Source organism: Cyclobacterium sp. 1_MG-2023 (assembly GCF_030546805.1).
Taxonomy (GTDB): domain Bacteria; phylum Bacteroidota; class Bacteroidia; order Cytophagales; family Cyclobacteriaceae; genus Cyclobacterium.
Genome location: NZ_JAUOPC010000006.1, coordinates 1 through 57,671, shown reverse-complemented (window position 1 = coordinate 57,671; position 57,671 = coordinate 1). Strand labels below are relative to the sequence as shown.

Annotated in this window: 46 protein-coding genes (1 of these 46 running past the window's edge); 17 read left to right on the top strand and 29 right to left on the bottom strand. The window is 40.1% G+C overall.

Features of this window, described 5'->3' with window-relative positions; translation table 11 throughout:
* The 3 genes from uvrA to Q4534_RS10840 all read right to left on the bottom strand — a co-directional run.
* Positions 1-505, bottom strand: the start of a protein-coding gene (gene uvrA, locus Q4534_RS10850) for an excinuclease ABC subunit UvrA (RefSeq protein ID WP_303613199.1). It extends 2,315 nt beyond the left edge of the window; 505 of the gene's 2,820 nt are visible here — the first part of the coding sequence; the start codon lies at positions 503-505; its stop codon lies beyond the left edge, outside the window.
* Between the two features lie 148 nt (positions 506-653).
* Positions 654-2,789, bottom strand: a complete 2,136-nt coding sequence (locus tag Q4534_RS10845; protein WP_303613198.1) for a PA14 domain-containing protein — start codon at positions 2,787-2,789, stop codon at positions 654-656.
* A 131-nt stretch (positions 2,790-2,920) separates the two neighbouring features.
* Positions 2,921-4,498 (bottom strand): ATP-dependent RecD-like DNA helicase, encoded by a 1,578-nt coding sequence (locus tag Q4534_RS10840; RefSeq protein WP_303613197.1) that lies wholly within the window; start codon positions 4,496-4,498, stop codon positions 2,921-2,923.
* Between the two features lie 123 nt (positions 4,499-4,621).
* Here Q4534_RS10840 and Q4534_RS10835 point away from each other — a divergent pair, with 123 nt between their 5' ends.
* Positions 4,622-5,701 carry an endonuclease/exonuclease/phosphatase family protein gene (locus Q4534_RS10835; RefSeq protein WP_303613196.1) on the top strand — a complete coding sequence of 360 codons (1,080 nt, stop codon included), beginning with the start codon at positions 4,622-4,624 and terminating at the stop codon, positions 5,699-5,701.
* Positions 5,702-5,817: 116 nt separating this feature from the next.
* On the opposite strand, the gene Q4534_RS10830 is transcribed toward Q4534_RS10835, so the two are convergent.
* The 3 genes from Q4534_RS10830 to Q4534_RS10820 are packed head-to-tail and all read right to left on the bottom strand — an operon-like array spanning position 5,818 to position 8,432.
* Complete coding sequence (locus Q4534_RS10830) at positions 5,818-6,747, bottom strand: sugar phosphate isomerase/epimerase (RefSeq protein ID WP_303613195.1); 930 nt, start codon at positions 6,745-6,747, stop codon at positions 5,818-5,820.
* A gap of 14 nt (positions 6,748-6,761) precedes the next feature.
* Positions 6,762-7,919 (bottom strand): methionine aminotransferase, encoded by a 1,158-nt coding sequence (locus Q4534_RS10825; protein ID WP_303613194.1) that lies wholly within the window; start codon positions 7,917-7,919, stop codon positions 6,762-6,764.
* A 45-nt stretch (positions 7,920-7,964) separates the two neighbouring features.
* Positions 7,965-8,432, bottom strand: a complete 468-nt coding sequence (locus tag Q4534_RS10820) for a heme-binding protein (protein WP_303613193.1) — start codon at positions 8,430-8,432, stop codon at positions 7,965-7,967.
* Positions 8,433-8,537: 105 nt separating this feature from the next.
* Between Q4534_RS10820 and Q4534_RS10815 the strand changes: the two genes are divergently transcribed.
* Complete coding sequence (locus tag Q4534_RS10815) at positions 8,538-8,960, top strand: secondary thiamine-phosphate synthase enzyme YjbQ (protein WP_303613192.1); 423 nt, start codon at positions 8,538-8,540, stop codon at positions 8,958-8,960.
* Between the two features lie 80 nt (positions 8,961-9,040).
* On the opposite strand, the gene Q4534_RS10810 is transcribed toward Q4534_RS10815, so the two are convergent.
* The 22 genes from Q4534_RS10810 to Q4534_RS10705 all read right to left on the bottom strand — a co-directional run bounded on the left by Q4534_RS10810 (position 9,041) and on the right by Q4534_RS10705 (position 36,541).
* On the bottom strand, positions 9,041-10,354 hold the full coding sequence (locus Q4534_RS10810) for a DUF4038 domain-containing protein (protein ID WP_303613191.1): 1,314 nt from the start codon (positions 10,352-10,354) through the stop codon (positions 9,041-9,043).
* A 44-nt stretch (positions 10,355-10,398) separates the two neighbouring features.
* A complete protein-coding gene (locus Q4534_RS10805; protein WP_303613190.1) occupies positions 10,399-11,274 on the bottom strand; it encodes an alpha/beta hydrolase in 876 nt (291 codons plus the stop codon).
* 18 nt (positions 11,275-11,292) lie between these two features.
* Positions 11,293-12,624, bottom strand: a complete 1,332-nt coding sequence (locus Q4534_RS10800; RefSeq protein WP_303613189.1) for an FGGY-family carbohydrate kinase — start codon at positions 12,622-12,624, stop codon at positions 11,293-11,295.
* Positions 12,625-12,660: 36 nt separating this feature from the next.
* The gene (locus tag Q4534_RS10795; protein ID WP_303613188.1) at positions 12,661-13,944 is read right to left on the bottom strand and encodes a TIM barrel protein; all 1,284 of its coding nucleotides are present in this window, start codon (positions 13,942-13,944) and stop codon (positions 12,661-12,663) included.
* A gap of 9 nt (positions 13,945-13,953) precedes the next feature.
* A complete protein-coding gene (locus Q4534_RS10790) occupies positions 13,954-16,062 on the bottom strand; it encodes a bifunctional aldolase/short-chain dehydrogenase (RefSeq protein WP_303613187.1) in 2,109 nt (702 codons plus the stop codon).
* A gap of 422 nt (positions 16,063-16,484) precedes the next feature.
* Positions 16,485-17,390, bottom strand: a complete 906-nt coding sequence (locus Q4534_RS10785) for an alpha/beta hydrolase (protein WP_303613186.1) — start codon at positions 17,388-17,390, stop codon at positions 16,485-16,487.
* A 129-nt stretch (positions 17,391-17,519) separates the two neighbouring features.
* Entirely contained in the window at positions 17,520-18,848 is a 1,329-nt protein-coding gene (locus tag Q4534_RS10780) for a hypothetical protein (RefSeq protein ID WP_303613185.1), read from the bottom strand.
* Between the two features lie 45 nt (positions 18,849-18,893).
* Positions 18,894-19,610 (bottom strand): hypothetical protein, encoded by a 717-nt coding sequence (locus Q4534_RS10775; protein ID WP_303613184.1) that lies wholly within the window; start codon positions 19,608-19,610, stop codon positions 18,894-18,896.
* A gap of 218 nt (positions 19,611-19,828) precedes the next feature.
* Positions 19,829-20,335, bottom strand: coding sequence for a GNAT family N-acetyltransferase (locus Q4534_RS10770; protein ID WP_303613183.1), 507 nt, complete (start codon positions 20,333-20,335; stop codon positions 19,829-19,831).
* 16 nt (positions 20,336-20,351) lie between these two features.
* The gene (locus tag Q4534_RS10765) at positions 20,352-21,884 is read right to left on the bottom strand and encodes a sulfatase (protein WP_303613182.1); all 1,533 of its coding nucleotides are present in this window, start codon (positions 21,882-21,884) and stop codon (positions 20,352-20,354) included.
* Between the two features lie 195 nt (positions 21,885-22,079).
* A complete protein-coding gene (locus tag Q4534_RS10760) occupies positions 22,080-22,547 on the bottom strand; it encodes a MarR family winged helix-turn-helix transcriptional regulator (protein ID WP_303613181.1) in 468 nt (155 codons plus the stop codon).
* Positions 22,540-22,980: an EVE domain-containing protein gene (locus tag Q4534_RS10755; RefSeq protein WP_303613180.1), complete on the bottom strand. Its 441-nt coding sequence runs from the start codon at positions 22,978-22,980 to the stop codon at positions 22,540-22,542. The genes Q4534_RS10760 and Q4534_RS10755 overlap by 8 nt, the downstream gene beginning before the upstream one ends.
* A gap of 418 nt (positions 22,981-23,398) precedes the next feature.
* A complete protein-coding gene (locus Q4534_RS10750; protein WP_303613179.1) occupies positions 23,399-24,574 on the bottom strand; it encodes a DUF4221 family protein in 1,176 nt (391 codons plus the stop codon).
* Between the two features lie 282 nt (positions 24,575-24,856).
* Positions 24,857-26,494: a hypothetical protein gene (locus tag Q4534_RS10745; RefSeq protein ID WP_303613178.1), complete on the bottom strand. Its 1,638-nt coding sequence runs from the start codon at positions 26,492-26,494 to the stop codon at positions 24,857-24,859.
* A gap of 54 nt (positions 26,495-26,548) precedes the next feature.
* Positions 26,549-27,247, bottom strand: a complete 699-nt coding sequence (locus Q4534_RS10740; protein WP_303613177.1) for a hypothetical protein — start codon at positions 27,245-27,247, stop codon at positions 26,549-26,551.
* Between the two features lie 172 nt (positions 27,248-27,419).
* A complete protein-coding gene (locus Q4534_RS10735) occupies positions 27,420-28,790 on the bottom strand; it encodes a serine hydrolase (protein WP_303613176.1) in 1,371 nt (456 codons plus the stop codon).
* Between the two features lie 104 nt (positions 28,791-28,894).
* Positions 28,895-29,524, bottom strand: coding sequence for a hypothetical protein (locus Q4534_RS10730; protein WP_303613175.1), 630 nt, complete (start codon positions 29,522-29,524; stop codon positions 28,895-28,897).
* A 216-nt stretch (positions 29,525-29,740) separates the two neighbouring features.
* Entirely contained in the window at positions 29,741-31,048 is a 1,308-nt protein-coding gene (locus tag Q4534_RS10725) for a YHYH protein (RefSeq protein WP_303613174.1), read from the bottom strand.
* 6 nt (positions 31,049-31,054) lie between these two features.
* On the bottom strand, positions 31,055-32,071 hold the full coding sequence (locus tag Q4534_RS10720; protein WP_303613173.1) for a hypothetical protein: 1,017 nt from the start codon (positions 32,069-32,071) through the stop codon (positions 31,055-31,057).
* Between the two features lie 274 nt (positions 32,072-32,345).
* Entirely contained in the window at positions 32,346-33,362 is a 1,017-nt protein-coding gene (locus Q4534_RS10715; protein ID WP_303613172.1) for a family 43 glycosylhydrolase, read from the bottom strand.
* Positions 33,363-33,983: 621 nt separating this feature from the next.
* Positions 33,984-34,760, bottom strand: coding sequence for an SDR family NAD(P)-dependent oxidoreductase (locus Q4534_RS10710; RefSeq protein WP_303613171.1), 777 nt, complete (start codon positions 34,758-34,760; stop codon positions 33,984-33,986).
* Between the two features lie 65 nt (positions 34,761-34,825).
* Positions 34,826-36,541, bottom strand: coding sequence for an IlvD/Edd family dehydratase (locus Q4534_RS10705; RefSeq protein WP_303613170.1), 1,716 nt, complete (start codon positions 36,539-36,541; stop codon positions 34,826-34,828).
* Between the two features lie 389 nt (positions 36,542-36,930).
* Here Q4534_RS10705 and Q4534_RS10700 point away from each other — a divergent pair, with 389 nt between their 5' ends.
* The 8 genes from Q4534_RS10700 to Q4534_RS10665 all read left to right on the top strand — a co-directional run bounded on the left by Q4534_RS10700 (position 36,931) and on the right by Q4534_RS10665 (position 46,744).
* Positions 36,931-38,673: a GMC family oxidoreductase gene (locus tag Q4534_RS10700; protein WP_303613169.1), complete on the top strand. Its 1,743-nt coding sequence runs from the start codon at positions 36,931-36,933 to the stop codon at positions 38,671-38,673.
* A gap of 95 nt (positions 38,674-38,768) precedes the next feature.
* Positions 38,769-39,386 (top strand): nicotinamide riboside transporter PnuC, encoded by a 618-nt coding sequence (gene pnuC / locus Q4534_RS10695; RefSeq protein ID WP_303613168.1) that lies wholly within the window; start codon positions 38,769-38,771, stop codon positions 39,384-39,386.
* Positions 39,386-39,907: an ATP-binding protein gene (locus Q4534_RS10690; RefSeq protein WP_303613167.1), complete on the top strand. Its 522-nt coding sequence runs from the start codon at positions 39,386-39,388 to the stop codon at positions 39,905-39,907. The genes pnuC and Q4534_RS10690 overlap by 1 nt, the downstream gene beginning before the upstream one ends.
* Before the next feature lie 170 nt (positions 39,908-40,077).
* Complete coding sequence (locus Q4534_RS10685; protein WP_014019634.1) at positions 40,078-40,341, top strand: DUF4212 domain-containing protein; 264 nt, start codon at positions 40,078-40,080, stop codon at positions 40,339-40,341.
* A gap of 23 nt (positions 40,342-40,364) precedes the next feature.
* Positions 40,365-42,050, top strand: a complete 1,686-nt coding sequence (locus Q4534_RS10680; protein ID WP_303613166.1) for a sodium:solute symporter family protein — start codon at positions 40,365-40,367, stop codon at positions 42,048-42,050.
* Between the two features lie 88 nt (positions 42,051-42,138).
* A complete protein-coding gene (gene acs, locus Q4534_RS10675; protein ID WP_303613165.1) occupies positions 42,139-44,037 on the top strand; it encodes an acetate--CoA ligase in 1,899 nt (632 codons plus the stop codon).
* An 84-nt stretch (positions 44,038-44,121) separates the two neighbouring features.
* Positions 44,122-46,068, top strand: coding sequence for a DUF294 nucleotidyltransferase-like domain-containing protein (locus Q4534_RS10670; protein ID WP_303613164.1), 1,947 nt, complete (start codon positions 44,122-44,124; stop codon positions 46,066-46,068).
* Between the two features lies 1 nt (position 46,069).
* Entirely contained in the window at positions 46,070-46,744 is a 675-nt protein-coding gene (locus Q4534_RS10665; RefSeq protein ID WP_303613163.1) for a 3'-5' exonuclease, read from the top strand.
* Between the two features lie 8 nt (positions 46,745-46,752).
* Here Q4534_RS10665 and Q4534_RS10660 read toward each other — a convergent pair whose 3' ends face one another.
* Positions 46,753-48,147: a DUF4403 family protein gene (locus Q4534_RS10660; RefSeq protein ID WP_303613162.1), complete on the bottom strand. Its 1,395-nt coding sequence runs from the start codon at positions 48,145-48,147 to the stop codon at positions 46,753-46,755.
* Between the two features lie 159 nt (positions 48,148-48,306).
* Between Q4534_RS10660 and ytxJ the strand changes: the two genes are divergently transcribed.
* The 7 genes from ytxJ (at position 48,307) to Q4534_RS10625 (ending at position 57,574) form a co-directional block, all read left to right on the top strand.
* A complete protein-coding gene (ytxJ, locus tag Q4534_RS10655) occupies positions 48,307-48,645 on the top strand; it encodes a bacillithiol system redox-active protein YtxJ (RefSeq protein WP_303613161.1) in 339 nt (112 codons plus the stop codon).
* A gap of 186 nt (positions 48,646-48,831) precedes the next feature.
* The gene (locus tag Q4534_RS10650; RefSeq protein WP_303613160.1) at positions 48,832-51,678 is read left to right on the top strand and encodes an outer membrane beta-barrel protein; all 2,847 of its coding nucleotides are present in this window, start codon (positions 48,832-48,834) and stop codon (positions 51,676-51,678) included.
* A gap of 1,134 nt (positions 51,679-52,812) precedes the next feature.
* Positions 52,813-53,883 carry a site-specific integrase gene (locus Q4534_RS10645; RefSeq protein WP_303613159.1) on the top strand — a complete coding sequence of 357 codons (1,071 nt, stop codon included), beginning with the start codon at positions 52,813-52,815 and terminating at the stop codon, positions 53,881-53,883.
* A gap of 69 nt (positions 53,884-53,952) precedes the next feature.
* A complete protein-coding gene (locus Q4534_RS10640) occupies positions 53,953-54,477 on the top strand; it encodes a hypothetical protein (protein WP_303613158.1) in 525 nt (174 codons plus the stop codon).
* Between the two features lie 970 nt (positions 54,478-55,447).
* The gene (locus tag Q4534_RS10635) at positions 55,448-55,789 is read left to right on the top strand and encodes a hypothetical protein (RefSeq protein ID WP_303613157.1); all 342 of its coding nucleotides are present in this window, start codon (positions 55,448-55,450) and stop codon (positions 55,787-55,789) included.
* A 169-nt stretch (positions 55,790-55,958) separates the two neighbouring features.
* Positions 55,959-56,855 carry a hypothetical protein gene (locus Q4534_RS10630; RefSeq protein WP_303613156.1) on the top strand — a complete coding sequence of 299 codons (897 nt, stop codon included), beginning with the start codon at positions 55,959-55,961 and terminating at the stop codon, positions 56,853-56,855.
* A gap of 158 nt (positions 56,856-57,013) precedes the next feature.
* A complete protein-coding gene (locus tag Q4534_RS10625) occupies positions 57,014-57,574 on the top strand; it encodes a hypothetical protein (protein ID WP_303613155.1) in 561 nt (186 codons plus the stop codon).
* Positions 57,575-57,671: the final 97 nt, after the last annotated feature.

The following is a 57,671-nucleotide window of genomic DNA, read 5'->3' as shown; positions in this document are numbered from 1 at the left end:
AGCTGATCATTACCTTGGCCCCTTCATCAAAACTGTGGATATAGGAGACCACATCAGTTACGGTATGATGTTTTACTTCTTCCCCGCTTATGGGAGAGATGGTTCGCCCTATTCTACTAAATAATAGTTTGAGGTAATCGTAAATTTCTGTAGTAGTGCCAACCGTAGATCTTGGGTTTTTGGTGTTTACGCCCTGTTGGATGGCGATGGCAGGAGATACTCCTTTGATGTACTCCACTTCAGGTTTTTCCATCCTCCCCAAAAACTGTCTGGCATAAGAGCTAAGGCTCTCCACATACATTCTTTGGCCCTCAGCAAATAGCGTGTCAAATGCCAGAGATGACTTTCCAGAACCTGATAAACCGGTTATGATAATCAGTTTATTTCTGGGAATGGCTATGCTTAGGTTTTTGAGATTGTTGACCCTTGCATTCTTTATAATTATAAAAGATTTAGGATCCAGATTCTCGAGTGAAGTGTTTGTATTGACAGTAGTTGTACCCATAATGTGCAAAGATACCAACCCAACCCTACAAATGATAAAATGTTATTAAAAAATTAAAAGCCGACATCCTTTGTTGGAATGTCGGCTTAGTATGTATAGGGCTATTTGCACTGAGAGGCAATTTTAAACCTCTTATTTATTTTTGCCCTTATCGTTTCATGATTTTGTACGTTTTCTTTGAGTTCTCAGTTAGAATGGTTACCAAATAATGGTTGCTAGGGAACTGTCGCATATCTATTTGATACCTTTTGTCACTAATTTTTTCGAGTTGGGGTTGCGCCCTTATCCTCTGGTCTTGGCTGGTTAGCTCTACACTTAATATACCCTCTTTAGAATCTAGGAATAACAAATCGGTGGTAGGGTTAGGAAATGGCATAAGCGTCTCTCTATTTGAATTGTTTTCTACCCTGATCACGTCTGAATAACTGAAAGTATCGTCCAAATCCACCTGCTTGATTCTATAATAGGTGACATCGTTTGTAACAGAATTGTCTGCATAATCATAAAAGACCTCTTGGTTACTATTGCCTTGCGCTTCAAGAGTTTCTCCAAATACTTCCCAAGAAAAACCATTTTGGGATTTTTCCATAATGAAATGACTTGTGTTTTTTTCTTGTAAGGTGCTCCAGTTCAGGCAATTTTTCTCACCGCAAGATTGTCCAAGAAAATCTCCCCACTCAAGTGGCAGAACTAATAAGGTTTCCACATAGTCAAAGGTAATGGATTGATCACCACCGATTTCATAGTAATCCAAAATCAATTCGATAACCCCTTCTTCTAAAACTTCCAATTCGTGGGTGTCGGCTATACTTTTTCTTCCTCCTTCTTTGCTCCATTCGTCAATCACGGTTGCCCCATCTATTTTTAGCCTGTAACCATCATCACCATTGACAGAAAACTCGTAGGTTCCGGGAGATACATCCAAACGCATTCTGTATTGAACGGTGAAGTTTGAAGATTGGCTGGTACAACCTACACCAGAAGGAAAGCTTTGATGAAACACAGCGTCCTCAAAAACCCTTCCGGAATAGTTTGATGTGGCGAAATTTCTTGGAGCGTCATAAGTATGACCGATCCATTCATTGTCGCCAAATTCAGTACGATCTAAATCTGGAATTGGATTCATGATTACTTCCAAAACATTGGAAAATACATCTACAGCTGTACTTGCCCCTTCATCATCCACAATGGTATTGGTTGCACCTCTTCTGTAATACCTTGCGCCGGTCCAGCTGTCATCATTATAGGCCGGGATGTCATAATCTTTATCTGTAGCACCCGGGATAGTGGTCCATACTGTGGATTCATCATTGGTGGTGGCATACTGCCAAAAGTACTCTGATACTTCCCCATCTTCAAATACCGCAGGTCCTAAAGAGCTGATAATGGTTGGGTCTGGATTTATTCCACAAAAAGTAACGGAACCTGAGGCATCAGCACCCATTTTTATTTCACCCGGGCCAAAATACAGTTCTATATTAAAGGAAAATCTATTGGCACCTTCTTCTTCATAATAGTTCAATGTCATGAACCATTCCTGAGTGTCTTCCATTTCAATATAATAGTTCCTGATATTGTCTTCATAAATGAAGTTATCAACCCCATCAAATTTCAAAGTATCAGCTTCATCTTTTGCCCAGTTGTCGTGAATCAAATCATTGCCATTGACATCAACAGCTCCACTTGAACTAGCGTTATCGATGTCGGAAAACATACTGAAATGAGAGCCGTCATCACTCCCTATGCTAATGCGGTAGATACCATTGGCATCAGGAATATACCTGCCGCGCATATGCACACCAAATAGGTGTAATTGCGTGTCACATCCCCCGGGAGTAGAAGGGTCAATTCCAGTTTGAAAAAACAATGTATCTGAGGAATAGCCATTACCGGGGTTGGGATCACTAAAGTAAGTATCGAAATTTAACCCTGAAACAGGAAGGAAGTCGTTTCCATCCCTTAATAACATACCCTTATACTGACCGCCTACACCACTATTATCTGGATATTTCTTTTTAAACTCAGACGGCTCATTATGGCCCGCATTGGCTCCATTTGGGTTGTAGTCCGTGGTTAATTGGTAAACATAGGCATTCCATACACCGGTCGGATAACCATTTTGCCAGCCATTTTGCCATGGCTTTGTTAGCGTTATGGGTTCTGTATTGGTACATGCCAATTGACCATAACTTTGTCCTGAAATGACTAAAAACAATACGATGGATAAAACTACGCTGTTAAAATAGTTTTTGTCCTGATTTTCTCCTCTCAAAATCCCCTCCATTCTTAAAAATATTAAATGTTGACAAGAATTTAATTGCTGTTAAAATACAAATTTATGCATTTGAAATTAAAAGGCAAGAAAAATAGAGAAAATAATTTGATAAAAAGCTAAAAAAGTTATTTAAAATTCATTTATCTGTGTTTATTTTTATGGTCTAACCAGGGCTTTAGTTGTAAGAATTGATTGAATTTTGCATAGCTAGTAACATCATGAATGCTTTGAACTTCATCAAAAATGGCCTTAGCTTTGTTAAAATCCCCTTTTCGATAGGCATCTAAAGCATATGGCAGTGAGGCAAAAGCTCTTTGAACCCTTAGGTCCTCTTCAATTTGTTCTTCTTCCTGACGTTGGAGGCTGAAATTCAAGCTATCTGAACTTACCAAGACACTTTGCATCCCGATAGGCTTTTTGAGAACCAAGCCCTCCAAATCTGTACAGCGGCTAAGCGCAACGTATACCTGACCCGCTTCAAACGAGCGATCAATATCTACTATGCATTTTTCAAAGGTAAGCCCTTGGCTTTTATGCACTGTTATAGCCCAAGCAAGTTTTAACGGAAACTGGGTAAACCTCCCTATAACTTTGGCATCTACTCTTCGCTCCACTTCATTGTATTGGTAATCTACATTTTCCCAAACTTCTCTTTCCACTTCATAGAAAGTGCCATTGTTCGCCTCCACGAGTATTTTGTTATCATGCATTTCCACTACTTTACCAATCATGCCGTTATAGTAGTTTTTTTCTGCATTGTTGCGCATAAAAATCACCTGGGCACCCACCTTTAGTCTGATGTCTAATGGTTCAAATGGGGCCATGTTTGGAGGGAAATCATCTTCAATGCTGGCTTTGTATACGCGCTCTTCGCTTTCTATAAGCTCAAGTTTCCTTTTGTTGATCTGGAGGATATTGTGATTATGGGTACCCAGAATAATATAACCTTGGTCCAAGAGATCAAAATGGTAATCATTTGCCCGCTGATTCAGAAAATTGATGTCTTCATAGCTGTGTCGGCTTTCTCTGATTCTATTCAAAAGGTTTTTAAACGTGGCATCTTTTTGACGGTATATTTTTTGAAGCTCAATGTGAAAAGGCATCAGTTCCCTGAAACCAAAAGAGCTAAAGAAAAAACGGTTTTCATATTGGCCAGACAGTAGAGACCAATCTTTGTCTTTTACCACCGGGGGCAACTGAAAGGGGTCACCTATTAAGACAAGCTGCACCCCTCCAAAAGGCAAATGTTGTTTTTTTCTAAACACCCGCAGGATCTGATCCAAGATATCCAGAATCTCTACACGTACCATGGAGATTTCATCAATAACAAGAATATCCAGGTTGCGAATAACGGACAAGCGACTCTTGGTATATTTGAAAGTGTCGAAGATATTCTGCTTGGAACCTTTGGGGGACAGCCTATGGTCTCCCGGTAGGAATATCTGTCTAGGGTCAATTTTAAAAAAGCTATGGATGGTTTTCCCTTTTGCATTGATAGCTGCCACTCCTGTAGGAGCCACAACCACCATACTTTTGGTTGTATTGAATTTTCTTAGGGTATGTAAAAAGGTGGTTTTACCGGTGCCTGCCTTTCCGGTCAAAAATAATGATTTGCTGGTATAAAGGGCAATTTCAAGTGCCTGAATAAAAGGTTCATTGGTCATGTCCAAGCCTTTGGCTTCAAATTCTCGGCGAAAAAACGATTTTAAGAAAGACATGAGGTAAATTGTTTGTTAAATAGATGCTTAAAATTATTAATAATTTTCCCGCTTTCGTATATATTGTAGATATTTCCTAAAACTAAAATACCTCTAGGGTATTGAATTTAACCTCCTTTCTAAATGGAACTGGTTTTAAATATTTTAAAAATCATATTAAGTATCATCTGTGTTTTTGCTGTCCTCGCTTCAAAGCTAAAGCTAAGCAATTGGTGGATACGTGTATTTGATTTTCCCCGCATTCAATTATTGATTATGGCTACTTTGGCTGTAGCGCTGTATGTATTTCCTTATCTATCCTTTGAGGCACTAAATATTACAGGTTTTTTGTTGGTGGTTTTTTCATGGTTCTATCAGGCAAGAAAGATTTTTCCTTATACCCTGATGGCTAAAAAAGAAGTGAAAAAAGATAAAAAGGCCTCTCCCGAAAATGAAATTGGAATCCTGGTAAGTAATGTGCTGACACCCAATAGGCATGTAGAAAAGTTGATCAACTTAGTGAAAAAGGAGAAACCGAACTTGGTTTTGACCCTTGAGTCGGACAAATGGTGGGAAGATCAATTGCAAGTTATAGAAAAAGATTATAAATATCAGGTTAAGATTCCCTTGGATAATCTTTATGGTATGCATCTGTACTCAAATCTAGAATTGGAAAATACCAAAGTGCATTATTTGGTAGAAGATGATATCCCTTCCATTCACTCCAGTGTAATTTTACCTTCAGGTAAAGCCATTCAAATCCATTGTATACACCCTGAGCCACCTAGTCCTACCGAGAGTGATACTTCACTTTCACGTGATGCAGAACTTCTAATTGTAGGAGAAAATGTAAAGGATCCGGGGCTGCCCACTTTGGTTTTTGGTGACCTGAATGATGTGGCTTGGTCAAGGACCACCCGCTTGTTTCAAAAAATCAGCGGACTTTTGGATCCTAGAAAAGGTAGGGGCTTTTTCAATACTTATAATGCCAAATACTTTCCGTTCAGATGGCCACTGGATCATATTTTTCATACCGAAGATTTTCTGTTGAGGGAGATAAAACGGCTTCCCTCCATATCCTCAGATCATTTTCCAATTTATATCAAACTCAAATTAAAACCTGAAAACGACCAGGATGATAAAAAAGAGGCACTGGAAGAGGATGAAAAAGATTGGAAAGAAGAAACCATTGATAAAGCCAATCCGAATATTTTGACCATTTAATAGGCTAAAGCAGTCTTTGTGTATTGTAAATTAAAGGTTGAATTTGAAAAGTCTCATCTTCATCTTTCGGTAAAAAGATGCCGTATTGTCAAACAACAATACGGCATCTTCAAAACTTAGGAAGCTCTAAATGGAATGTACTGCCGCAGGTAATTTCTAGCGGTTAATATGGCCATATTTACATCGGCTTCTGATTTTTCGTAGGCTTTATCCTCCACTTCAATGCAGCAGGGGCCCCTGTACCCTACATCAGTAAGGGCCGCAAAAAACCGTCCCCAAGGCACATCTCCCAACCCGGGTATTTTGGGAGAATGATACTCCAACGGATTGGCTAGAATGCCAACTCTGTTTAGCTTTTCTTGGTAGACCTTTACATCTTTAAGGTGAATGTGGTGCAGCCTTTCCTTGTAATCATAGATGGGCTGTACTGGGTCCATTTGCATCCAAACCAAATGAGAGGGATCGTAATTCAACCCAAAATTTGCATCAGGAATTATATGAAACATTTTGTCCCAGATGGCAGGAGAAATGGCTAGGTTTTTTCCTCCGGGCCATTCATCATCCGTAAAAAACATGGGGCAATTTTCTATCCCTATTTTAATGCCTTTGGCTGATGCATGTTTAATGATTTGAGGAAACCGCTCTTCAAATAGGCTCAAATTGTCCGCAATATTTAGGGCAGGGTTTCTTCCAATGAAGGTATTGACTACGGGTATTCCTAATTTCTCGGCCCCATCAATTACTGCCATAATATGAGAAAGTGCGTTCTCTGCTACTTTTTCATCCGGATCCATCGGGTTAGGATAAAAGCCCAGTCCCGATACATAGACGTTCTTTTTATTTTGGTAGTCTTTGATATGTGCTACCGTTTTTTCATCAAGGTTGGCCACATCAATATGCGTAACTCCGGCGTAGCGCCTTTCTGCTTTGCCTTTCGGCCAACACATGATTTCTACACATGAAAATTTTTCATTGGCAGCAAAGTCAATGACTTCTTCAAAACTTTTTTCAGCCAGGATGGCACTTACAAAACCTAATTCAAGCATTCCTTGGAAACAATTTATAATTTACATAACAATTCAGCGGCTTTGTCTAGGATGTCATCGTCCTTTGCAAAACAAAACCGTAATAATTTATCATCTTTTTTATCCTTATAAAAAACGGATACTGGTACAGATGCCACCTTGATCTCTTTGGTAAGCCTTATGGCCAAATCATAATCGTATTCGTCAGTGATTTTTTCGTAAGAGACGATTTGAAAGAAACTTCCTTTAGAAGGTTTAAAGGTAAATCTCGATGCCTGTAAAGCTTCATTGAAACGATCTCTCTTCCGTTGGTAGAAATCAGAAAGGGCTTCATAATGTTCAGGCAATTTTAAGAAATCTGCAAGCGCATACTGCATGGGAGACACTGTGCAGAAAGTAATGTATTGGTGGATACGCCTAAACTCCTTGCTTAGGGCAGCAGGCGCTAGGCAATAACCAATTTTCCAGCCTGTAACATGGTAGGTTTTACCCACAGAATTACAAATAAAGGACCTTTCTTTTAATTCCGGATGAGTCATCATGGAATGGTGAACTTCCCCATCAAAAACAATATGTTCGTATACCTCATCACTTATGATATAAATGTCTTTGTCACGAATAATATCCGCCAAGCTATCAAGGTCTTCTTTACTGAAAACCGTTCCCACAGGGTTGTGGGGAGTGTTGATAAGAATGGCTTTGGTTTTGGGGCTGATTTTGGCTTTAACCTTTTCCCAATCTATTTTAAAATCAGGGGCATCTAATGTGACGAAAACCGGAACGCCACCATTAAGGTCTATGGCCGGCACGTAGCTGTCATAGGCCGGTTCCAATACAATCACCTCATCTCCGGGATAGACTACTGCAGTAACTGCACAGAAAATGGCTTCTGTTGCTCCCGAGGTGACGGTCACTTCTGTCTCAGGATCGTAGGCTGTTCCATAGACATCGGCGGTTTTTTCGGCAATGCTTTCCCTGAAAACGGGTGCCCCGGACATGGGAGCATATTGGTTGTATCCATTTTTTAAATAGTGACAAACCAATTCACTTAGCTTTGGAGAACAATCAAAGCTTGGAAAGCCTTGGGATAAATTGTAGGCCCCCTCATCTGTCGCCAATTTGGACATAACCGTAAAAATGGTTGTGCCTACATAGGGGAGTTTAGAGGGTAAATTTTTTGCTTTTGTCATCATTTGTAAAGGTCCATCAGAATTATTCCCAATTCAGAAAAGAGAAGATTATTTGAAAGCTGCAACTCCGGCTTCAGCAATAATTCCATCTTCAGGTGGGGCAGCGCCGCTCACACCAATGGCTCCGATAACCTGGTCTCCGGAAATAATAGGAAGCCCGCCTTCCATGGCCAGCACTCCTGGTAGACTAAGAATATTCAACCGCCCTTCCTTGACCATGTCTTCAAATTCTTTAGTGGACCTTTTGAACTTAACCGCCGTTTCACTTTTTTCTAAGGCCACGTCAATACTTCCACTTTGGGTTCCATCCATTCTTCTGAGGACTACCAAATGTCCGCCGGCATCTACGATGGCTATGACTACATTCCAATCGTTTGCTTTGGCTTTAGCTTCTGCAGCATCAGCAATTGCTTGAGCATCCTTAAGGCTAAGGACTTCTGTCATCTGTTGGGCATTGGTTGAAAAACTCACCACGGTGAATAACAAGATTAAAATTGAAAAGCTTAGCTTCTGCATTTTATTAAATTTAAGTTCTAAAAGGATTAATCTTAAATATAATTAATAAACTGCAATTCTTAAATTTTTTATATTTGAGTAGGAATCAAATCGGTAAAAAAATCAATGAAAACTTTTCAAAAAGAAATTCAATTGCCCGCTTACAAAAGAGGTTTTCACCTCATTACCAGACATATTGTGGATAACTTTCCTGAATTAAATAAAATTGATCGGGGGCTGCTTCAAGTTTGGATAAAACATACTTCTGCAGGTTTAACAATCAATGAAAACGCTGATCCTACTGTAAGAGTAGATTTCGAAACCTTTAGCAATTACTTGATTCCTGAGGATTACCCCCATTTTATACATACCATGGAAGGCCCTGATGATATGCCTGCACACCTTAAATCAAGTATTTTTGGTTGTTCAGTGCAAGTTCCTGTTACCCGTGGTAGATTGAATATGGGGACTTGGCAAGGCATTTACCTTGGAGAGTATCGCAATTATGGGGGAAAGAGAAACTTGGTGCTTACAGTAATGGGAGAATGAGCTATTTTGAATAAAAATGAAGAGAAAACAGCATTTTGTTGCTTTATCCACAATTTTATCCACAAAAATTTAACAACTGTTTAAGTATCAGTTCTTTGAGATTTCCACTGTTCCTGGTAGCTGCCTGATAGGATCAATAGCAACCAATCTTGTAACCTATTCGGTGTCTGAAAAGTGTTTGAAAGCCTCCCTTTGAGGGCTTCAACTTTTCCGTCTTGGGGGTTGATCCAATAAGCTTCAGCCATATTCAAAATGTCCTTTTTTATTCGTGTTTTTATCTTGCTTCCTCGAGGTTGGTAAATAAGGATACAGCCTTGATCGACTGTCGTTAAGGCTAATTTCTGTTGATGGAAAGGCCACTTTAAGCCTGCCAAAACTTTTGTTGAAACCAGCATTTCCTGCCAGGGTAGCTTGGCAAAAAGCTTTGGCAACAAACCTATTTGTGAGGCTCCGGGTAAGTCCAGGGCTTTGTCCCAAGACATTTGAGCGCCAAATAGCGGGCTGGCATTTTCTGAATGCATTTGCCAAACTTCATTGCATCCATAGGTATAACCGGCCGCGCCGGACAGCATGCTCCAATAGGCAGATAGCCTAACATCAGCGGCATTCAAACGCTGAAAATGCCATTTATTTAGTAAGTTGGGAATGTTCTCATAACCGGGCTCTCCATTGATTATAGGTCGGATAGGTTTTCTGCTTCTGGCCTTGTTTACAAATCGGTATTCTCGGAATTTTTTTTGATGCCTGGATTGAAACATGTCGATTTGCAACCATGATGCGTTGGGAAAAAGATCACTTGCAATGGTTCCTCCTCCGGGATGGTAGGTGATTAGACTTGTTTTATCAATTGCCCTAATGCCCAAAGCCATCTGCTCAATAATTTCCTCATCTTCTTGGTCTTCCGGGGCCCTGTCTCCACCTAAAACCCATACCAAGTGCGGGTACTTGGCAAAGCGCTTGGCCAGTAATTCACCGAAAGTTTCGGCATTCTTAGGAGTGAAAATTTCGGGGCCGGTTCCCCATTTTTTATTGTATTTGTCTCCCCAGGTAGGTAGCAAGGCAAGGTATAGCCCCATTTCCTTTGCCAAGGCAACCACCTCTTCTACATGCTTGAAATAATCCTCATTGAGTTGGCAGGGATCTAATTCATTCAAAGGCAAATGTCCATTGGCATTGGGGCTGTTGAGCCCATCCAGCTCTGCCAAGATAACCGTTTGAATAATGGTAAACCCTTTATCAAGACGGTTTTGAAAGTAAAATCTGGTTTCTTCCAGTGACAACCTGTGAAGCAATTCCCACGCAGTGTCACCCAACCAGAAAAAAGGACTCCCATCCTGATGGGTTAAGAACCTGCCATTAGGGCTTATTTTCAGCTGCTGTAAATTAGCTTTCATTCTAAGTGTTGCAACCAGTTAATGCAACTGTTTGGCCAGTCTTTTTAGGTGCCTTCTTTATTGATGGAGAGGGCATAACCATGTTTACCTAATGGGTACAAGTGCATCTCTGCAGGGATGTTCTTTTCTACCAATCCTTGATAAAACATCAAACTATGTTTGACCGGGACTCCGGTATCGTCTTGGGAGTGGAAGATAAAGGTTGGTGGTGTGTCTGCTCTTATTTGTTCTTCATTGCTGAAATAACTGACCCATTTCGCTTCCGGGTTTTCACCGAGTAAATTGTTTCTTGAGCCTATATGTGTAAAGGTTTTATTGAAAGAAACAACAGGGTAGCCAAGGATCATAAAATCAGGACGGCTTGATTGATGCAGTATGGGGTCATCGGCGCCGGGGTTTCCTGAATCAAAATGAGTGCCCAAAGTGGAGGCCAAATGACCACCGGCAGAAAAACCCATAATACCAATTTTATCAGGATCAATATTCCACTCTTCGGCATGATGTCTTACCAGCCTAATGGCTTGTTGGCCATCCGACATGGGGACCAAGTGAGGACTTGTTTGAGTTACAGCTGAAGGTAAGCGGTATTTTAGCACAATGCCGGCAATGCCATGACTGTTGAGCCATTTGGCAATGTCTGTTCCTTCCCAATCATAAGCTAAAATACCATATCCTCCCCCGGGACAAATGATTACTGCTTGTCCTGTAGCAGAACTTTTGGCTGGTAAAAATACTTGAATTTGGGGGACTTGCACATTGCTAATTCGGGTAATTCCATCAACCTCGCTCACCTCTTTTACCTGAGAAACTTTCTGAAAGGGTATTTCTCCCGGATAAATGTCCATTATGATGGATTGATTTTGGGCTGATATGGCTCCCATGATAAAAAAGAAACTTAGTACTAGAATAAACTGCTTCATTGAGCTTAAATGTTTTAATTATTTAAAAGCGTTTAGCATTAAGGCCGCCCCATAAGCTGAGCCTAAAGGGAAGTCTGAAAATTCGAGTTCATAACCTTCTAAAAGCGCATTTAAAAAACGGATAAAGACCTTGTTATGAACAAAACCACCATCAATATACACTTTTTTTATAGCTGTTGCACCTTTAGCGAGCATCAATGAGGCCACTTGCATTTTTACCAAACCAAAGATCAAATGGTGAAAGGCTTCTTCATAATCTGAAAAGGAAGAGATGTCCCAGTTATTTTCAGGGAAGATTTCAGCCACCAAAGGAGTTCTTGCTATGGCATCAGGATAAAAAGTCCCGGAAACCTCTCCACTTAATAGTTGGTTAACCAATTTTTCATTAGGCACGATATTTTTATAATACTTGGGCTCTTTTCCAAAGGTTTTGTCCATTTTCTTGAGCTGATGATCCAGTTCATAGCCAAGGAAGAAACGACTGGCCTTGACCGTCTTTCCATGAATGGACAAGAAATTCAAACAGTCATTTTTCAATTCAGAGAAAGTCAGGTCTCTTTGGGGAAAAGGGTTTAGTGAAATGCTCCAAGTACCTGTCGAAATTAATAGGAATGGCTCTTTAATTTTAATCAAATAAGAAGCAAGTGCTGAAGAAGAGTCATGGATACCCACGCCAATTTTAACCTTTTGCCCACAGATCTCTTTTTCAAAACTGTGAGTAGTAGGAACCTGGCGTGGAAGTTTATCCGCTATGCCTTCATCGTAAACCCATTGGTGATAATCGCCCTTAGGGAAATCCCATAATTTGGTATGGCAACCTATGGAAGTAGGTTCACTTACAACCTCCCCGGTAAAAAGATAAGAGATGTATTGTGGAAGGTGTAGGGAATATTTGATTTTTTTAAATACTTCGGGCTTCTTTCTTTTGAGCCAGTAAAGCTGCAAACCTGAATTAAGCATACCTAAAGTTGGAGAGGCAGTGGTTTGATTGATGCTTTCCTCAGGGTATTTGCTGTAAAATTCCCTATGCACATCTTCAGGGAAGTCCTTGAGGTAATTGTAAATCGGGGTAACGGGCTTTCCATCTTCTCCAATCGATACAAAAGTGGCCCCATAAGTAGAGAAATTCAATGCTTTGATCTCATATTGAGGGTCTTGGCACAATTTCTCTACATTTTCCTTGGCCCACTTAGTAATTTTTTCTAAATCATCACATTCAAATCCGTCGTCATCTTTAATCGTTGGAAACTGTACATATTCTTCCTTGATTTCATTTAGATTTTCATCAAATAGAAAAAATTTCTTGTTCGTTTTTCCTATATCAAAAATGGCAGTTACCGGTATGGGCATTGTATTTTCGGATTATTTTGAATGGATTGATTTAAATTAAAGGCCGGTGGCAAGTGTTTTGGCACCTCTTTCCTTGACCAATTGCTTTCTTACAGCCAAGTCCCTGTAGACTTCTACTGGTGAAAGGGCAGCATCTGCCTGTAGTCGAGCTTCTGCTATTAGCGGCCTTAAATCAGTTCGGAAAGCATTTTGTAAAATTTCTTGGGCCAATACCGCATCATTGGATTCGCGGGCATTTTCCAAGGCATTTCGGTCTACAGTTAAGGCTTGAGCATAAGCCAGCTGGATCGCTTCAACCGATTGGAGTAAGTCCTCCATTGGATCTTTTAAGTTGTGGCTTGCATCGATCATCCATGCCGGAGCAGGATTCTTGGAAGTAATGTCTTCCATGCCTTCTACCAATTCGTTAAATATCAAAAACAATTGGTAAGGTTTCATGGCGCCTACGGTAAGGTCGTCATCACCAAATTTGGAGTCGTTGAAATGAAATCCCCCAAGTTTGCCCTGCATCATAAGGGTGGCCACAATTTGTTCAATATTGGTGTTGGGAAGGTGATGGCCCAAATCAACCAAGGTAAAGGCCCTTTCGCCCAATTGGGAAGCCAGTAAATGAGATGTTCCCCAATCCTGTATAACGGTATGGTAAAAATAGGGCTCGTAAGGTTTGTACTCTACAAACATTTTCCAATCTGCAGGCATCCCCTGATAAATCTCTTTCAAAGAATCCAGAGTCCGTTGTAGGGCTTTTCTGAAATTCATTTGTCCGGGAAATGAAGACCCATCTGCCAACCAAACAGTTAACGCTTTCGATCCCAATTGGTCCCCGTATTTGATGACCTCAAGGTTGTGATCAATGGCTTGTTGCCTTACCTTACTGTCTGTATGACACAATGAGCCAAACTTATAAGAGAGAGCCTGATCTTCTTGATCCTGGAAGGTATTTGAGTTGACGGCATCGAAAAGCAGGTTATGAGAAGCCGCATGGGCTTTCACTGCATCGATGTCTTCGGGAATATCCCAAGGGATATGTAGGGAAATAGCACCTGATCCGGCATTTAATGCATGAAGAAGGCCTACGTCATCAATTTTTTCCTCTAAAGACCTAGGTTCACCACCACCCGGAAATCTACCAAACCTTGTGCCTCCAGTGCCGAGAGCCCAGCTTGGAATGGCAATTTGAAAATCCTGAATCTTCTGAATGAGTTGCTCAGGTTCCAGTCCTTTGGTGGTTAATTTATTGCTTAGATACTCAAAACTCTCCCGGTGATCCGGGAGAGCTCTGTCATTGATAGTATTGATTTGATTTTTATCAATTCTCATGATAATAAATTATCTGACAAAGGCAGCAGCTACCCCTCCATCAACGTTTAAAATATTTCCGGTACTCTTGCTTAAATGACCTCCAACAAAGGCAAAAACTCCATTGGCAATATCATCTACTGAGATAATTTCATTCATGATGGTACGCTTGGCATAGAAAGCAGGAAGTTCTTCCACAGTGATTCCATAAGCCTTGGCTCTGCCTTTGGCCCATTCACCTTCCCAGATTTTACTTCCTTCAATCACAGCGTCCGGATTGACTACATTCACTCGGATTTTATCAGGTCCCAGTTCAGCAGCTAGCAATCTGCTCATGTGTACTTGGGCGGCTTTTGCCGTTCCGTAACCAACATTATTAGGTCCGGAAACCAAAGCATTTTTACTTGCAATATTGACGATGTCTCCTCCTTTATCCTGAGCCCTTAAAATGGCAACAGCTGCTTTAGAAACGGCAAATTGACCTTTTACAAGCACAGATTGAAGAATGTCCCAATCCTTTTCTGTAGTTTGTGCGATTGGTTTAGAAATGGCCAGTCCTGCGCAATTGACGATAATGTCTACACCTCCGAATTTCAGACAAGCAGCTTTCAAAGCTTTTTCTATGTCCTCCATTTTGGTCACATCCATTACAGCTCCGGATCCGGTGTCCTTGCCATAGGTAGCCAGGGCAGTATCCAAGTTGTCTTTGTTGATGTCTGTAATGAATACACAAGCACCTTCTTTGGCAAGTTTATCGGCAATTGCTTTTCCGATGCCTCCGGCTCCTCCGGTTACAAATGCTACTTTTCTGGAAAGCGGTTGCTCCTTAGGCATTCTTTGCAACTTGGCTTCTTCCAATAACCAATATTCAATGTCGAAAGCCTCTTGTAAAGGCAATGAAACATAAGAAGAAACAGCTTCAGCACCTTTCATTACATTGATAGCATTCGTGTAAAACTCACTTGCTACCCTTGCCGTTTGTTTGTTCTTGGCATAAGAGAACATTCCTACACCAGGCCATAAGATAACCACAGGGTTTGAATCCCTAATGCCGGGACTATTGTCACGTTTGTGGTCTTCATAATATTTGGTGTAATATTGTCTATAGTCTTCAAATTCTTTTTCAAGGTAAGCTTTAACCTCAGTCATGTCAGACAGGTCCGTATCCGGAGCAATTTCCAATACCAAAGGTCTGATTTTTGTTCTCAAGAAATGATCAGGGCAGCTGGTTCCAAGAGGAGCTAGTTTTTCCAGGTCATTGCTATTAATAAATTCCAAAACCCTTTCATCGTCTGAAAAATGGCCTACCATTCTATTGTAACTAGAGGCCAATCCTCTTAAATGTGGGGCAATGATTGAGGCTTGTTCTCTTCTTTCTTCTTCAGGAAGGGAAGTAACCTTTTGTCCACCGAAAACAGGCCGATCTTTGCCATAATTGTCTTCCAGGTACTGGGAAGCTTTGTCAATTACTTCAAGGCTGTTGATATAACATTCATAGGCAGTATCTCCCCAAGTGAATAGTCCGTGTCCTCCAAGCATAATTCCCCTGATTCCCGGATTGGCTTTAAGCGCTTTGTCCAATTGAAGGGCAAGGTCGAAGCCAGGTCTTTGCCAAGGAACCCAGGCAATTTGTCCTTCGAATAACTCTTGGGTAATTTTTTCTCCATCCTTGGCTGCTGCAATGGCTATGGCAGCATCAGGGTGAAGGTGATCGATGTGCTTGAAAGGTAATACAGCGTGCAATGGAGTATCTATAGAAGGAGCTTTGGAGTCCAAGTCATAGATACAGTGGTTAAAAAGTGCCACCATTTCATCTTCAAACTCCAACCCACGATAGACATTTTTTAGCGCTAGCAGCTTGTCCATATACAATCCTGCAAGTCCACTTCTTTTCAAAGTTCCAATGTCTCCACCTGATCCCTTGATCCACATTATCTCGGTGTCTTCTTTGGTAAGTGGGTCCTTTTCTATGGTCTTGCAGCTTGTGTTCCCTCCTCCATAATTGGTGATCCTAAGGTCTGCACCTAAAATGTTTGAACGGTAAAGCAAAAGGGCTACTTGATCGTCCCCTAAAGCCTTAGCTTTTTCATCATCCCATAGATAATCTACGTGCTTAAAAGTGTCTTTTGTAATTGCCATATTTTAAATAAATTTGAATTCCTTTTTAATATTTTAGCGAATATACCTTATTCAAAAATTTTAACTGTCCTGTTCTATGCTGTTTGAATGGCAAATTACCCATTACAAAAGCATTAATCTGTCAAAAAACTATACTTTTCCTCTTGAATGAGCCATTTTTTCGGATAATATGTCTTAAAAATCAGACAATGATAAGAAATTATTGTTTTTCGATTATTAAAATTTAACAAGGTTTAATAAAATCCCAATACCGGAGGAATGAAAATGAAAACCACAACTTTTAAATTCGTCCTAATTACAAATAAGGCAAGAATATTTCTAAAATCACAAAAATTTAAGAGGTCACTATTCAATGAAAATTGGGTAATTTGAATGAATCATCCCTTGGCTCATCAATGGGTCAAGAGATTGAATGGATTGTTTCAGTGACTTATCCCACTATTGTTCATCCAGTCAAACAGCGGTTGCATCCATTCTTCGGTTGGTAAACTCAAAACAAATCCATGATTGCCTTTTGGGTACAAATGCATTTCTGAGGGAACTTCATTTTTAATTAGTGCTTGGTAGAAGCGGATACTGTTCTCTACAGGTACCACATTGTCATCTCCGGTATGAGTTATCCAAGTGGGTGGGGTGTTTGGGCTAACCTGCAATTCATTAGAAAACAGTTGCTTTTGTTTTTCTGAAGCAGACTTGCCGAGTAAATTTTGCCTTGAGCCTAAATGACCTATTTCGTCTGTCATGCTGATGACCGGATAGATAAGGACCATAAAATCGGGTCTTAAGCTTATTTGTGACTTATTTGGGATATAAGACTTGTCAAAATGTGTTCCGGCAGTGGATGCTAAGTGCCCTCCAGCCGAAAAGCCCATGATGCCAATTTTGCTCGGATCTATATTCCATGTTGAGGCGTTTTGTCTTACCGTTTTAATTGCTTGCTGGGCATCCTGAAGAGGACCAATAGCTTTGTCAATCATAATTGAATTACTGGGCAAACGGTATTTTAAAATAAATGCAGCAATTCCCTTTTTTACAAATGTTTCAGCGATCAAGGTTCCTTCGCGGAGGTAACTCTCGCCTGAGTATCCACCACCCGGACATATTATTACCGCAGCCCCTGTAGCTATTTTTTCACTAGGATGATAACTTGTAAGGGTAGGTTTGGAAACATTTTTTAACCAGGCAATACGACCTTTGTCTTCAATTACCTCCTCCTTCATGGCATAAGGCTTACTGTTTGGAATACTCTCAGGATATAAATCCATTATTTGTTGGGCCTCCAAGTTGGAAGAAATTATTAGAAAAAGGATTAGCGCAAATTGCTTCATGGATATGGGTCGATTGATTTTTAGTTATTACAGTTAAATTTCCTTTAAAAGCTCAATGTAAAAATAAAAACAATAAGATTTCAAATCCCCTTGGATCAAAATCATTCTTTAAATGAAGTAAACAGATTGCTACTGTAAATCAATGGCAAGTCTTAATTCCTCCGGTTGAATTGTGAGGCTTTCATTGGTGTATTGTACCTGAAATTGTGGCCCATTTCCGGAAAGTGTAAATTGCCTAAAATTACTAAGATCGTAGGATCCGCTTCCACTTAATTCCAGCGGAAACTGCATAGATAGAGGAGTGAAACCTGCATAATTTACAGCATTAGCAGTGATTTTTAGTTGCATTCCGTTCTGTTGCCAGCCGGTAGTAAAAGGTAAAAACTGATTCAGTACAATGTTGATAAGGAAAGACATGGAGATGGTCAATGCCATAAAAATCGGAGCATACATAATGACACCCAAAACCACGAGCATGCCGGAAGTGGATAGCTGTGTATTGACATCTGCATCATAAGTAAATTTCAGTTGAGGCTGAGTAGGTGCTCCGGTTATTTTTGGTGTAACTTCGGCCAAGAAGGAAATTTTGGCTTTTACACGACACCAGCATTTCCCACGCTTGGCTTTTAAGGATCCTGTGGCCACGATCTTGTCTTGAACAAATTTAACATGAATGGAATTGATGTAGATTTTCCAACCGGATACACGGAATCGTGAGGGGACCCACCCCTTCGAAAATGCAATTTGTACAGCTGCGCTAATAACCTTGTCGTTGACAACCGCACCAATACTCGTGTTTGGGGGATTGAAATGTTTCAGTTGCTGACCAATACCCATTGCCGGTGTTGTAAGGTTAAAGTCTGAAGCCATGAGTATTGATGAAGGTGGAACGGTTTTCTGAGCTGTCAGCAATGGACTGTTTGGAGCGAATCTCAGTCCCAGTACACCGAAAATATCTATCAGGTCCCAAACCGGAATCTCGACATTGCGGATCAGTTTAAATGCCAGCCAGACACCAAAAGTAATCAGTGGGGCAATGATTCCATTTAATATCCAATTGATAAGAAAATTTCCACCAATAAAACTGATTCTTATCGAAAGTGTATGGGCTATTTGAATGACAATCCCTTTAGGTTGGCCGGCGGCTGTTCTTGAAAGATTGAGTTCGACATTGTTGATGTTAAATGCCATGGTCGTATTGACAAGCTGAATTCCAAATAGTCTTAATTTAAAATCTGCCTTTGCCTGCAAATCTGTCAACACCCCTCCCAATGGCAACGGGTCTTCCAAATCCAATATCTCCAAATCCTTAACTGATGCTTTAAAAGAACCTATTCTCCCAAGCCTTGCCTGGTAGGTTAATTGCGCCTGTAAATTTTGTAAGAATTTATCGAGTACAAGGTTGATAATGGTTTGATTAATTTCAAGCGCTAACGAAAAACCTGCTGCCCATGACATACCATTTTGTATTTAAAGCCAAAATAAACGTTGTTCTAGAATTTATTATATGACGCTAGCCGGAACTTCCCGTGCATCATCCATATCGAACATTTCATCACTGTCTGTGCAATTTTCTTCATAGATCAGTTCCAGTTTTTCTAATCCGTAAAATTGAGTTTGACCAATTGTTATGGCATAGAAGAGTTCTTCGTTTACTGGTAAGCCTTCTTCTTCTAGTAGCATTTCCCCATTTATAATGGAGGCAATTTCATCAGGTACTTCAATGTTGAGGAATTCGGAAAAAAAACGAACATGGTCTGCCATAAAAATATGTCCGTTTCTTGTTCTGGCATTAACGACATCGACCAGCCTTTTTCTTAAGTCATCGTCCAAGGCCTTTTCATTATCCGCAGTAACTTTTTTAAATACCGACACCCAAAATTTCCAGTGAAAAGTATTTTCAGCCTCCCCGGCGATGGAAAAATGCAGCGTCATTTGGATTTCCCCGAATCCCTCCTTCCCGAGTTCGGTATTAAAGATTACTTTCCGGTCAACTGATTTTCCTTCCTGTACATCCATATTTATCGCCAAGTGTTCCTCATCATTTTGGGCTGCTCCATTAGCAACCCCTTCAAGATTCCAAATTATTTTGTTCAGCTTACACGTTTTTAAAGCAGTCATGTGTAAGTCAACCTCAAGGTCTTCTCCCGGCTGTATTACAGATGGGCAGGAACATGAAATTCGGAAAAAATCGTTTGTATGGTAGGTTGTGAGAAGCATGACATGGGAGGTAGGATTCACAGAAAGCTTCCTTCAAAGTAATAAAAAATATTGAGATTGGCAAATGAAAAATTGATTAATATGCTTGTATAGCGTGTTTTATGAGGGTGATTTAGGAAAATATTAATGTAAAATTTAAAAACAAGTAGGTAGTAATGACCCCGGCAATTGAATACAATAGGTGTGCATTCAAGTATTTTATCAAATTGATCACTAGTTCATTGTATTTTTCTTTCATAAAGATTGTAGGTAGACAAGGGTAAGTCTTTTACTCCTACTTTCTGAAACCCTAGCTTTTCGTAGTACTTGCAAAGCTTAGGGTTTTTTGAATCTGAATCTAATCGCAAGTATTGGCAATCATCTTTTTTGGCTTTATGTCCAATTTCTTCTAAGATTCTTTGTCCAATTCCCTTTCCATTATAGGCTTCCTTAACGATTAACGAATGCACATAGATGGATTTATCTTTTTGCTTTCCCCAATAGAGTAGGTCTTCATTTAACATTCTCACCATACCGATACTGTTTTTATCCCGGTCATCGATGAAAAAGAATTCACGATTTTTAATACCCTCTTCAACCCATGACACTTTTTCTTGTGGAGGGTTTTTCCAATATTGCCAATGGTCAATCTGCATCCTGTTAATTTTTTCGGCTGCTTCCTTCAGTAACTTTAAAACCTGTGATAGGTCTTTTATTCCTATTTGTCTAAACGTTATATCCGTCATTATTCGTGTCTAATGGCTACTCTCCGGGATAGGCTACAGGGTTGCCACTTTCTTTATGAATGGGCATTTGTGCCGCTACTTCTTTAAGGTGAGCAGTCAAAAGACTGGCCAACTCTTTTACTTTTTCCGGTTTTGTGGCTGCCAGATTGTTTTGCTCTCCAATGTCTTCACGGATATTAAACAATTCAAAACTTTCATCTATATGGTAATAAATCAACTTAAAATCCCCTTTTCGAATGGCACTGAAGGCGCCTATCCCGGGCCCCTTAGGCCCCCATTCATTGGGGTAGTGCCAGAATAAGGACCGCTGTTCAACTTGTCCCGGCCTATTGTTTTTCAGCAAACCTGTGAAACTTTTTCCATCAACTTTCTGAACGGTGGTTTTGTCTTCTACTCCCGCCATTTCCAATATACTGGGATAAAAATCTTCAATGATCAGGTAATTGTCATTTTTTGATCCGGGAACTGTTACGCCGGGCCATTTTGCGATCATAGGAACCCTGATGCCACCTTCATGGATGGATCCTTTGCCACTGGATAAGGGTTTGTTATGAGTGTGAGATTCTCCTCCTCTGCCATGAACGCTAAGGCCACCATTGTCTGACATGAAGAGGATGATGGTGTTATCCATCAAACTTTTTTCTTCGAGATATTTCATGATGTCTCCCAAGCTTTTGTCCATGCCTTCTATAAGGGCGGCATAGCTGGCTTCCTTTTCATCAAGGCCTTTGTCCAGGTATTTTTGATAATAACGCTTGTCTTTTTCTATAGGGGCATGCACTGCATAGTGCGACATATACATAAAAAAGGGTTTGTTTTTATTAAGGGCTACATCCATAGCAACCTTGGCTTCAAGGGTAAGCGCTTCTGTTAAGAAGATTTCTTGCCCATGGTATTTTTCAAGGCCCGGGACATCCCATTCAGCACTGCCTCCCCGCCAATTTGCACTGAAATTGTTTTCTCCCAAATAGCTACCTGGACCTCCGGCAGCATGTCCGGCTATATTGACATCAAAACCGATGGCTTCAGGGTTTTCGGCAGGAGTATCAATGGCTCCAAAATGTGCTTTTCCGGCATGAATGGTGAAATAACCTGCTTTCTGAAGCATGGATGGTAGCGGGTCTGCATATACCGCCAGATCCAAAGGTTCCGGACTCATGCCATTTACATTCCAGGCAGGAAAAGACAACGCTTTGTGATTGGTTTCCATAGGTTGTAGAGCGTCCTTGTGTAGGGTCCAATTGGTTACACGGTGACGAGCAGCATTCATACCGGTCATTAGGCTTATACGTGTGGGAGAACAAACAGGTGTGGCATAAGCTTGGGTAAACATCATTCCCTCCGAAGCCAACTTTTCCATATTTGGGGTATTGTAGCGCTCATTGAAAGGGGTTTTTTTGTGCCAAAAAGGAACTGAAGTGTCCTGCCAACCCATATCATCAACAAAAAATAATACAATATTTGGTTGATCTGAAGCTTCGAGACTTGCTTGATTTTTGCAACTTCCAAAAACCATACACAGTATGGTTAGGTAAAAAAAAGTTCTCATAGGTTAGTTTTTTCTTGAATTCGACCTCAGTTTTAAATACCATCTGGTCTTGTTGGGATCACTGTTGTTTTTGGACAGGTTTATTATAAACGGTGAAGATAAATCTAAATGCTGAACCGTCAAAAGGGACTTGTCGCTTAATTTTCCATACTTTGGGAAAGTTCCGCTAGTGCCAATTTAGTTTATCTATTACATTCAATGGCTTGTATTTTGGTTCTTACTCATCAATTCCCTCATGTTTTTGTTGAAGAATTCAAGTTCATCTCCTAAAACAGAAAAGAAATCTAAATCTGCATGCTCAACTTCCGTGAGAGCCTTCTGAAGCACTGTGGCTCCTTCCTCGGTTAACTTGATTATTTTGGCCCTGGTGTCATTTGGATGTGCATGTCTTTGAATAAACTTTTTGCTTTCAAGTGTTCTCAAAACTTTAGAAACCATCATCCTGTCTGCATTGCCTTGATTGGCAATATCCACTTGGGTAACAAGTTCATTTTCCCTTGAAAGCCAACCCAAAGATGCCAATAAGACAAATTGTGTATGGGTCAGGTTTAAAGGATCCAATGTTTTTTTCTGTTTCCGTTGCCATAATAAAGTAAGGTTTGCCAGTAGGTATCCAGGGCTTTCGTTGGGGCTTTTAAACTTAAATTCTATTTTTTTAGGCATAACTTTTTATTAGCATTTGATTTGCAATTAAGTCGAAGTCCTGCTTGTTGATTTCAAGGAAACCGTATCTAAACCGGTATCCCCAGTATTTCTTGTTTTGAATAAATGCTAAATTGTCGATTAATGATGAAATTGGAATGTCTCTACTCTCAAAAAATGTAATTTTTCTCCTAAATGGACAAAAATACTCAGTCATTTGAAATGAATATACTTCCTGGTCTTTGACTTCTCCAATAGCTGTAAATTCCTGGCATTTTTCCGGTTTCTTATAATTTTGCTTTCCGGAATAATAAATTACAAAATCCCCCTTATTCATTTTGATTAATGGCCCTGATTTTCCGTGACAGGCTTGAGCAATTCCATCAGCGACTCCGTTTTTTACGTGGTCTTTTGATGCCACAATTATCCAATATTTCGTGCCCCTATTTCGCATGGCTTTTATTTTCTTTTTGTTCTACAATTGGGTAAGGATTATCTGTTTAAAACTTTTATATGCAATGCTTTTCCAAAAGGTGATGCCTATTCCCTTTAACCCTAAATAGGTGATTGACCTTCTTTAAAGTGCTGAAATCATTTCAAAATCAGTCATTTGGTTGCTGTTTTTAGCTTGTGACCTTTCCCATAAATTCGAGAAACCCTAATGTGCACTCCAGGTTAAATGAATTACATCAATAAGTTGAAGGGTAGCAAATGCGAGCCTTTTTAAAAGAATTATTTAATGTTGTCGTAAATATAGTATATGCGACAACCAAATACAAATTGATTTTATTTTCCCAGTAGGTGGAATGTTATATCCTTGGCTTATGAATTATCAAGAATTCAATAGGTCTTCCCATGAAGTAAAGACCTGATTAGATTTTGACCGATAAGAGTTCGAGTAAAATAAATTCCAATACATCTTCTTTTGCATTTGGGTTGTCAGGGTGGTTGGAAGAAATGTACAGTCCCTCTTCGGCCACAAAAACGTTATTGGGTACCAAATGCTTTCCGGAAAATCTGCTTTCACCTAAAACCTTCAGCTTGCTATCCAATATCATGATTGAAAAATCCTCGGGATAAGCACGCAATTGATTGATCTCCTCTTGTTCTTTTGGCGCAATGGAAGGGTAGCAAAACCGATAGAAAACTTCCCTATAAGCATCATATATTAATCCTTCATAACGGGGAGAGGTAAACAAATAGTTGGAGTATTCCAATCGATCAGCGGTTCGGGAAAGGGTAGGCAAGCCCTGGGGTAAATACCGACTTTTGGCCGGTACCAATTTGGTCGTTTCATTGTTTGCTTCTGCCACTAGAAGCCGGTGATCGCCAAAAAATGAATAAACAACTCGATCCGGCGAAGCTGCCATGCTGAAGTAGGGAGCTTTTAAGCCCTCTTCCATGTAACCACTGGGATATTGATGGGTCGAAAAGCTACTTTCTCCATTTTCCAATGAAAACGCTGCACTGAGGAATTGTTGTGAAAGCTGGCTCTCCTCTATTTCTGTCATTCTTGCAGGAACAGCCACTTTTGCCAACATCTTATTTTTACGTAGTATCGGGTATGAATAAAAGGGGGCAGACCTAAATTCCGGCCCGGCATAACCATCCGGCACGTTTAGGCTTATGGGCAAAAGATAGCTTTGTGCCAGGTCTGTCAGGTAGATGGTATTTGGTGTATTGGTAAATATAAAAATGCTATCTAAATTTTGGATGAAGAACCCGGTAAGTCTTCCTATCCCTTCGCTTCCTTCCTTTTTGAAGGTCAGCTCTTTAAATAGTTGTTGGGTTTTTAAATCATAAACTTGAACCGCCTTTTTGATGGGGTTAAAATTAAACAATAGGGGTTTGTCTGAATGATAATAAGCCAAACCGTAACTGTAATCTGAAGTTTGCTCGTCTAGGGGTATTTGAATGGTTTTTTCATTTAACCGAAGTGCTCTATTAATTTCTTGTTCTTCATCTCCCGTATTTTTATTGCAGGAAAGACAAAAAAAGATAAGAATGGCAAAAGTAGCTGGGGAAAAAGTGGAGAGAGGTCTAGACACAGTAATGTTGGGTATGTTTATAAAGCTTGTTGAAATTAGCGCGGAAAAAGGCACTAATTCTATCCAATAAAAACTAATTTATTAATAATAGTTGTTTTTGACAAGAAATCCTAATATACATTCAACTGGTGTTTGGTCTATTTGTAAATAAAACCGTAAATGCACAGAGCAGGAAAACACTGTTTATAAGCTGTTTGCAAGCCTTTTTTGCAGAAAAAACGCATTCAGCTCAGAAGCTTTAGTAGCCTGAGAATATGGGCTCCATTTGATATTTCAAAGCCATTAAGGGTTTAAAGCCCCATCTATTAATGGCCAATATTCATAGTTCCGGTCTACCTTTGAATGGTTTACTTTAGTAATGACCCATTTGTCTTTTGGAGCCAAAGGATCATATTCAATCAATGAACCATCGGGAAACCGGAACTGTGTTTGCAAGCTTTCCCGGTCCGGATTTTCGTTTTCCAATTTTTTTAATAAAGTTTCGGGATCTTTATTTTCAAACACAAGGAGGATGCCTAGGTTGGCTGAGGAAAATACGGCGACCAGTACCTTATCATTGGCTTCAAAAATAGACCATGTATTCCCTTTGTATTGGGCTTGGTATCCTTGAGGTATGGCTACAGGACCTGCAGCACAAGCAAAATTTTTGTAAACACCGGTATTATTCCATTCCATAAAATTTGTTCCGGGTCCGGCCAAGTGAAAAGTTTCTTCTAGTTCTTTAGCTTCGTCATTTAAAAATAGTGTAATGGGTCGGGCAACGATTTGCGAGGTCTTTCCAAGATTGGCACCACCTGCAGAGAGCAGGTAATTTTCACCTGCAGTGTATATCTCCGAACAAGAACCTTTGCCATGTCCCATTTTTATAAAATAGCCATTGCCTTTTTCACTTAGCAATTGAGTGATTTTATCCGCTGGTCTGTAAGGCATGCAAGCCCCTATAATGGCATGAGCTTCCCCTTCTCCGATGGCAAAATTAGTTGCTTCTCCCGGTAAAAAACTCATCCAAGCCTTCATAAAAACAGAATGGTAGCCTGTGGTCAATTTATGCCAAGTGGCTCGTTCGTACCTCCTTCTCATTGGAGGGAAATATTTATAACCATAACTACCAATTGCATAACAGAAATTCATGTAATCCAGCACCTCTCTGGCTTCCTTTCGTACTTTCGAAGAGGCAAAGGCTTCAAGGTTAAGAAGTGCTGTGATGGTATAGCCAATATAAGGCATGGAGTTAAACTCATGGAGACCATTGGTTTTCATCTCATGCAAAAATGCCAATATATTCGCTTCCATTCCATTGCTGAGGTTATTATACCGGGAATCCTCATTACCGTGTTGGGCCAGCCACCTGTTTTTTAAATAGCGAGAACCCTCAGTCATTAGTATATGGTTTTCAGTTTCAGGAAATAATCCTAAGGTCTTGGGAGCTGTGCGCCGAAATTTATTGCCTTCTTCTGTTAGCAAGACTTCTAGTAGATGATTGACCGTTTCCTTATATAATATTTCCGGATTGTCACCAAACTGCCATAGGATGGTAGTGAGCACAGTAAATGTGAAATCATAATCCCCAAGTTTATTAAAAAACCAAGAGGAACCTGAAACACCCCAGGGTTTCATGCCCATAATTATTTGATTGGTCTCTTGGATATTGGTTTTAGAATGAAGCCGAGCCAACAAAACTCTTGGGTTGCTTACCTTTCCTTTTTTTGGGCCATATTCCACTTTTTTCTTTACCCAGATGCCAATAATAGAATCTTTAAATTCGGAGTCATTATTCCATTGTATGCTCCGTTTTTGCGGAACCTTAATATTTCCGGGCTTGAGAGTAAGTTTTGGTTCTTTTTGGAAATTACCAAAAACCAGACCTATCAATAAGGCAATAAAAACAAGTAGGATCAGTTTATTTTTTCCGGGTTTCATTCTTTTTACAATAACAGGATTATTCCTTGAAAAAGGAATATTGACCCCTGCTATTTAGCAGATTAGCAGCAACCTTTTCTTTCCGTTCTTTTCCTTTGGGGCACGATGAATACAAGGCAGAACTTTGCTATTAGGGTGATCAGTAGCCAATCTGCACATATGGCCAATGCCCAAGCTTATTGGCTGTGCATTAAATTTTGGCTGATAGTGGAGGTCAAAAAACTGTTCATTTAAAAATGATTCAAAATATTTATCCGGTCCACCAAATAATTTTTTAAGCTCCTCTCTTATTTCGGGTACAAGGACTTTCTGTTCGGCTTGTGCATTGGGTAATACTTCACTTGAGTCCCCATAGTACGTGCATAAATAGGTATCAACGGGAATAGGAGAGCGATCTACATGAAATGAGTAAACATCGGTTGGGAAAAATGGGTAGCTATCGTCCCTTTCATAGGAATGAATCACATTAAGTGTTGGAGAGGCACCATGCGCTTCCAAGGTTTTCAAATCTTGGAAAAGCATTTCACGGGCAAGCTGCCCTTGTTCACTTAGCTTCAGTCCATGGAGCTCATCTGGATGAAGCTCGGTCATATTTTCATTAAGCGCTATTTGATTAACAATCTCTGAAAAATCTCCTATTAATTGACGTTTCCAACAAAGCGCATTGACGTTTCCTTCAAAGGGCGTAGTAACAAGATCACGAAAAGTATTTACAAATTGAATAGGTTGTGTTGAAGGAGATTGATTGGTCATATAAAGCAGAAGACTAAGTTTTAATACTTTTAAAGGAAGGCCCTTGTTGCTTCCTGATTTGGGGGATAAAATTCCCAAATCAATTGCTTCTTCTTCCCTATTCGCTCAAAATTAGCCTAAATATCTTAATGCTTTCACTAATTTCTTGAAGTACTTACTCAAAGTCAGCAACCTATTCGATTTTCTTTCCTTTTATTTCTTGGCCCCCTTGAAAAAGCGTCAGGCTCTCAACAGTATCATTTTTTAGTTGAAATGTAATTTTTGCTTTGACAACCGTTAGGAAAAAAGTAGTATCATTTTCAGGATAAATTTCAAATCTATCCTGACCTGTGGCTTGGCCAAATAACTGATTACCTTCTTTTGTAATTGTTATTGTGAATTTGGGTTGTAGTTTATACAAACCAAGGTATTGTTCCAGCGTTGAATCAGAGACTTCAACGGCATCATTTTTGGATGTGAAAGAAGCTAAATCCATTCCGGGATCGAGTAAATGAAAGCCGATATCATCGATATCTGCTGTTGAATTAGAAAGGAGAACCACTCCTTTACCTGTTTCCTTCACAAATCCCGAAAAAGCCCTATAGCCACCTGTTCCCCCGTTATGCCAGATAACCTCACCCAGTTCTCCTTTCTTGATATGCCAACCCAATGCAACTGACATTTCACCGGCTTTATGGTGTCTCACCTTATGGGATAACTCCATTGCTTCTGTTAATGGACTTTTAACATGGCCTAGGTTGGCTGCAATAAATTTAGACATATCAGAAGTTGAGCTTCTAATTGCACCGGCACCGGCAAGTGTTGGGATGTCCCAATTTTCAACCTGCTTACCACCCGCATGACCTAAAGCCAAATTTTCTTTCATTTTTTTAGTGAACTCAATTTTGGTATCCGTCATCCCTAATGGGGCTGCAATCGTTTGGATCATTAAATCTTCATAATTACTGTTTTTATTCACTGCGAGCAAATGGCCCAATAAGCCCTGAGCAAGATTTGAATATTCATACGCAGCACCTACCGCTCTCAGGGGTTTATAATTTGAAATAAAATCATACATCTGCTCAACGGTATAGTCTGCATATGGATTGTTAGGATTGGCAGGGGTAAAGTTGTCGGGCATTCTGGGAAGGCCGGAGCTGTGGTCTGAAAGGTTGCCAAATGTTATTTCTTTAAGACCTTTTGTCGGAATTTTAATATTGTTGGGAAGAAAGTCGTTTACTTTATCATCTAGTTTGAGTTCACCATCTACAACCTGTTGAGCTAGTAGAATTCCAGTAAAGGCCTTTGATATGGAGCCTATTTCGTAGATGGTATTTTCATTTACTTTCTTACCCTTTGCAGCAGTTAGACCAAAATTAAAATATTGAATGCCTGTGGAATCAATAATCGCCAAGGCGATACTTGGGGTAACCCCCTCTTCGATTCGTTTTTCAATGGTCTCAACAACTTCTGTCGGGAGCCCATTTTTATCGGATTTTTCTTGAAACGGAAAGGTGACAAAAGGGCTCAAAAGCATAATCAGAAGGATTATGGACTGTTTCATTTGGGCTTGGTTTATAAGTTAAAAATCTCTTTGCTTAACGATGTTTTACCTATTGGAGTTGACTAGGGCTTATATTTTGAAAGGTAAATACAGAAAACCACTCACTATTCACTTTTTGGAGGTCTTTTCTCCTTAAATAGTTTGCTGTTTAATTTTTGCTTGGCCTTATTTCTCACTTTTTTAGTTTTACCTTTTTCTGCAAACATCAAAATTATTTCTCTTGTGAGTTCCTTTTGGTCTAAAAGGTGGTTTTGAATGGCTGGGCTTCCATATTTTAATATTTTTTGAACCAGGGTTGTTGAAATTCCATTTTCTGAGAGCTCCAATCGGTAAGGTTCTGAAAGTTCATCCACAAGGCCTCTTTTTTCCGTCATTCTAGGATCTTCGTATACTGGCAGGACCCGCATCAATTCCTCTAATTTTTCTACAAGTTTGACTCTGGACTTTGAAGTGAAGGTTAGAAATGGATTTTCCCAGTTAGGTACTATGTCAAATTCGTTTGTTTTAGCGTTGAAATTTTCTAAAAAATTTAAAACCTCCACTTGATATTCTCCGCTCAGGTCTTTTTCAGGTCGCCACTGAAGGTCAATAAGTTTTAACCTAGAGTTGTTTTGAAGGAGTAATAAACTCGAACCTTCAAAATAATGCTCGTAACCCGGAGCTGGGTCCACTTCATACAATTGGTTATAATTTACTAGCCAACCCGCTTCTATTCTTAATGGCTGAAGTTTCATTCTAATTTATCTTAAGATTAGTAACCCCTCCAAGGCATTTGGTGTCTAAGATACCAAAATATTTTTGTCTATGGATAGCCTTTCTCTCAATAGGTAGATGGATACTTCTGCCGGGGAGTTTAGAAGGAGGTGGAGAAAACACCTTTTTCTTGTGCTTGTCAAAAAGTTAAATGGCTCCTTAAACCTATCAGTGGGTCATGACCATTTGGTCAGTTTTTATTGCCTTTTATAATTTGATTTTCTGCTTGTTCCATCCGGATTTACAAATTCAAATGTGTAATTCCCATCAGTATCCCAACCGTAATTTATTTTATGGATGTTTGCGTTTACTTTATAGCTTAAACTATAATGTTGAGGTGCAAGGTTTTCAAAACCAATAATTTCTGCTCCACGCAATGGCTTCAAGTCAGGTCTTACACCTCTGGTCTTAGCTTGTGGCATAATTTCATTTTCCGGCGCAGGTGTTCGAGGATTTATCTCAACCTTTCCTTTCATGGCTGCTATCAAATAGGGATATTCTTTAACCGCGTGATATTGATAGCTGCTATCTGAAGTAAATCGTCCCAAATTCTCATCCAATTCTTCAGTAGTTTCTCCGTATACAGGAAAACCATCCAAGGCAAAAGCAATGGGCTTGTCTTCACCAACCTTAGCTTGTAAGTGGCTTGGAGGTAAATGGTAATGATAATCATCCGCACGTCCACAATGACCGCCCCATTGATCAAGCTCTCCGATGGTATTGGCATCCTCCCCTCGGTTATTGAGGGGATTAAAGATAGGAATGCCGTTAGCGGCAATGGCAATGGCTCCTTTCATAAAATTGTTTTTAGTAGACATTGGTTTTTCCGCCAATTCAGGATGTAAGGGAATGGCCCAGGCATTCTTGCCCGAATAGTCATGGTTAATTGGGACTTGCTGTTGCCAATTGGTAATGCCTACCATCATTTTGTGTGTGGGAATGCCATCTGATTCAACATAAAAATACTTGTCATCGTACCGGGTATTAACTTTCTCAAAAGCACCAAATACAGCTTCTAAAAAGGGGATCTCATTGGCAGCCATTTTTTTTAAAACTGTAGTAGATTGTGTATTTGCGCAGCCCATTATTAAAAATAAGATGCCGATACACCCAGAAGCTAAATAAGGTTTTTTTGTTTTACGTGTTAAGTTAAAAAATGATAGCACTACCATTGCTACTCCTATTAAAAGCAACAACTTGGAATAGTCAAATGGCTTATTAATTCCGCTTTCTTCTGTTGCATTCAATTGACTGATAAGATGCACTCTCTCTGTAATATAGTTTTGCTCGGAAGCTTCAAAATCAGCATAATCGAAAGTTAAAACCTTATGATTTTCAGTGCTTAAATACACGGTTTCACCTGCTTTCATGATGAAATCCGCTTTAATGGTTTCATTACTATTCACAAATTGCCAATTTTTTAAAGGAGTGCCATGGCCGCCTTCATGTGCAAAAATATCAAAGGTAAAAACCAAGGTAAATGTGATTAGCAAAAGATATTTCATGGCAATTTATTTTATGGTATATCGGACCAAGACTTCATTGTCTAAAACAACATTGGTAGACCAAATAAATTTGGCGTCCTTTTCAGTAGCGTCAAAAACTGAAGTGAAATTAGTGTAAGCCGGTTTATTATTTACACCAATTTCTCGATTGCTAAATGTTGTAGCATTTGGCCAATTGGAATCGTCAAAATTAGTTTTCATCCAATCGGTAGGAAGCTCCCAATGTAAGGCATAAAAAGAGGACCCGTCTTGCCCTCCTTCTGTACTGCAATTTTTAGAATACCTATAGTTGCCCTCTTCTGATACACAGCTTAAATCTACAATTGGAGCTGTGTAAAAAGTTTGAGCTTTCCAGTTTTCATCAGTTGTAGCAATAATATTGTTCTCCGAATCTTTAATTACTGCCACCATTCCGGCATCACCGGCGTGAAAAGGCTTGCCCCTGTTGGCTTCACAACCTACACCAAGGTGTTCTTCCCAATCTACCAGTTTCATGGCTATTGTAAATGGTTTTTTAGCTTTAAACTTGACAATACTCGAATTGAATTGAGTGAATGGCACTTTGTCTTTTCCAACCGGAATTCCATTTACATACATTTCAAAATAATTATCAGCAAAAATATAAGTTGTAAAAACTTCGCCATCCGGGTCAACCGCTATGATACTGGAATTGTCATAATGGGATAAAGCTTCTTCAGCGTTTTTATAGTTCATTCCTTCGCAAGAATTAAATAAATCTGCAGCAAAAGGAAATTCACTGTCCAAATAGTTGGTCTCGGCAGGTACAATCCACTCTTTTTGATCAGTAGAGGTGATTTTTCCTATATCTGTTTTCCTACCACGATTACAAGAATAAATAGCTTCGGCTTGGGTGCTGGCAATTCCTTGCGTAATGCTCGCCGTTCCTTGATAAATTGATAGGTCTGAAGTTTTTACGCTATTATTTGTTGAGGTTTGTGCTTTTTTGTCGGCACATCCCATTGTCAGCGCCAACAAGGTGAATAATAGAAAATGGTGACTCATCTTTTAAAGATTTAAAAGTTGCAAAAAGAAATTCAGGGTACTTTTATCCGGCTTTTAGCGGAAATACAATGGCTTTTGTAAAGTAAGGGTCTAATTTTGAACCTTGTTCTACCTATTTAACAGTAAAATCAGCTGAAGATTGTGCATTGTCATCTGTTATTCTAATGTAATGAACTTTGCGATCTTTAGCTAATTAGAAAACATGTGCTATTAAGCTTTAAGTTCCTATTTTTTTATTTCCGCTTATTTAAAATCTCTACATGGTAAGGTCAGGTTATTTAACCTCCGATGTTTTCAAACTCATTGTGTATTTTAACAAGTGAGGCCATTTTTCTTTGTTTCCATAATCCATAGAGACGCCCCAATCAATGCCTTTTTCCTGCATTGAGGCATCTGTAAAATTTCCTATCCTATAGGATCCCGGTGCTTTGGGATAATCGGCATCAAAAGAAGCAATTCTATTAAACCTCAACCCATCCGAAGCAAATTGAAGTGTTTTGCCTTCAGGACCATGTTCAGAAATTAAAGCCATGACGCCGTTATTATAAGGCCAAACCATTACCTCATGTCCGCTAGTGATGATCGGATTGTTTTTATATTTAGCATAAGGTCCCTCAGGGTTTTTAGCGATAGCCACTCCCATTTTGGTATTTCTTGGTCCTTCTTTTCCATGTTTGATACTTCTTCCTTTATAATACATCCAGTATTGCTTGTCTTTGTAAACAATACAAGCATCATCAATCCTGTAGCTGTCAAAATCATCGGGAAGGTCACTTATTTCTAATACAGGTTTTGGAGAAACCCGTTCAAATGGGCCATCAGGAGAATCAGCCACGGTCAGTCCAATGGCAGTAATGTCTGTTTCAGCATTGTTTTCAAATTTTCTATCCGGATTTCCGGGAGTAGGCTTCACACCGGTATAAAAAAGATAATATTTGCCGGATGCTTTGAGAATATTTGGCGTAAATACACTGTATTCATCCCAACTATCTTTTTCACCTCTGCCAATTGCTTCTCCTTTTTCTTCCCAAATTTCCCCATCTTTAGAAACCGCATACCAGATGGAGGCATCATACCCGCTATACTGCTTGTCTGTTTTTGTATACCATAAGTAATAGACTCCATCAACCAAAATAACATCGGATGGATCTCTTCGACATATCCCATTTTCGGGTTCTAAACCTTTAAGAATAGAATAACTAAAAGACACCTCATCAATTTTAGTGTTGCTTTTTGAGGTACAACTTATTAAAAGAAATATAACTATCAGTGGTAAGATGCTGTTTTTCATAGGGTTTTATTTAGTGCTGAGCAAAGCTTGGCAATGGCAAGTTGTTTGAACCCGAAATATGTAATAGACAATCTATTGCGTGCTGAAATCGCTTCAAAATCAGCCACTTCGTTGCTGTTTTCAATTTCACCATAGCGGTGCTATGCTAAAATCTCCAAATAGCCTGATTTTCTTGCGATTGCAACACTCATCACGAACCCTATTACATAATCCGGGTTGAATATTCCGTTCACTTTTGGCGTCAAGTCATAAACTCGCTACACAGAGCGATTGGTTTCTGCTTCGGGTTTAAAATTCCCATTCTTCGAAAAGCCCTCCGTTATTTGAGGTATGAAAATTTGCAAATTCTTTTGCTCCCCCAAACCAACTTATTACTTCCTTTCTTGCGAGCAAAGTAGTTTTTTCTGAAAGATGAGACCAGTAAGAACTGTAACTCCAATCTCGTAAATCTCTGTTTTACGGGATTTTGGTGAATGTAATTTATGACCGAAGTAAGGTAACTATCTGATTCAATTTTAAATCGCTTCGTAAAGTCTATCCAAAGTGCTCCCCTACGTTCGTGTTTTTTATTAAGCCCTTCAAGGTTTTTAAAACCTTGAAGAGCTATTTATTTATTATCCCCTAGCGATAAGGCGAAGGACTCGTAGAAGTCCAGCCTCCATCGATGACCAGACTTTGTCCCGTGATATGCCTTGCGGCAGGGGAGACCAAAAAGCCCACGGCCTCGGCAATGTCTTTTGGATAAGCAGGCCTTCCCATGGGGGTTATTTGCGACCAGGTTTTTTCATAGCCTTCTTCCGAAGCCGTACGCTCGGTCATGGTGGCTCCGGGAGCCACGGTATTTACATTGATTTTGTAGGGAGAAAGTTCTACCACCAAGGTTTTGGCAAGCATTTCCAATGCGGCTTTGCTCATGCCATAGGCTGCCAGATTTTTATGGGCCTGATGGCCGGTAACCGAAGACATAAAGAGCAGGCTACCTCCTGTTTGCTGCTTAATCATTTGCAGGGATACCTGTTGGGCTAGGAAAAAGCTCCCTGCAAGGTTAAGTTGCATGACTTTATGAAAATCCGCCTCTTTGTAAGTTAGGAAATCCCCAAAAACAGTGATGCCTGCATTGGCTACGGCCACGTCTATGGCGCCAAAAGTTGCCACCGTTTGTCGCACCATTTTTTCAATGAAATGGGTGTCTGACACATCTCCGGAAATGCCTTGGCAGGACTGGGGAAAACTGTCGTTGATCTTTTCACAAGCTTTGATGGTGGCAGCTTCATCTAAATCATTCAGCATGACCTTATACCCTCTGGAAGCCAGTAAAAAAACGATTTCAAAGCCTATGCCCACACCGGCTCCTGTCACTAAGGCTACCGGAGCAGCTTCCGTGTTGGTTTTATTCATCGGGTTTTGTAAAGTTTAAAAATCACCGGAAAACAACTTTGCTTTCCGGTAATAATGGGAATGAATTAATGAGAGTCTTTGGTGACTTCACTTCCTGAATTGCCTTTTAGGAAATCCAGATCGGCTCCTAAATTGGCTTGTTCTACGGTTTTTACATACAGGCTTACATAACCTCTTTCTGTAGGGCTGGCCGGTTTTTTCCAAGCTGCTTTTCTTTTGGTCAGCTCTTCATCTGATACCAATAAATTTAGCTTTCGGGCTTCTACATCAAGCTCTATTTCATCTCCTGTTTGAACCACGGCAAAATTCCCTCCTTCTGCTGCTTCCGGAGTGGCGTGAAGGATTACTGTTCCAAAGCCGGTGCCACTCATTCTTCCATCAGAAATTCTGACCATGTCCTTGATGCCTTTGGCCAGTACTTTTGGTGGCAATCCCATATTGCCCACTTCCGGCATTCCCGGATAGCCTCTAGGACCAACATTCTTAAGCACCATTATGGAATTTTCGTCAATATCAAGATCAGGATCATCAATTTTATTTTTGTAATCATCGATGTCTTCAAATACTACTGCCTTACCTGTATGTTTCATCAATTCCGGACTGGCAGCCGAAGGCTTGATTATGGAGCCTGTTTCGCAAAGGTTTCCTTTGAGCACTACAATTCCTGACAAAGGATTGAAAGGTTCATCAATGGCTGCAATTACCTCTTTGTTATAATTTTCAAATTTTTCATTGTTCTTACCTATGCCCTGTCCCGTTACCGTCATGGCCTCATTGTGCAGGTGGTCTTTTAGCTGTCGAATAACCGGAGGCAAACCTCCCGCGTAGTAAAAATCCTCCATAAAATACTTTCCTGATGGCTGTAAGTTGGCCAGAAGAGGGATTTCTGCCGAATATTTATCAAAATCTTCCAGATTAAGTTCTATGCCCATTCTGCCTGCAATGGCCAATAGGTGGATGACAAAGTTGGTGGAACCACCAATGGCAGCATTGACCATGATGGCATTTTCAAAGGCCTCTCTGGTCAGGATATCAGACATCTTCAGGTCATTTTCAACCATTTTGACGATTTCCATTCCGGACATATGCGCCATTACTTTTCTGCCGGTATCCGGAGCCGGAATAGCCGCGTTTCCGGGAAGTGACAAGCCGAGAGATTCCACCATACAAGCCATGGTTGAAGCAGTACCCATGACCCCACAATGCCCGTCACTTCGGCAAAGGCCTGATTCTGCGATATAAAGCTCTGCTTGATTGATTTCACCTGAACGTGCACTTTCGCTAAATCTCCAGATATCACTGGTACTAATTTCCTTGCCTCTATACCTTCCTGTAAGCATTGGCCCGCCGGAAACCACGATGGTGGGCAAGTTTACACTCGCCGCTCCCATAACCAATGAAGGAGTGGTTTTGTCACAACCGCAGAGTAAAACTACCCCGTCCAAAGGATTGGCACGGATGGATTCTTCTGTATCCATGCTTGCCAGGTTTCGGTAAAGCATGGCAGTAGGTTTCATCACTGTTTCACCCAATGACATTACCGGAAATTCTACCGGATAGCCACCTGCTTCCAAGATGCCTTTTTTTACAAATTCTGCCAATTCTCTAAAATGAGAATTACAGGGTGTTAACTCAGACCAAGTATTACAGATGCCAATGATTGGTTTACCTCCCAGTTCGTGGGTTGGGATGCCTTGTTTCTTAAACCATGACCTGTAAATTAGACCATCCTTGCCAGTTTTTCCGAACCAGCCTTGGCTTCTTCTTTCCTTTTTATTCATTTTTGGGTTATATTAATATTTGCTAAAAAGTGAACAACCCGGCAAGGGTAGTACTTTTCGATCCATTCAAAGTATAAGGATAGTAAATGTTTGGCCAAAATAAAATTTTAAACATCTAAAAACCTTTATTGCAGTCGACAATAAATGAATCTTAAAGTAGGCGGATTCTTTTTCAAAATAATTAATAAAAATATTCGTCGGTAAAAGCAAGTGAATCAGCCTTATATTCATGGATAGGGCATGGGCATGAGGGTGAAAGCAAATAAAATTTGGATTTACTGGCATTTTATTGAGGAATCAGCCTTTAGTTGGTTTTGCAAATGGTGAATAATTAGCTTTAAACTCCTATTTTGGGAGGTCAATTAACAATAAACTCAAAACAATCATCAATGAGCTTTGAAATAAAATCATCCATGGACACCTATGATGTGATCATTGTAGGTTCCGGCGCCGGAGGCGGAATGGCAAGCAAAATTCTTTCAGAATCCGGTTTAAGTGTAGCTGTTGTAGAAGCGGGGAGTGACTTTGACCCGGCAATGGAAGAATATAGAACCCAATTGAGGTTTCCTTGGGAATCACCGAGAAGAGGTGCCAATACTGTGCGGGCTTTTGGTGATTTTGATGCTGCCTATGGTGGATGGGAAATAGAAGGAGAACCTTATACCAGAAAAGACGGTACTGAGTTTGACTGGTTTCGATCCAGAATGGTTGGTGGAAGAACCAATCACTGGGGAAGGATTTCCTTACGTTTTGGGCCGGATGATTTTAAGCGAAGAAGTATTGATGGTTTAGGAGATGACTGGCCGATAGGCTATGATGATGTTAAACCATTCTATGACAGGGTAGATAAAATGATCGGTGTCTTCGGTTCTAAAGAAGGCATGAGAAATGAACCTGATGGAAACTTTTTACCTCCGCCAAAGCCAAGGTTGCACGAAGCAGCCTTTACCAAGGCCGGCAAGAAAATCAACCTTCCGGTTTTGCCTTCAAGGGTGTCAGTGTTAACTCGTCCTGTAAACAATGAAAGAGGCGCTTGTTTTTTCTGTGCACAATGTAACAGGGGTTGCCAGGTTTATGGTGATTTCTCTGCAGGAACCGTTTTGGTAAAACCGGCAATCAAAAAAGGAAATGTAGATTTATATACTTATGCCATGGTGCGTAAGGTTACCACCAATGACAAAGGAGAAGCGACGGGTGTTTCCTATGTGAGCAAGGTGGACATGAAAGAGTACAAGCTGAAAGCCAGGGTTGTGGTTTTAGGTGCCTCTGCCGGTGAAACGGCTAGAATCATGATGAATTCTGCCTCTACCAAACACCCTAATGGATTGTCCAACAGCAGTGGAACATTGGGCAGGTATTTGCATGACTCTACAGGGGCAAGCAGATCTGCATTGATGACAGATTTCTTAGCAAGGGACAAGTACAATGAGGATGGTGTGGGTTCACTTCATGTATATACTCCATGGTGGCTAGACAACAAAAAACTTGATTTCCCAAGAGGTTATCACCTTGAGTTTGGGGGTGGCATGCGCCAACCCAATTATGGATTTGGATTTGGTATGGAATCCATGCGTAAATACATGCAGGATGAATTTGGTAAACCAAGACCAAATGGAGGCTATGGTGCAGGACTAAAACAAGACATCAGAAATATTTATGGGGCCACAGTTGGGATCGCAGGCAGAGGAGAATCTGTTCCTCAATACGATAATTACTGCGAAATTGATCCTACTGTTGTAGATAAATTTGGTATCCCTGTGCTTCGATTCAATTACAATTGGACTGAACATGAAGTCAAACAAGCCAAGCACATGCAGGAAACTTTTGAGGAAGTGTTTGATGCCATGGGTGCTACAGTGATGGGCAAGAAGCCCGGCGCCGACACCAAGTACGGCTTGGAAGCACCCGGAAGAATTATTCATGAAGTAGGAACTACCAGAATGGGCAATGACCCCAATACTTCTGTTTTGAACAAGTATTCTCAAGCACATGAGTGCGACAATTTGTTTGTGGTAGATGCCGGGCCATTTGTTTCTCAAGCAGATAAAAATCCAACTTGGACGATTTTGGCACTCTCTATCAGAACATCTGAGTACATCGTAGATCAGCTTAAGAAGAAAAATATCGGCTAATAAAGCTGTAGTAGGAAATAGAGAAATCAGCACCGGAGTTTTCACAAACTTTGGTGCTGATTTTTTTTGTTAAAAATATATCGCAATTTCGGGCCGTGGATTGGCAATATATTATAGAAGGTATTGAAAATGGCTTAGCAGCCATGAGCTGGCTGGAAGGCATAGCAGTTGTATTTGGGCTAAGCTCAGTATATTATTCGATGAAGGAAAATATATTGGTTTTCCCCACAGGGATCATCAGTACATTGATCTATGTCTGGATTTGTTTGCAAGTAAAACTGTATGCAGACATGGGCATCAATGCCTATTATTTTTCCATGTCCATTTATGGTTGGTATGTTTGGTCCAATCCAAAACCCGGGAAAGCAGTTGTGCCCATCACCTGGCTAAGTAAAGCAGGAGTGTTTCAATCTTTGGCCTTATGGGCAATTTCCTATCTGAGCTTGTATTTAGTGTTGATCAATTTTACAGACAGCGATGTGCCTTATTGGGATTCATTTACCACTTCCACCGCTTTTGTGGGAATGTGGCTGATGGCCAAAAAGAAAGTGGAAAACTGGATTGCATGGATCATTACGGATTTGGTTTCAGTGCCTCTTTACTTTTACAAGGGTTTGGTGCTTACTTCTTTTCAGTATTTAGTTTTCACTGTTTTGGCAGTGTTCGGATTAATAGTCTGGATAAAAGCTGCCAAAAAATATGCTGAAGCCTGATGCATAAAATTGTAATCATTGGACCGGAGTCTACAGGGAAAAGTACATTAAGCCGGCAATTGGCAAGCCATTATAATGAACCTTGGGTAAGGGAATACGCCAGAGAATATATTGATGGTTTGGACCGACCCTATACCTATGCCGATTTGTTGGCCATAGCGAAGGGGCAGGTAAAATTGGAAGAGGATCTTGCAAAAAAGGCTGAAAGTAAATTGTTTTGTGATACAGACCTTAGGGTGGTTAAAGTGTGGAGCGAGCATAAGTTCAGGCAAACCCACGAATGGATAAAGAAGCAAATCGATAGCAGAGAATATGCCCTTTATTTGCTCACATCAATAGACATTCCATGGAAAGATGACCCCCAGCGCGAACATGCTGATCCGGCCATGCGTGCGCATTTTATGCAGGTTTATGAAAATGAGGTGCGTACCTCGGGATTGCCTTGGAAAACCATTCGCGGAGGAGAGGAAGCACGCTTGCGGGCAGCCATTGATTTTATCGAAAAGTCTTTGGATCAATAGAAATTTTCATAAATTCATGCTTATTTTATTCTTCCAATTTAACCAATCATCTATTGCAGATACCGAAACTGTCTTTTTTTTGATAGATTAACGGATTCTTGCTGATAGTTACGGAATTTTTAAATAATTTCAGGATTGTTTTTACCAAATAAACTCAAACATACTTACCCATGGATAACCATAAGCAACAAATGCAAAAGTACTGGAAGCGCAATATTAGAACCTTATTGATTCTTCTTGCGGTTTGGTTTATTGTCTCTTTTGGCTTTGGAATTTTGCTTGTTGAACCGCTTAATGCTATCAAGATTGGTGGCTATAAATTAGGCTTTTGGTTTGCGCAGCAGGGCTCCATATTTTCTTTCGTTATATTGATTTTCGTTTACGTATATCGGATGAATAAGCTAGATGAGGAATTTGATGTCAATGAAAAGTAACCCTTATAAATAATCACCTACCTATGGATATTTTAACTTGGACCTACATTCTGGTAGGTCTGTCTTTTGCCCTGTATATCGGCATTGCCATCTATACCAGAGCAGGATCAACCAAAGAATTTTATACAGCAGGGGGAGGGGTTTCCCCTTTGGCAAACGGTATGGCCACTGCGGCCGACTGGATGTCAGCCGCTTCCTTTATTTCCATGGCCGGAATTATCGCTTTTTCCGGATATGATGGATCTGTTTATCTAATGGGCTGGACCGGAGGCTATGTGCTTTTGGCGCTATTGCTGGCCCCTTATCTCCGGAAGTTTGGAAAATTTACCGTCCCGGATTTTGTAGGGGACAGGTATTACAGCAACAAGGCCCGTGTGGTAGCTGTATTTTGTGCCCTCTTTATCTCTTTTACTTATGTAGCCGGACAGATGCGTGGCGTAGGCATAGTTTTCTCAAGGTACCTGGAAGTGGATATTGAAACCGGAGTGCTCATAGGAATGACCATCGTGTTTTTCTATGCCGTGATGGGAGGAATGAAAGGAATTACCTATACTCAGGTAGCCCAATATTGTGTGCTGATTTTTGCTTTTATGGTACCTGCCATATTTATTTCTATTCAGTTGACCGGCAATCCAATTCCTCAATTGGGCTTAGGAGGCACCGTTCAAGATGGAACTTATCTTTTAGATAAGTTGGATGGGGTGTTATTGGACATGGGTTTTGAGGAATATACATCCGGAAGGAAATCAATGACAGATATTTTTGCCATTACCCTGGCACTGATGGTTGGTACGGCCGGCTTACCACATGTGATTGTTCGGTTTTTTACCGTGCCGAGGGTAAAAGATGCAAGATTATCTGCCGGATATGCTTTGGTATTTATTGCCATTTTGTATACCACAGCCCCAGCCATTGCTGCTTTCGGAATATACAATGCCATCGATACAGTGGCAGATAAGCCTGTAAATGAATTACCTGTATGGGTAGAAAATTGGAAAAAAACCAATCTAATAACCGTTGATGATGTAAACAATGACGGTATCGTTCAGTATACGCCAAATCCTGAGACCAATGAACTCAATATAGATAAGGACATCATGGTATTGGCAGCTCCGGAGATTGCTGTATTGCCCAACTGGGTAGTAGGGCTTGTTGCTGCCGGAGGGATGGCCGCTGCCTTATCTACCGCAGCAGGTCTGCTATTGGTTATTTCCACCTCAGTTTCCAGGGATTTGTTTAGGACATTTGTTCCGGAGATGACCGAAAAAACCGAGTTAATCATCGCAAGGGTTTCCGCTGCTTTTGCAGTTATAATTGCCGGCTACTTTGGCATCAACCCACCGGGATTTGTGGCCGAAGTAGTGGCCTTTGCTTTTGGATTGGCTGCAGCATCCTTTTTTCCTGTAATAATTATGGGTATATTTTCTACCCGAATGAATAAAGAAGGCGCAATAGCGGGCATGGTGACCGGATTGGTTTTTACCCTTGCCTATATTATCTATTTTAAATTTATTCAACCAGAATCCAATTCCATGGACAATTGGTGGTTCGGCATTTCGCCCGAAGGAATTGGCACCATGGGAATGGTAATAAATTTTGTTGTTTGTTATGTTGTTTCCAAACTTACCCCACCACCACCGGAGGATGTACAGGAAATGATTCAAGAAATTAGGATCCCTAGAGGAGCCGGAGAAGCCCATAACCATTAACCTAAATCAATGCAAGGGATTTGTTGGAGTCAAGTGCTTTGCATTATTTAATTCACCTAAAGTTTAATAAAACCTAAAATATCGAGATATGAGCGATAGAATTCATAGCCTGAGTGGTTATTTCCATGAATACCAAAAAAGTGTAGCAGATCCGGAAAATTTCTGGGCCAGAATTGCCGATTCTTTTCATTGGAAAAAACGATGGGATAAGGTCCTGGATTGGAATTTTGATGGTCCGGATGTAAAGTGGTTTGTAAATGGGAAACTTAACATTACCGAAAACATCCTAGAAAGGCACCTTTTTATCATGGGCGATAAGCCTGCGATTATATGGGAGCCTAATGAACCCGGAGATCCAAACAGAATCCTTACCTACAAGGAATTGTATGAGGAAGTTTGTCGTTTTTCTAATGTTCTCGTTGAAAAAGGTGTAGGTAAAGGGGATAAGGTTATTATCTATATGCCCATGGTACCTGAGGCAGCAATCGCCATGCTTGCCTGTGCCCGTATTGGTGCAGTTCACTCCGTCGTTTTTGCAGGATTCTCCAGTTCTGCCTTGGCAGATAGGATTGAAGACTGTAAAGCTAAAGTGGTGCTTACCTCAGATGGAAACTATAGAGGGAAGAAAAAAATTGCCGTAAAATCAGTTGTAGATGAGGCTTTGGAGAGCACCGATCTGGTAGAAACCATGATAGTGTTCCAAAGAACAGGGCAGGAAGTAAACATGAAAGCCGGCAGAGACTTTTGGTGGCATGAAGCCATTGAAGGTCAAAGTACCAGCCATGTAGCAGAAGAAATGGACAGTGAAGATGAATTGTTTATCCTTTATACGTCCGGTTCTACAGGAAAGCCTAAAGGTGTGGTACACACTTGTGGTGGATACATGGTTTATTCCAAGTTTACATTTGAGAATGTATTTCAATATACCCCAGGAGATGTGTACTGGTGTACGGCCGATGTGGGCTGGATTACCGGGCATTCATACATTGTGTATGGACCGCTCTTGACAGGAGCCACTACCATTATGTTCGAAGGAGTGCCAACCTATCCTAACCCAGGGAGGTTTTGGGAAATTGTGGACAAGTACAAAGTCAATCAATTTTATACCGCACCTACTGCCATTAGGGCCTTGCAGGTGCACGGTACTGAGCCGATAGCCCCTTATAAACTTGATTCCCTTAAAGTTTTGGGATCAGTAGGAGAACCTATTAATGAAGAAGCTTGGCATTGGTACCATACCCATATAGGAAAAACAAAATGCCCAATCGTAGACACTTGGTGGCAAACTGAAACCGGGGGGATAATGGTTTCTCCGCTGGCAGGAATTACACCAACCAAACCTGCTTTTGCTACCCTTCCACTTCCGGGCGTGCAGCTGGCGATTATGGATCCGGATGGGAAAGAGCTTAAAGGAAATTCTGTAGAAGGAAACCTTTGCATTAAATTCCCTTGGCCGGGAATGATCCGAACCACTTATGGTGACCATGAAAGGTGTAAACAAACTTACTTCTCCGCTTATAAAGGCATGTATTTTACAGGTGATGGAGTAAAAAGAGACCATGACGGCTATTACCGTATCCTCGGTCGTGTGGATGATGTGATCAATGTGTCAGGGCACAGGATGGGCACTGCTGAGGTAGAAAATGCCATCAATGAGCATCCTTTGGTAGTGGAATCTGCTGTGGTAGGTTATCCGCACAAAGTTAAAGGCCAAGGCATTTATGCTTATGTGATCTGTGACATGTCCAATAGGACAGAAGCAAATTTGACCAATGAGATTAAGGCTTCGGTTACCAATATCATTGGCCCAATTGCTAAACCTGATAAAATTCAGATTGTTCCGGGGCTTCCTAAAACACGTTCGGGTAAAATCATGCGGAGGATCCTGAGAAAAGTTGCAGAAGGTAGCATGGATAATTTGGGAGATACTTCCACCTTGCTGGATCCTGACGTAGTAGATAAGATTATTGCAGGAAGGAAGGAGTAAATCCTTATTTTTCCGTTATTATATAAGCAATGTATGGCAGGACTTTTCTGCTATACATTGCTATTCCTTTGACCCAATTCCCATATGAGCAATGTCATCGTTAATAGGGTTGTTGATTTCCTGAAAAAATTCCCCCCTTTCAGCTTCTTGTCTTCTGAACTGCTAACTCAAGTCGCAAAGCAGGTAGACCTTATATATTTTGAAAAAGATGAATTTTTGTTTCAAAAAGGAGAGCCTGCAAAAAATTACTTTTTCGTGGTCAGAGAAGGTGCCATCAAGCTAACAGACATTATTGATGGTAAGGAGCAAACCATGGAATTCTGTGATGAAGGCGATGTCTTTGGGGTGCTGGCCCTGTTGGGCAAACGGCCTTATATACTGAATGCCAAAGCCAATGAGAATAGCCTAATTATTGCTGTCCCTGTAGCAGTATTCGATAAAATACTCAAAGAAAATAGCCAGGTAAGTCTTTATTTCGCTTCAGGATTTGCCTCCGGTCAAGTGGTGATCCGTTCAGATCTTTCAGAAACACAGAAAGTGCGTTCCCTTTTGGGTAAAAGTGCGCAGCAGAATGGGCTATTGCTTTTCCCCGGTCAGGCTTCTATAAATTATTCAGCGCCTGTTATTCAGTGTCATATTGGAGATACCGTATCCCGGGCTGTGGCCAAAATGAGTGAAGCCAAGGTAGGTTCAATCGTAATCGTTGATGACGATAATTTCCCACAAGGCATCATTACAGACAAAGATCTCAGAAATCGACTGATTGCTGAAAGCTTGCCTTATGATACCCAAGTTGAGAAAATCATGAGTCATCCGGTGGTGACAGCAAAAAAGGACCTTGAATTTTCACAGATATACCTCAACATGGTAAAAAATAGGCTGCACCACCTGGTTTTTACCGAGGATGGGACCGATCATTCCGGTATAGTCGGAATTATTTCTGATCATGATGTGCTTCTTTCACAGGGCAATAGCCCTGCAGTGCTTATCAAAGCCTTGCAAGACAGTGAGGATGTGCATGAGATTGCCAAATTACGGAATCAGGCAGAAGGAATGCTGATCTATTTCTTGGAAAATGAATTGGCCATTGATTTTATTGCCGGTATCATTACGGAAATCAATGATACCATCATTCAGCGGGCCATTCACATTGCTAAAAGCAGGCATTCGGCCCAATTCCCAGAAGTTTGTGATACGCCCTTTTGTTTTCTCGGCCTTGGTTCAGAGGGCCGAGGGGAACAATTGCTTCGTACAGACTTAGACAATGCCATCGTTTATGAGGACGTTCCGGCTTCCATGGAAGAAAGAACAAGAGAATTTATGCACCTGATAGCAAGGGATGTGATGGATATACTTTTTGCCTGTGGTTTTCATTCCTGCCCTGCAGAGATGATGGCAAACAATCCCAAATGGTGCCAACCCATGTCCCAATGGAAAGATTATTTCAGCCAATGGATAAGGAAATCTGATCAACCTTCTTTGTTGATGGCTTCTATATTCTTTGATTTTCGGGCAGTGGCCGGAAAAATGGCCCTTGCGGAAGAGCTGACAATGCATGTGTATGAAGAGATTAGCAAAGGAAAGATTTTTCTAAATTTCTTTGCCAAAAATGCCTTATTAAACCCTCCCCCATTGGGCTTCTTTCGGAACTTTATTATTGAAAAATCCGGAGAGCACGCTGAGAAGTTTGACATAAAGTTAAGGGCCATGATGCCGCTGGCTGATGCTGCAAGGGTATTGATTCTAAACCATCAGGTAGTGGGAATCAACAATACTTTCAAACGGTATGAAAAACTTGCCGAACTTGAACCCAATCAAGCGGCATTGTTTAAGGATGCAGGGAAAGCTTATGAAATATTTATGCGCATCAGGGCTTTGGAAGGATTGTCTTCTTCCTCTTCAGGGAGGTTTATCCAGCCTAACTCTTTAGGTAAACTTCAACGCCAATTGCTTAAAAATGCATTTTTCCCTATTGATGAAATACAGAAAATTTTACGGGTAAGGTTTCAACTGGATTATTTTGGCAAATGATATGGAATGGAAATCAATTTTTGGCCTTCGCCCCCTACCAAAGCCTGCCTATATCAAGGCATACGAACAGACCCTACTTAAAAAAATCCCTAAAGGTAAACCTATCCGAGAACTGGAGTTTCTGGTTTTTGACACAGAAACCACGGGACTGGAGGTAAAGAAAGATTATGTGCTTTCCTATGGAGCAGTGATTGTGAGCAACAATAGCATACGAATTTCCGAGTCCAAGGAATTTTATTTGCGGCCAAAGAAACGCAGCAAAGAAGCTGTAAAAGTACATGGCTTGGTTCAGGAAAGGCCCTATATCAGCAGAGAGAAATTGATAAGGAGCTTTCTAGCTGATGCAGCCAATAGGATTATTGTTGGGCATCATTTGGGATTTGATCTTGCCATGCTGGAGAAGGTTGGCCACAAGCTGGGCTTAAAGAAAATCCGTCAGCCCGGTCTAGATACCTATGACTTGGCGGTGAGGATGGAGGTAGGAAAGTATTATAACCCGCATACCATAGCCTCTCAGGATTACTCCTTGGACAAGCTTTGTGAGCGGTATGGGATTTCCCTGGATGACAGGCATACGGCGGCAGGAGATGCCTTGCTTACCGCTCAGCTTTTAATAAAACTTTTGAAAGTGGCTGATAAAAAAGGAATAAAAACCTTTGGTGAGCTGATGGCATGACCCGAAACTTAGGGATTCCAACGGGCATCAATGGCAGCAGCGGCTTTGACATAAATATCTAAACCTGTTTCAGATGGGTAGATGCCTTCAATGACTATTTCAGGAGATTGGAGGGAAAGCGCAAACAAGCTTAAGTCCAATTGACTTTCTTGTAGTAAAATCGTTTTTGCTTTTGCCAGTTGTTCTTCCACCGGAAACACCGCTTTTTTCCGAATAGCTTTCAGAATTTTTCTTCGCTTTAGCCAATTGGTGGTATTTGCCAGAAAGTTTTTGGTAGAAAGCTTAAAGTCTATAGCTTCAAGTACTACGTTTTGTGATTGAGGATCAAAAACCGGTTTTCCGGCCAAATAAAAAGTGCCATCTAAATCTTTTTTTCCGCTTCTTTTTCCGGTGAATTCCATGGTGATCAGGGTTCTTTCACCGAAGTGGCGAAGGCTAAATTTCTTCGGCAATAATTTGGTTTGTTTGTCTACAGTTATGAGCTTTCCTTTGAGTTGTTTTTCAAGGTAAGCAGCCATTTCATCAAAGCTTATATAGATAGGTAAGGTTAGGTTAAAATCATTTCCTTGCACATTTTCTTGGCTCACCGGAGGAAGGGCTGCCAATTGTGTAGGTAGAGGTTTTTCTTTTTGCCTTAAAACCTCTCCTTCCAGCCCAATGTTGAGCAAGAGCTTTTGATCATTTGTAAATTGGTTTTCCACGGCAATTTTGTCAGGCCGTGTATACAAATAACTGGCAGAGAGTCCATTGTCCAAATACCTGGGTTGTCCAAAGGTGGCCCAAAAATTATTGGCTATTTGTTTGATGTCCAAAGACTTTAAAGATCCGGAGGCCAGTTGATCCTCCATTACCCCTATCATTTTCTTCTTTACCAGAGGTTCGAAATCGATGTTGAAACCCAGAAAATCATATTGTAAAGCTTTGCCCCAGGATAAAATATCCAATTCCTCTATGCCAAAGCTATAGTCGCTATTGATTTGAGGAATAAAACTGACTTGTGGAGAGAGGTTTTCCTGAAAGGGAATGGCAGAAGAGATCTTTTGTCCAAATATTTTCTTTTCCAGCCTTACCTTGCCGTCCAAAAAAACAGGTAGCCCTACCAATACTTTGCCCTCTTCTGTGGCTGACAAGCTGAAGCGCCCATTTTTCTTTAGATCCACATCCGCATACAGCCCATTCCCCAGTTCCAATCCCTCCTCTTTAAATAATTTTTCAGTGAGGCTTTCATTTATTTTTCCCTGAACGTAGGACAAAGGGATTTCAAGGCCAAGGTTTATGGATAAGGCTGCTTTTGGTAAGGCAGGTGGAGGAGCTTGGGCCTCAGGACCATTTAATTTTAAACTACTACAACTAGAAAAGGCAGCAATAAGAAGAGCAATTATTAGCAATGAGTATCTTGGCATATTGACTTTAACGTCTAAATGGAAAGATTGGGGGTGAAGAAATGAGATTTTAATGCAGAGGTAAGAGAAAAATAGGACAATTCAAAAAAAATGAGCCTCCTTTGAACTTTAAGCACTTTTATTTTGGTTATTGGTTTTCAATATTAGTCGAAATAAATTATGAGTTGGATAAAATTAGAGGATGCTTCTCAATTGAATGCGATCAAAGAGCAGAGCAATGAAAAACCGGTGGTGATATTTAAACATTCCACGAGTTGTTCCATTAGCGGTATGGCTTGGAATAGATTGCAAAGAAACTGGAAAGATGGAAATAATGAAAAGTTTACCCCTTATTACCTTGACCTCTTATCTTACAGGGCGTTGTCCAATGCCATAGCAGAGGAATTCGGTGTAACCCATGCTTCTCCTCAAGTAATTGTGGTAAAGGGTGGAAAAGCGGTCTATAATAATAGCCATATGGGAATCAATTATAATGAATTGATTTCATTGGCGGAATAGAAATATTAACTTTTTGTAGCCTTCCAAGGGTTTTAAACCCTTGGAAGGCTAGTGCTAATTGGCTGGCTATTAATCCCTTAAATTTGCCGTCTGTTGGGTAATAAATCCTTTCATACTTTTTCAGCCTTTCCATTAAACCTTTGGTAATTGGAAAGGTCTAATCCTCATGTTTAAAAAGATACGTATATGAGGATTTTTACATTTCTTACCTTCTTTGCCCTATTGATGGCTTCTACGCCACTATTAGCCCAAAGAAATCGGCAAGGCCCTCCTTTGATTCGAGGGATTGTTGTAGACCAAAATAGCCAAGACCCTATGATTGGGGCCAATGTATTGCTAAAAACCCAAGGGGACTCTTTGATTAGCAATACCACTACAGGTGCAGATGGTAGTTTTACTATCGCTCATCCTCGCCTCCCAGTCTTTAAACTGGAGGTGTCTTATGTGGGTTTCGAAAAAGTAACCATGGAGTTAAGCCGCGGGATGACCTTGGATCTCGGTAAAATAAGCATTGGTGAGGATAGCCAATTGCTTGGAGAGGTGACAATTGAAGGTGAGAATGTGGTGGGAGAAATGAGGGGAGATACTGCCGTCTTTAATGCCAGTGCTTTTAAAACCAGAGAAAATGGGATGGCAGAGGACCTGATAGGTAAACTTCCGGGGGTAACCATAGAGAATGGAAAAGTACAGGCTCAAGGCGAAGATGTACAAAAAATATTGGTAGATGGGCGAGAATTTTTCGGTAGTGACCCTTCCATTGCCTTAAAGAATTTGCCGGCAGATGCCATCTCCAGCGTGGAGGTACTTGACCAAAAATCTGATCAGTCTAGGCTTACCGGCCTAGATGATGGCAACTATGCCAAAACCATCAATATCATCACCAAAGGAAACATGCGAAATAGCTATTTTGGTAGGGTATACGGTGGCTATGGAACCGATGACAGGTATTCTGTAGGAGGTAATATTAATTTTTTCAACGGGGCACGAAGGATTTCCATTATTGGCATGTCCAATAATGTCAACCAACAAAATTTCTCTTCAGACGATATGCTGGGAGTAAGTACTGGTGGAGGAGGCCGAAGAAGAGGTGGTCAGAGTGGTGGAACCTTTGGGGTATCCCAAAACAATGGTATTGTAACAACCAATTCTCTTGGAGTAAACTACAGTGATAAATGGGGGGAAAAGATCAATTTTACAGGTAGTTATTTTTACAATGCTACGGAGAACTCCATTTTGGAAAACACCAACAGGCAAACGGTGGTTTCGGAAGATGTAAGTCAGATTTACCAGGAAAATCAGATCAGCAATATTACCAATAACAACCACCGTGCAAATGCCAGAATGGAATACGATATCAACGATAAGAATGCGCTGATCATCCGACCAAGTATCAATTTTCAGGACAATAGTAGTTTTACAAATCTTGGAGGTTTGAACCTGGACCAGAATCTGGATAGCCTGAGTGATACTAGAAATGAAACAGGGATAAATACCAACGGATTTACCATATCTAACAATCTTACTTATAGGTATAAATTTGATAAGAAAGGAAGAACTTTTTCTACGGATGTGAGTACGGCCTGGAATGAAAGAGACCAACTAACAGACTTGATTTCTGCCAATAAGGATTATGTAAGAAATTCCTTCGATACACTTGTTCAGCAGTCAAGTGCATTGTCTGATGGATTTAATTATACGGCCAATTTTACCTATACAGAACCGATAAGTGAAAAATCAGTGGCCACTGCTTCCTATCAAGTAGGAAACAACAAAAGTGCTGCAGACCAAAAAACCTTTCAGCTGGCCAATGAGCAAGGCATCATGGTATTGGATACGGCATTAAGTAATGAATTTGACAATAAGTTTTTTACTCAAAAAACAGGTTTGGGTTACCGCTATAACAATAATGGCCTGAACCTTAATATGGAGGTAGACTATCAGTATGCAAAATTAAACAATGTAAGTGTGTTTCCTACCGAAGGGGTTTTCAACCGGGATTTTAAAAACATTCTTCCCACGGTGACCATGAATTATAGAAACGAAAGTGGAACCCGCTTTCGCTTCAGGTACAGAACCAGAACGAATGAGCCGAGTGTAAATCAGCTGCAAAATGTAATTGACAACACCAATCCTCTGAATTTGTCTGTAGGTAATCCATCCTTAGGTCAAAGTTATAACAATAGTATTTTTGCTAATATTTCTAAGTTTGACATGGAGACCAATAGAACATTCTTTATGTTTTTATTGGGTTCATTTACCAGTGACTATATTGGAACAAGTACTTTTGTGGCACCTCAGGATACCCTAATTAATAATGATGTATTATTAAGTAGAGGTGGGCAAATCACTACTCCGGTGAACCTAAGCGGGCAAATGAGTACCCGACTTTTCATCAACTATGGAACCAGCATTCCGAAATTGAAAACCAAGGTAAACTTCAACCCGGGTGTCAGTTATAGCAGAACGCCGGGTATCATCAATGGACAAACCAATATCAATGAAAACATAGATATAAGTCAAGGGATTACTTTTGCAAGTAATATTTCCAAGGATGTTGATTTTAATCTTTCTACAAGGGGAAGTTATTCCATTGTAAACAGTAGTCTTCAGAGCACTTTAGAAAACAACTATTATACCCAGACCAGTAATCTGAAGTTTTATTATTCTCCCAATGATGGAAAGACTTTTATCTCCAATAATGTGAGCCATGTACTATACAGTGGCCTTGCAGAAGGTTTTGACCAATCGATTTGGTTGTGGAACATAGAAGCAGGCTACCGTTTCCTTAAAAACAATAAGGGAGAGCTTAAGGTATATGTTTTTGATTTGCTGAAACAAAACAACAGTGTGTCAAGAACCATCTCTGATGTATCTGTTTCGGATGTGTATTCCAATGTAATGACCCGTTATGCCATGGTTTCTTTTACCTATATCATTGGTAAATTCAAGAAATCAGACCTTCCTGCTGATGACCGTGGAGGAAGGCCAGGAGGATATCCAGGCAGAAGGCCGGGTGGTGCCAGAAGCTGGTAAGAAAAGCCAATGCGTTCTACCTTTCGGGGATGATTAGTATAAGATAAAAAAAACCGAACAATTCAATACTGTTCGGTTTTTACTTATGTTAACCAGAGCCTGTCGAAGCCGTAGAAATCCCCTCCCGGAGGCTGAGCTTGTCGAAGCTGTAGGAGTCGAAGACGTTAAAAGCTATTGACTATTTCTACCCGGATTGAATTCAGGATTAATTTAATAAAGTTGAAAACTTTCAGCATTATAGGACCAAGTTACACTACATTAAACTTGAACCAGTGGAATCCTAACCAGAGGCTGAGCCTGTCGAAGCCGTAGGAATCCACTCCCGGAGGCTGAGCCTGTCGAAGTCGGAGGAACCAAAGAGGGGTACTTCGGAAGTGGGGAGGGGTACTTCAGAACCTACCCATTGGAGTTTATAACCTCAATTACCCACCTCAAAACAGGGCTGGGGTACCTAAAACTGACAAGCTTGGACCTTTTAACTCGAATTTTCCGGTTCAGAACCCCTATTTTTCACCTAAAACCTGAAAAATTCGACCAAAAACTGACAAAAAATAGGGTAAAAACTGGAAAATAGGACAAAATTTCAGGAAAAGTCATTGGATAAGGTCAAATTTTCGAGGTTCGGAAGTGGGGAGGGGTACTTCGGAACCTACCCATTGCAGTTATTTACTTCAAAATTCCAGTTCTGAAGTGGGGCATTGAACCTTTTAGCCGGAAATTTCCGCCTTTTTGGCAGTATTTTTTAAGTTTTAACCAAAGCATTTGACCAAAAACTGACAAGAGAGAAGGTTAAAAGTAAAGCATTTTGGTAAAATGAGGGGTTATACAGGGTTTTAGCTGGAATTTTTTTATTAAGAACTGATGATAGATTTCCTGAGGCTTTGCATGGAAAACAAAAATGGCTTAAAATCAGTAATTTGAAGATTTCAATTGATAGTTACCAAATGGCAGTAAATCTTACCTTAAATATCCATGCCTTTCTATTGTTATCCGTTTACAAACGTTTGTAAACGGATAACATACGGCTATTTACCTGAGTTTTTCATTGATTGAAAACAAAAAGGTATGCAGCAATTGACATTATTTAAACCCCAGCCTAAATCAGGAAGGTTTAAAGTTTTTATCCCCTTTTTTATGAAGAAGGAAAGGGAAACTTTTAAATCGATGGATGGAAGTTTTTACCACTATGAGCAACGCTTATGGAGTTTGCCAAATACGGTGAGAAATATCGATTGGGTGCAAAAGCAATTTGGCGACAAACTGGTAATTAAGGAGATAGGACAAAAACCAATCAAATCCCCTTTCTTTGTCCTCAATAAAGGAAGTCAGGAAAAGTTAGATCAGTTGCATCAAAAATTAGTACTAAAGGGCTATAGTGAATCTACTGTAGAGAATTATAAAAGTGCCTTTTCCAAATTCCTCAAATTTTTTGAATCCAGGAAATTGCCGGAGCTATCCAAGGAAGATATTGAAGGGTTTGTTTACCTACAAGTAAGTAAATACAAACTTTCCGAATCTTCCCAAAACTGCCTTATTAATGCCATAAAGGCCTATTATGAGCATGTATTAGGCAAGCCGAGAGAATATTATGAAATCCAACGTCCAAAGCGCAGCAAAACTTTACCGAATGTATTGAGCAAAGAGGAAGTAGCACTATTAATAAAAAGTACCTCCAACATAAAACACCGCGCCATATTATTAACCATTTACAGTGCCGGACTACGGATCAGCGAAGCCTTAAAATTACGCATTTGTGATGTTCATTCAGATGAAGGCTATCTATTTGTGAAAGGGGCCAAAAACAAAAAAGACCGAAAAACAGTACTTTCCTCCGTATTGCTATATGAACTCCGGAGCTATTATAAAGTATACAGACCTTCTTACTGGTTATTTGAGGGGCAGGAAGGGGGACAATATTCTGCCGCCAGCATACAAGCCATATTCAGAAAAGCTGTAAAAGCAAGTAATATTAATCCATGGGCCACTGTTCATACCCTTCGCCATAGTTTTGCTACTCATTTATTACAGTCAGGCACTAATTTAAGAATGATTCAGGTGTTATTGGGGCATAGCAGTTCCACTACTACCGAAATTTACAGTCATATTTTAGCCGTTTCCAACAAAAATGTGGTCTCTCCCTTAGATTCCTTGTCCGAAATCCTTAATTTGACAGGTGAAAACAAAGGAAAGGGGCTGGGTACATAGTCGATATATACGTAACTCCTTCCATAAACTTGTTTATATACAATTGTTGTGGCAAATTAGAAAAAGACAATGAAGTGGAACCAAAAATTGACATGGATAGCGACAGGATTTATTCTTGTTAATATTTTTTTTGCGTGGCATGCAAGTACATTGACAGGTGGAACTTCATTGATTTACGCAATCATTTTTCCAGTTTTTTGGGGACTAACACTACTAGCAGTTGGCATTTTGACATTTAAGAACCGAAAGACTTGGTTTGAAAAAAGAATGAGATTGTCGACTATAGTTTTGCTAATATTCTGTACACCCTTGCCATTACTCGCATTTTCTGAGTTGACACAACCAGAAATTACAAGATCAGGGACTGACTATTGGCCAAAAGACGGAAAAACCTTGAAGACAGAAACTTGGATTTATAAACCAGGACAGATTGCCGCTAAGAAATATTGGACGTTAGAAACAGAAACTTGGACAGAGAAATCAGAAGATGAATTCAAACGTGACTCAATTTGGGTGTACTTTGATAAGAACGGAGACACTTTAAAAGCAGAACATTACGAAAACGAAAAACTGATAAAAACGATTGAAAAATAAAAAGTCGAGTAGGTAAAGGGGAATCTCACCCCTAAACCTCTCACAGAACCGTACGTGATAGTCTCCCATCATACGGCTCTTCGGAGTCATGATACCATCTGACAGGTATCGGCAGTTATAATTAGCTCTTCCTCTCTCAAGTTGGCAAACTCGCCTTGACTTCGTTAACCCCTTCGCTTGAAGTGAGTTTCCCCACTCCTCTCTTGGATACTTTGCGCTACTACGGGTTAATCCGCCACTACCAAAATGCATTGATACTCTTAGGCTTGCCCGAAGGTTTTCGCCTGTCTCTCTTTACATCATTCTGATAGCTTCTCCTGTTCCGTAGAAAACCCCAGATAAAGTTCATGCCCTCATTATCCCGGATGCCACTTAGCCAACTTTTTAGGTTGCCGCTAAATTCTGTCTCTCGGGTCGTCAGCCCCTCGATTTTGACATCGCATACGTTATTATCGAGACCTAAGAGGGTTCACTTTCGTTCATCTCCTTTATCCTCACCTGATACAATCATAACATACTTCACAGCAAATTATCCCATATCTTTTCCTAAACGCTCAATACCATATCATGTAATACAGCACCTTTAGGTGGTTTGATCAATATGCCTAATCATCTTGACCGATAGACCAATTCTCTACTCTTCTGATTTCGTGAGACCTCTGAGATTTCTCAGCTCGTTTCCTTTTATTCGCAGAGCCTATCATCTCTTCTACAGTTTTGTTACTCTTTTCAAAGAACTAATCTTATATTGTATCCTTGAGTAACGCAGGACACACTAACGACGCCACAACAATTTGTATAGTGCATATGCACCCTGCGGGATGCAAACGCACCATACAAGGGCCGTTGTAGCCAATTATAGAAAGACTAAATGAGAAAACAGCGCCTATTAATTATTTCGGTGGTAGTTTTGACAACTTTTGTAATACTAGTTTTCAGAAGTTGCCGATATGACTGGAATCCCCATTACATGGACAACAATGCTGTTACAATCGAAAGAAAACAGTTATCTCCGAATAATTCTATTGCAGTTGTATATTACACACTTGATGTAGGTGCAAGAGGAACCAGATTGTACAAATCACTTTTAAGAGAGAAAGATTACAAAAAGAACCTTTTTGATTTTAATTTACCACCAGAATTGGTAATTGAAAAGTGGTTAAATAATAAAACACTATTTGTAAAATATGATCCCAATGAAATTTACAGGTTGGGTGCAACTTATTCCGAATTGGATATGCTGAGGGATACAATAAAAGTAAATGGAATTGACTTAATTATTACTGAACGAATTGAAATAAAAAAGAGATAGTAAAATAACTGGCTACAACAAAAGTTAAAATTAATGGGCGGTGACGCTTAATTAGATAATGTAACAAAAGCAATAAACGTAAACGGTTTTGATAAGGTGGCAGTTTTAAATCGCCCACAAATTTTAGCAAGACCGTTACCAGCAACCTAAAAGAACGACCCAGCAAATAATGGCAACAGACGGAATTAAAATAATTGATGGAGATTTAGCAAGGGATACATACGACCAAATTATAGACTTGTATGACAGTGAGGCAAACATTGAAACCATAAGAAAAGAAGTTCCATTTGTTAAAGACGACTATGGACCAGACACCGACTTTTACCACGAAATATTTGTAACATCTTATGCCTTGGCTTTTTGGGAAATCGGAGAAATGACAGACGAAATTCTCAATGAAGTAAAACTTGTTATTGACCTAAAAGCTGGGGTTAAGGTTTGGACAGAAGTATGCGATGAAAATGAAGGCAAGAAAAGACAAAAAGAACTTGACAAGCTTTTAAAGAAAATATCCGAACCAAACCAAAAAATCAGAAAACGAAAAAAATATAAGCTAATAAAGAACTTCTATTTTCAACCTGACGATGTATTAGCTTTCCAACTTTCCGACAAAAACTATTACGCAGTAATTTGCGCCAAAGTAACTCAACAGCGTGGACAATGCACTTATGACCTTGTGGCAACAACTTATAAAGGCAAAACAAAGCCAACAATAGATGATTTGAAAAATTGTTTTATTGCTGGTCGTAAAATCGGCTCAGGTTATGACATTAAAACGACCTTGTTACATCAACCAAACGTTGACGAAATTTGGCATTATGCAAAGCAAGACAATTTTATATTTGGACTACCATATCACTTGGTAACGCACAGAGACATTATATCATTCAAAGACAAGTTTGAAATTGTTGGGAAACTCAAAATAAAAGAGAGTTTCAAAAAAGACGGTGGTTATGGTTACGAATCGTCATTTGACAGATTTGAAAGTATTTTCAGTGACCTTGACAATCATATGAAAGTATTTGGAGAACAAAAATTTCCAGTATCCTTACTATGTGAACTATGACGAAAGAAAGGCAGCTGGTAACATCGGCTATAGCAAATGCGGGCTGACTGCTTAAAAATGAAGATATTACAACTAAATAACATTCGGTCTGGCGGACAAAGAATCGGTTTCAAATCCCGCACTTGCCATAGCCAGGGCCGTTGCCGCACATTTGAAAAATGAACCTGAGCCAAGAACATATAGACTTTGAAAACAAAATCCAGCAAATAGTTGGACTGACACTTCTTAAAGTTGAATATCTCGAAATTGATTACGAACCAAGGAATCCAATACCATATTACAAGTCACAATTCAAAGAAATCGACACGATTGACTTCTCGATAATCTTACAAACAGATAAAAACAAAATTGAATTTTATTGGGACGGTCAATTTTATCAGTTTGGAATTGGAATCAGATTTAATGAAATCAATGAAACTGCGACAGGGCGAAAATGGGACGTTTCCAACGATGACCTATGGGAGAAATTCATTGGACAAAAAATTGAGAATTTTAATCTGACTTGGGAAGAAGTAAGAACATATGAAGAAAAGAGGGGTAAATCAGACAAATTCATTTATCCTCAAGACATAAGAATTAATTTTTCAAACAATAAGTCAATATTTATAAGTGCAGCAGGATTTCTCAATGAAGACGACAATGAAGTTATGGGACTATTGGATAATTTAACCGTAACGGATAATGAATCATTGGCTCGACAAGTGAAAATGATAACTTGAAAAAATAAAAAACGATGCGGCAATAACTAAGCATTCTGATGGCTGGAACAGCCTAGTCTGAATGCAGTGTTGAACGAAGTGATGTTGGGAATTAGGA

What these genes read in the sequence shown, in the direction of transcription:
- Q4534_RS10690 (WP_303613167.1), top strand. Translation starts at nt 39,386, where the DNA reads ATGCATAAAATTGTAATCATTGGACCGGAGTCTACAGGGAAAAGTACA.
- Q4534_RS10645 (WP_303613159.1), top strand. Translation starts at nt 52,813, where the DNA reads ATGAAGAAGGAAAGGGAAACTTTTAAATCGATGGATGGAAGTTTTTAC.
- Q4534_RS10660 (WP_303613162.1), bottom strand. Translation starts at nt 48,147, where the DNA reads ATGCCAAGATACTCATTGCTAATAATTGCTCTTCTTATTGCTGCCTTT.
- Q4534_RS10825 (WP_303613194.1), bottom strand. Translation starts at nt 7,919, where the DNA reads ATGATGACAAAAGCAAAAAATTTACCCTCTAAACTCCCCTATGTAGGC.
- Q4534_RS10835 (WP_303613196.1), top strand. Translation starts at nt 4,622, where the DNA reads ATGGAACTGGTTTTAAATATTTTAAAAATCATATTAAGTATCATCTGT.
- Q4534_RS10740 (WP_303613177.1), bottom strand. Translation starts at nt 27,247, where the DNA reads ATGACCAATCAATCTCCTTCAACACAACCTATTCAATTTGTAAATACT.
- Q4534_RS10755 (WP_303613180.1), bottom strand. Translation starts at nt 22,980, where the DNA reads ATGCGAAATAGGGGCACGAAATATTGGATAATTGTGGCATCAAAAGAC.
- acs (WP_303613165.1), top strand. Translation starts at nt 42,139, where the DNA reads ATGAGCGATAGAATTCATAGCCTGAGTGGTTATTTCCATGAATACCAA.
- Q4534_RS10680 (WP_303613166.1), top strand. Translation starts at nt 40,365, where the DNA reads ATGGATATTTTAACTTGGACCTACATTCTGGTAGGTCTGTCTTTTGCC.
- Q4534_RS10700 (WP_303613169.1), top strand. Translation starts at nt 36,931, where the DNA reads ATGAGCTTTGAAATAAAATCATCCATGGACACCTATGATGTGATCATT.
- Q4534_RS10760 (WP_303613181.1), bottom strand. Translation starts at nt 22,547, where the DNA reads ATGCCTAAAAAAATAGAATTTAAGTTTAAAAGCCCCAACGAAAGCCCT.
- Q4534_RS10800 (WP_303613189.1), bottom strand. Translation starts at nt 12,624, where the DNA reads ATGCCCATACCGGTAACTGCCATTTTTGATATAGGAAAAACGAACAAG.
- Q4534_RS10790 (WP_303613187.1), bottom strand. Translation starts at nt 16,062, where the DNA reads ATGGCAATTACAAAAGACACTTTTAAGCACGTAGATTATCTATGGGAT.
- Q4534_RS10765 (WP_303613182.1), bottom strand. Translation starts at nt 21,884, where the DNA reads ATGAGAACTTTTTTTTACCTAACCATACTGTGTATGGTTTTTGGAAGT.
- Q4534_RS10775 (WP_303613184.1), bottom strand. Translation starts at nt 19,610, where the DNA reads ATGCTTCTCACAACCTACCATACAAACGATTTTTTCCGAATTTCATGT.
- Q4534_RS10770 (WP_303613183.1), bottom strand. Translation starts at nt 20,335, where the DNA reads ATGACGGATATAACGTTTAGACAAATAGGAATAAAAGACCTATCACAG.
- Q4534_RS10805 (WP_303613190.1), bottom strand. Translation starts at nt 11,274, where the DNA reads ATGAAGCAGTTTATTCTAGTACTAAGTTTCTTTTTTATCATGGGAGCC.
- Q4534_RS10845 (WP_303613198.1), bottom strand. Translation starts at nt 2,789, where the DNA reads ATGGAGGGGATTTTGAGAGGAGAAAATCAGGACAAAAACTATTTTAAC.
- Q4534_RS10815 (WP_303613192.1), top strand. Translation starts at nt 8,538, where the DNA reads ATGAAAACTTTTCAAAAAGAAATTCAATTGCCCGCTTACAAAAGAGGT.
- Q4534_RS10705 (WP_303613170.1), bottom strand. Translation starts at nt 36,541, where the DNA reads ATGAATAAAAAGGAAAGAAGAAGCCAAGGCTGGTTCGGAAAAACTGGC.
- Q4534_RS10665 (WP_303613163.1), top strand. Translation starts at nt 46,070, where the DNA reads ATGGAATGGAAATCAATTTTTGGCCTTCGCCCCCTACCAAAGCCTGCC.
- Q4534_RS10810 (WP_303613191.1), bottom strand. Translation starts at nt 10,354, where the DNA reads ATGAAAGCTAATTTACAGCAGCTGAAAATAAGCCCTAATGGCAGGTTC.
- Q4534_RS10635 (WP_303613157.1), top strand. Translation starts at nt 55,448, where the DNA reads ATGGACAACAATGCTGTTACAATCGAAAGAAAACAGTTATCTCCGAAT.
- Q4534_RS10830 (WP_303613195.1), bottom strand. Translation starts at nt 6,747, where the DNA reads ATGCTTGAATTAGGTTTTGTAAGTGCCATCCTGGCTGAAAAAAGTTTT.
- Q4534_RS10780 (WP_303613185.1), bottom strand. Translation starts at nt 18,848, where the DNA reads ATGTCATGGGCAGCAGGTTTTTCGTTAGCGCTTGAAATTAATCAAACC.
- Q4534_RS10710 (WP_303613171.1), bottom strand. Translation starts at nt 34,760, where the DNA reads ATGAATAAAACCAACACGGAAGCTGCTCCGGTAGCCTTAGTGACAGGA.
- Q4534_RS10820 (WP_303613193.1), bottom strand. Translation starts at nt 8,432, where the DNA reads ATGCAGAAGCTAAGCTTTTCAATTTTAATCTTGTTATTCACCGTGGTG.
- Q4534_RS10715 (WP_303613172.1), bottom strand. Translation starts at nt 33,362, where the DNA reads ATGAAAAACAGCATCTTACCACTGATAGTTATATTTCTTTTAATAAGT.
- Q4534_RS10670 (WP_303613164.1), top strand. Translation starts at nt 44,122, where the DNA reads ATGAGCAATGTCATCGTTAATAGGGTTGTTGATTTCCTGAAAAAATTC.
- Q4534_RS10725 (WP_303613174.1), bottom strand. Translation starts at nt 31,048, where the DNA reads ATGAAATATCTTTTGCTAATCACATTTACCTTGGTTTTTACCTTTGAT.
- ytxJ (WP_303613161.1), top strand. Translation starts at nt 48,307, where the DNA reads ATGAGTTGGATAAAATTAGAGGATGCTTCTCAATTGAATGCGATCAAA.
- Q4534_RS10840 (WP_303613197.1), bottom strand. Translation starts at nt 4,498, where the DNA reads ATGTCTTTCTTAAAATCGTTTTTTCGCCGAGAATTTGAAGCCAAAGGC.
- Q4534_RS10685 (WP_014019634.1), top strand. Translation starts at nt 40,078, where the DNA reads ATGGATAACCATAAGCAACAAATGCAAAAGTACTGGAAGCGCAATATT.
- Q4534_RS10745 (WP_303613178.1), bottom strand. Translation starts at nt 26,494, where the DNA reads ATGAAACCCGGAAAAAATAAACTGATCCTACTTGTTTTTATTGCCTTA.
- Q4534_RS10735 (WP_303613176.1), bottom strand. Translation starts at nt 28,790, where the DNA reads ATGAAACAGTCCATAATCCTTCTGATTATGCTTTTGAGCCCTTTTGTC.
- Q4534_RS10720 (WP_303613173.1), bottom strand. Translation starts at nt 32,071, where the DNA reads ATGAGTCACCATTTTCTATTATTCACCTTGTTGGCGCTGACAATGGGA.
- Q4534_RS10640 (WP_303613158.1), top strand. Translation starts at nt 53,953, where the DNA reads ATGAAGTGGAACCAAAAATTGACATGGATAGCGACAGGATTTATTCTT.
- Q4534_RS10625 (WP_303613155.1), top strand. Translation starts at nt 57,014, where the DNA reads ATGAACCTGAGCCAAGAACATATAGACTTTGAAAACAAAATCCAGCAA.
- Q4534_RS10630 (WP_303613156.1), top strand. Translation starts at nt 55,959, where the DNA reads ATGGCAACAGACGGAATTAAAATAATTGATGGAGATTTAGCAAGGGAT.
- Q4534_RS10730 (WP_303613175.1), bottom strand. Translation starts at nt 29,524, where the DNA reads ATGAAACTTCAGCCATTAAGAATAGAAGCGGGTTGGCTAGTAAATTAT.
- Q4534_RS10795 (WP_303613188.1), bottom strand. Translation starts at nt 13,944, where the DNA reads ATGAGAATTGATAAAAATCAAATCAATACTATCAATGACAGAGCTCTC.
- Q4534_RS10650 (WP_303613160.1), top strand. Translation starts at nt 48,832, where the DNA reads ATGAGGATTTTTACATTTCTTACCTTCTTTGCCCTATTGATGGCTTCT.
- Q4534_RS10785 (WP_303613186.1), bottom strand. Translation starts at nt 17,390, where the DNA reads ATGAAGCAATTTGCGCTAATCCTTTTTCTAATAATTTCTTCCAACTTG.